The organism is Hymenobacter sp. 102 (assembly GCF_049949205.1).
Classification (GTDB): Bacteria; Bacteroidota; Bacteroidia; order Cytophagales; family Hymenobacteraceae; genus Hymenobacter.
The window spans coordinates 4,016,429-4,072,508 of the sequence record NZ_CP188172.1; the positions used below are offsets into that span (position 1 = coordinate 4,016,429).

General features: G+C 61.4%; 49 protein-coding genes and 1 tRNA gene (2 of these 50 cut by a window edge). 23 read left to right on the forward strand and 27 right to left on the reverse strand.

The features are described 5' to 3' along the window. Positions 1-214, forward strand: partial view of a sodium:solute symporter gene (locus tag ACN19L_RS17325; RefSeq protein ID WP_426490719.1) — the 3' end only. The gene continues 1,472 nt to the left of window position 1, outside the view; only the last 214 of its 1,686 coding nucleotides appear in the window; its start codon lies off the left edge, out of view; the stop codon is at positions 212-214. Positions 215-431: 217 nt separating this feature from the next. On the opposite strand, the gene ACN19L_RS17330 is transcribed toward ACN19L_RS17325, so the two are convergent. The 6 genes from ACN19L_RS17330 to ACN19L_RS17355 all read right to left on the reverse strand — a co-directional run bounded on the left by ACN19L_RS17330 (position 432) and on the right by ACN19L_RS17355 (position 6,713). Further along, positions 432-1,325, reverse strand: a complete 894-nt coding sequence (locus ACN19L_RS17330) for a DUF2911 domain-containing protein (RefSeq protein ID WP_426490720.1) — start codon at positions 1,323-1,325, stop codon at positions 432-434. A 110-nt stretch (positions 1,326-1,435) separates the two neighbouring features. After that, positions 1,436-1,969, reverse strand: coding sequence for a hypothetical protein (locus tag ACN19L_RS17335; protein WP_426490721.1), 534 nt, complete (start codon positions 1,967-1,969; stop codon positions 1,436-1,438). Then, a complete protein-coding gene (locus ACN19L_RS17340) occupies positions 1,969-2,568 on the reverse strand; it encodes a hypothetical protein (protein ID WP_426490722.1) in 600 nt (199 codons plus the stop codon). The genes ACN19L_RS17335 and ACN19L_RS17340 overlap by 1 nt, the downstream gene beginning before the upstream one ends. Positions 2,569-2,656: 88 nt before the next feature. Then, positions 2,657-4,483: an ABC transporter ATP-binding protein gene (locus tag ACN19L_RS17345; RefSeq protein ID WP_426490723.1), complete on the reverse strand. Its 1,827-nt coding sequence runs from the start codon at positions 4,481-4,483 to the stop codon at positions 2,657-2,659. A 115-nt stretch (positions 4,484-4,598) separates the two neighbouring features. Beyond that, positions 4,599-5,084 carry an energy transducer TonB gene (locus ACN19L_RS17350; RefSeq protein ID WP_426490724.1) on the reverse strand — a complete coding sequence of 162 codons (486 nt, stop codon included), beginning with the start codon at positions 5,082-5,084 and terminating at the stop codon, positions 4,599-4,601. Between the two features lie 147 nt (positions 5,085-5,231). Continuing rightward, positions 5,232-6,713 (reverse strand): sodium:solute symporter, encoded by a 1,482-nt coding sequence (locus ACN19L_RS17355; RefSeq protein WP_426490725.1) that lies wholly within the window; start codon positions 6,711-6,713, stop codon positions 5,232-5,234. A 255-nt stretch (positions 6,714-6,968) separates the two neighbouring features. Here ACN19L_RS17355 and ACN19L_RS17360 point away from each other — a divergent pair, with 255 nt between their 5' ends. Next, positions 6,969-7,424 (forward strand): hypothetical protein, encoded by a 456-nt coding sequence (locus tag ACN19L_RS17360; protein ID WP_426490726.1) that lies wholly within the window; start codon positions 6,969-6,971, stop codon positions 7,422-7,424. A 4-nt stretch (positions 7,425-7,428) separates the two neighbouring features. Here ACN19L_RS17360 and ACN19L_RS17365 read toward each other — a convergent pair whose 3' ends face one another. The 3 genes from ACN19L_RS17365 to ACN19L_RS17375 are packed head-to-tail and all read right to left on the reverse strand — an operon-like array spanning position 7,429 to position 11,394. Next, the gene (locus tag ACN19L_RS17365) at positions 7,429-8,991 is read right to left on the reverse strand and encodes a TolC family protein (RefSeq protein ID WP_426490727.1); all 1,563 of its coding nucleotides are present in this window, start codon (positions 8,989-8,991) and stop codon (positions 7,429-7,431) included. Positions 8,992-8,996: 5 nt separating this feature from the next. Next, the gene (locus ACN19L_RS17370; RefSeq protein ID WP_426490728.1) at positions 8,997-10,388 is read right to left on the reverse strand and encodes an HlyD family secretion protein; all 1,392 of its coding nucleotides are present in this window, start codon (positions 10,386-10,388) and stop codon (positions 8,997-8,999) included. Next, a complete protein-coding gene (locus tag ACN19L_RS17375) occupies positions 10,381-11,394 on the reverse strand; it encodes an ABC transporter transmembrane domain-containing protein (protein WP_426490729.1) in 1,014 nt (337 codons plus the stop codon). Before ACN19L_RS17375 ends, ACN19L_RS17370 begins: the two co-directional genes overlap by 8 nt. A 368-nt stretch (positions 11,395-11,762) precedes the next feature. On the opposite strand from ACN19L_RS17375, the gene ACN19L_RS17380 reads away from it, so the two are divergent. Beyond that, the gene (locus ACN19L_RS17380) at positions 11,763-13,292 is read left to right on the forward strand and encodes a T9SS type A sorting domain-containing protein (protein ID WP_426490730.1); all 1,530 of its coding nucleotides are present in this window, start codon (positions 11,763-11,765) and stop codon (positions 13,290-13,292) included. 228 nt (positions 13,293-13,520) lie between these two features. Here the strand turns inward: ACN19L_RS17380 and ACN19L_RS17385 are convergent, their stop codons facing one another. Next, the gene (locus ACN19L_RS17385) at positions 13,521-14,564 is read right to left on the reverse strand and encodes an MBL fold metallo-hydrolase (RefSeq protein ID WP_426490731.1); all 1,044 of its coding nucleotides are present in this window, start codon (positions 14,562-14,564) and stop codon (positions 13,521-13,523) included. 105 nt (positions 14,565-14,669) lie between these two features. Continuing rightward, a complete protein-coding gene (locus ACN19L_RS17390) occupies positions 14,670-15,248 on the reverse strand; it encodes a hypothetical protein (protein WP_426490732.1) in 579 nt (192 codons plus the stop codon). A gap of 216 nt (positions 15,249-15,464) precedes the next feature. Here ACN19L_RS17390 and ACN19L_RS17395 point away from each other — a divergent pair, with 216 nt between their 5' ends. The 3 genes from ACN19L_RS17395 (at position 15,465) to ACN19L_RS17405 (ending at position 18,212) form a co-directional block, all read left to right on the forward strand. Further along, positions 15,465-16,193 (forward strand): Bax inhibitor-1/YccA family protein, encoded by a 729-nt coding sequence (locus tag ACN19L_RS17395; protein ID WP_426490733.1) that lies wholly within the window; start codon positions 15,465-15,467, stop codon positions 16,191-16,193. A gap of 123 nt (positions 16,194-16,316) precedes the next feature. Then, the gene (locus ACN19L_RS17400) at positions 16,317-16,973 is read left to right on the forward strand and encodes a hypothetical protein (RefSeq protein ID WP_426490734.1); all 657 of its coding nucleotides are present in this window, start codon (positions 16,317-16,319) and stop codon (positions 16,971-16,973) included. A 78-nt stretch (positions 16,974-17,051) separates the two neighbouring features. Next, the gene (locus tag ACN19L_RS17405; RefSeq protein ID WP_426490735.1) at positions 17,052-18,212 is read left to right on the forward strand and encodes a glucose-1-phosphate adenylyltransferase family protein; all 1,161 of its coding nucleotides are present in this window, start codon (positions 17,052-17,054) and stop codon (positions 18,210-18,212) included. Positions 18,213-18,305: 93 nt separating this feature from the next. On the opposite strand, the gene ACN19L_RS17410 is transcribed toward ACN19L_RS17405, so the two are convergent. Both ACN19L_RS17410 and ACN19L_RS17415 read right to left on the reverse strand, forming a co-directional pair. Continuing rightward, positions 18,306-20,144, reverse strand: a complete 1,839-nt coding sequence (locus ACN19L_RS17410; RefSeq protein WP_426490736.1) for a M61 family metallopeptidase — start codon at positions 20,142-20,144, stop codon at positions 18,306-18,308. Positions 20,145-20,246: 102 nt separating this feature from the next. Then, a complete protein-coding gene (locus ACN19L_RS17415) occupies positions 20,247-20,888 on the reverse strand; it encodes a class I SAM-dependent methyltransferase (RefSeq protein ID WP_426490737.1) in 642 nt (213 codons plus the stop codon). Between the two features lie 104 nt (positions 20,889-20,992). On the opposite strand from ACN19L_RS17415, the gene ACN19L_RS17420 reads away from it, so the two are divergent. From ACN19L_RS17420 to ACN19L_RS17430, 3 genes are all read left to right on the forward strand, one after another. Further along, positions 20,993-21,709 carry a phosphatase PAP2 family protein gene (locus ACN19L_RS17420; protein WP_426490738.1) on the forward strand — a complete coding sequence of 239 codons (717 nt, stop codon included), beginning with the start codon at positions 20,993-20,995 and terminating at the stop codon, positions 21,707-21,709. Positions 21,710-21,843: 134 nt separating this feature from the next. Then, positions 21,844-21,925, forward strand: a tRNA-Leu gene (locus ACN19L_RS17425). Between the two features lie 151 nt (positions 21,926-22,076). Beyond that, positions 22,077-22,748, forward strand: a complete 672-nt coding sequence (locus tag ACN19L_RS17430) for a phosphatase PAP2 family protein (protein WP_426490739.1) — start codon at positions 22,077-22,079, stop codon at positions 22,746-22,748. A 386-nt stretch (positions 22,749-23,134) separates the two neighbouring features. Here the strand turns inward: ACN19L_RS17430 and ACN19L_RS17435 are convergent, their stop codons facing one another. From ACN19L_RS17435 to ACN19L_RS17445, 3 genes are all read right to left on the reverse strand, one after another. Continuing rightward, on the reverse strand, positions 23,135-25,462 hold the full coding sequence (locus ACN19L_RS17435) for a GAF domain-containing protein (protein WP_426490740.1): 2,328 nt from the start codon (positions 25,460-25,462) through the stop codon (positions 23,135-23,137). An 84-nt stretch (positions 25,463-25,546) separates the two neighbouring features. Further along, a complete protein-coding gene (locus tag ACN19L_RS17440; protein WP_426490741.1) occupies positions 25,547-26,101 on the reverse strand; it encodes a hypothetical protein in 555 nt (184 codons plus the stop codon). Positions 26,102-26,223: 122 nt separating this feature from the next. Further along, positions 26,224-27,090, reverse strand: a complete 867-nt coding sequence (locus tag ACN19L_RS17445; protein WP_426490742.1) for a T9SS type A sorting domain-containing protein — start codon at positions 27,088-27,090, stop codon at positions 26,224-26,226. 139 nt (positions 27,091-27,229) lie between these two features. Here ACN19L_RS17445 and ACN19L_RS17450 point away from each other — a divergent pair, with 139 nt between their 5' ends. Both ACN19L_RS17450 and ACN19L_RS17455 read left to right on the forward strand, forming a co-directional pair. Continuing rightward, positions 27,230-28,573, forward strand: a complete 1,344-nt coding sequence (locus ACN19L_RS17450) for a D-alanyl-D-alanine carboxypeptidase (protein WP_426490743.1) — start codon at positions 27,230-27,232, stop codon at positions 28,571-28,573. Between the two features lie 376 nt (positions 28,574-28,949). Next, positions 28,950-30,704 carry a T9SS type A sorting domain-containing protein gene (locus tag ACN19L_RS17455; RefSeq protein WP_426490744.1) on the forward strand — a complete coding sequence of 585 codons (1,755 nt, stop codon included), beginning with the start codon at positions 28,950-28,952 and terminating at the stop codon, positions 30,702-30,704. A 590-nt stretch (positions 30,705-31,294) separates the two neighbouring features. On the opposite strand, the gene serA is transcribed toward ACN19L_RS17455, so the two are convergent. Continuing rightward, the gene (serA, locus tag ACN19L_RS17460) at positions 31,295-33,196 is read right to left on the reverse strand and encodes a phosphoglycerate dehydrogenase (protein ID WP_426493598.1); all 1,902 of its coding nucleotides are present in this window, start codon (positions 33,194-33,196) and stop codon (positions 31,295-31,297) included. Between the two features lie 126 nt (positions 33,197-33,322). On the opposite strand from serA, the gene ACN19L_RS17465 reads away from it, so the two are divergent. Then, positions 33,323-33,973, forward strand: a complete 651-nt coding sequence (locus ACN19L_RS17465) for a hypothetical protein (protein ID WP_426490745.1) — start codon at positions 33,323-33,325, stop codon at positions 33,971-33,973. A 317-nt stretch (positions 33,974-34,290) separates the two neighbouring features. After that, a complete protein-coding gene (locus ACN19L_RS17470) occupies positions 34,291-35,001 on the forward strand; it encodes a hypothetical protein (protein WP_426490746.1) in 711 nt (236 codons plus the stop codon). 70 nt (positions 35,002-35,071) lie between these two features. On the opposite strand, the gene gloA2 is transcribed toward ACN19L_RS17470, so the two are convergent. Beyond that, positions 35,072-35,464: an SMU1112c/YaeR family gloxylase I-like metalloprotein gene (gene gloA2, locus ACN19L_RS17475; protein WP_426490747.1), complete on the reverse strand. Its 393-nt coding sequence runs from the start codon at positions 35,462-35,464 to the stop codon at positions 35,072-35,074. Between the two features lie 75 nt (positions 35,465-35,539). Here gloA2 and ACN19L_RS17480 point away from each other — a divergent pair, with 75 nt between their 5' ends. Then, positions 35,540-36,718, forward strand: a complete 1,179-nt coding sequence (locus ACN19L_RS17480) for a serine hydrolase domain-containing protein (RefSeq protein WP_426490748.1) — start codon at positions 35,540-35,542, stop codon at positions 36,716-36,718. A gap of 79 nt (positions 36,719-36,797) precedes the next feature. On the opposite strand, the gene ACN19L_RS17485 is transcribed toward ACN19L_RS17480, so the two are convergent. From ACN19L_RS17485 to ACN19L_RS17495, 3 genes are all read right to left on the reverse strand, one after another. Then, on the reverse strand, positions 36,798-37,517 hold the full coding sequence (locus tag ACN19L_RS17485; RefSeq protein WP_426490749.1) for a DUF421 domain-containing protein: 720 nt from the start codon (positions 37,515-37,517) through the stop codon (positions 36,798-36,800). A 74-nt stretch (positions 37,518-37,591) separates the two neighbouring features. After that, on the reverse strand, positions 37,592-38,089 hold the full coding sequence (locus tag ACN19L_RS17490; RefSeq protein WP_426490750.1) for an N-acetyltransferase family protein: 498 nt from the start codon (positions 38,087-38,089) through the stop codon (positions 37,592-37,594). A gap of 172 nt (positions 38,090-38,261) precedes the next feature. After that, a complete protein-coding gene (locus ACN19L_RS17495; protein ID WP_426490751.1) occupies positions 38,262-39,215 on the reverse strand; it encodes an aldo/keto reductase in 954 nt (317 codons plus the stop codon). A gap of 119 nt (positions 39,216-39,334) precedes the next feature. Between ACN19L_RS17495 and ACN19L_RS17500 the strand changes: the two genes are divergently transcribed. The 3 genes from ACN19L_RS17500 to ACN19L_RS17510 all read left to right on the forward strand — a co-directional run bounded on the left by ACN19L_RS17500 (position 39,335) and on the right by ACN19L_RS17510 (position 42,701). Further along, positions 39,335-39,913 (forward strand): YdeI/OmpD-associated family protein, encoded by a 579-nt coding sequence (locus ACN19L_RS17500; protein WP_426490752.1) that lies wholly within the window; start codon positions 39,335-39,337, stop codon positions 39,911-39,913. A gap of 68 nt (positions 39,914-39,981) precedes the next feature. Beyond that, on the forward strand, positions 39,982-40,770 hold the full coding sequence (locus tag ACN19L_RS17505; RefSeq protein WP_426490753.1) for a penicillin-binding transpeptidase domain-containing protein: 789 nt from the start codon (positions 39,982-39,984) through the stop codon (positions 40,768-40,770). 347 nt (positions 40,771-41,117) lie between these two features. Next, the gene (locus tag ACN19L_RS17510; RefSeq protein ID WP_426490754.1) at positions 41,118-42,701 is read left to right on the forward strand and encodes an N-acyl-D-amino-acid deacylase family protein; all 1,584 of its coding nucleotides are present in this window, start codon (positions 41,118-41,120) and stop codon (positions 42,699-42,701) included. A 101-nt stretch (positions 42,702-42,802) separates the two neighbouring features. Here ACN19L_RS17510 and ACN19L_RS17515 read toward each other — a convergent pair whose 3' ends face one another. From ACN19L_RS17515 to ACN19L_RS17525, 3 genes are all read right to left on the reverse strand, one after another. Further along, a complete protein-coding gene (locus ACN19L_RS17515; RefSeq protein WP_426490755.1) occupies positions 42,803-44,152 on the reverse strand; it encodes an alpha-amylase family glycosyl hydrolase in 1,350 nt (449 codons plus the stop codon). Between the two features lie 349 nt (positions 44,153-44,501). Beyond that, positions 44,502-45,842: a carboxylesterase family protein gene (locus ACN19L_RS17520; RefSeq protein WP_426490756.1), complete on the reverse strand. Its 1,341-nt coding sequence runs from the start codon at positions 45,840-45,842 to the stop codon at positions 44,502-44,504. A 77-nt stretch (positions 45,843-45,919) separates the two neighbouring features. Continuing rightward, entirely contained in the window at positions 45,920-46,381 is a 462-nt protein-coding gene (locus tag ACN19L_RS17525; protein ID WP_426490757.1) for a hypothetical protein, read from the reverse strand. 59 nt (positions 46,382-46,440) lie between these two features. Between ACN19L_RS17525 and ACN19L_RS17530 the strand changes: the two genes are divergently transcribed. The 4 genes from ACN19L_RS17530 to ACN19L_RS17545 all read left to right on the forward strand — a co-directional run bounded on the left by ACN19L_RS17530 (position 46,441) and on the right by ACN19L_RS17545 (position 49,530). After that, positions 46,441-47,625 carry a helix-turn-helix domain-containing protein gene (locus tag ACN19L_RS17530; RefSeq protein WP_426490758.1) on the forward strand — a complete coding sequence of 395 codons (1,185 nt, stop codon included), beginning with the start codon at positions 46,441-46,443 and terminating at the stop codon, positions 47,623-47,625. Positions 47,626-47,956: 331 nt separating this feature from the next. Then, the gene (locus tag ACN19L_RS17535; RefSeq protein ID WP_426490759.1) at positions 47,957-48,478 is read left to right on the forward strand and encodes a hypothetical protein; all 522 of its coding nucleotides are present in this window, start codon (positions 47,957-47,959) and stop codon (positions 48,476-48,478) included. A 47-nt stretch (positions 48,479-48,525) separates the two neighbouring features. Further along, a complete protein-coding gene (locus ACN19L_RS17540; RefSeq protein ID WP_426490760.1) occupies positions 48,526-49,080 on the forward strand; it encodes a YceI family protein in 555 nt (184 codons plus the stop codon). Between the two features lie 108 nt (positions 49,081-49,188). Continuing rightward, on the forward strand, positions 49,189-49,530 hold the full coding sequence (locus tag ACN19L_RS17545) for a hypothetical protein (protein WP_426490761.1): 342 nt from the start codon (positions 49,189-49,191) through the stop codon (positions 49,528-49,530). Between the two features lie 118 nt (positions 49,531-49,648). Here ACN19L_RS17545 and ggt read toward each other — a convergent pair whose 3' ends face one another. Then, a complete protein-coding gene (gene ggt / locus ACN19L_RS17550; protein ID WP_426490762.1) occupies positions 49,649-51,382 on the reverse strand; it encodes a gamma-glutamyltransferase in 1,734 nt (577 codons plus the stop codon). Positions 51,383-51,567: 185 nt separating this feature from the next. Between ggt and ACN19L_RS17555 the strand changes: the two genes are divergently transcribed. Beyond that, entirely contained in the window at positions 51,568-53,622 is a 2,055-nt protein-coding gene (locus ACN19L_RS17555) for an alpha amylase C-terminal domain-containing protein (RefSeq protein ID WP_426490763.1), read from the forward strand. Between the two features lie 73 nt (positions 53,623-53,695). Here ACN19L_RS17555 and ACN19L_RS17560 read toward each other — a convergent pair whose 3' ends face one another. Then, the gene (locus tag ACN19L_RS17560; RefSeq protein ID WP_426490764.1) at positions 53,696-54,178 is read right to left on the reverse strand and encodes a YdeI/OmpD-associated family protein; all 483 of its coding nucleotides are present in this window, start codon (positions 54,176-54,178) and stop codon (positions 53,696-53,698) included. Continuing rightward, on the reverse strand, positions 54,175-55,314 hold the full coding sequence (locus ACN19L_RS17565) for a glycosyltransferase (protein ID WP_426490765.1): 1,140 nt from the start codon (positions 55,312-55,314) through the stop codon (positions 54,175-54,177). Before ACN19L_RS17565 ends, ACN19L_RS17560 begins: the two co-directional genes overlap by 4 nt. A 206-nt stretch (positions 55,315-55,520) precedes the next feature. Between ACN19L_RS17565 and ACN19L_RS17570 the strand changes: the two genes are divergently transcribed. Next, positions 55,521-56,080, forward strand: the start of a protein-coding gene (locus tag ACN19L_RS17570) for a TIM-barrel domain-containing protein (protein ID WP_426490766.1). Its footprint extends 1,873 nt past the window's final position; 560 of the gene's 2,433 nt are visible here — the first part of the coding sequence; it begins with the start codon at positions 55,521-55,523; its stop codon lies off the right edge, out of view.

Below are 56,080 nucleotides of genomic sequence, written 5' to 3' on the forward strand. Positions count from 1 at the left end.
GTTGTTTTACGGTACCATTCTGGGCATTTTCATGGTGGCCTTCTTCCTGAAAGCCGTGGGCGGCCGGGCCGTGTTCTGGGCCGCCGTGGTAGCCCAGGCCGTGGTGCTCACCCTGTTCTTCGCCACCGACATTGGCTACCTCTGGTTCAATATCATCGGCTGCGCCGTGGTGGTGGGCGGTAGTTTGTTGGGGCGTAAGACGGCACAGGCCTAAAGCACAAAGCCAGCGCCCCCTACGCTGTCATTGCGAGGAGGCACGACGAAGCAATCCTTCCTTTTCTAGGTGCTAAGCCTTGAGGAAGCAGAAAGCCCCTGACGTCCGTGCTGGCGTCAGGGGCTTTTGCGTAGGTCAGGGCTAAGAGCTTTTGGCAGGAAGGATTGCTTCGGCTCCGCCTCGCAATGACAGTGTGGATGCAGATGTAGCCTTTCGCCTACAGCTTGCCGGCTTTTTTGGCTTCCATGATTAGGTCCTCGTCCATCTTCACGTAGTCGGCGTTTTTGGCGTCGAGGGCCAGCTTCTTCGACTGCTCCGCGGCTGTAATGGCACCTTTGTAATCCTTCATTTTCATGCGGATTTTGGCTTCCGTGAGCAGGTTCCAGAACTTGGGGTCCGTGGCGTTGGCCTTCTGCATCCAGGTCAGGGCCTGCTTCAGGTCCTTGTTATTGTCGAGGTAGTACACGGCAGCGGCGGCCATGTCGCCGTTGCTGGGGTTGGCGTTCTTGATGACTTTCTCGTCAATCTGCGCCATCACCTTGGGCTCCACGTCGGTGGTGATTTTGAACTTGGCCCCGGTCATTTCCCACTGGATATCCACGTTGGCGGTGGCGGGAGTGAGGTCGGTGAAGTTCATGGTGAAGGTTTCCACTTTAGTGGGCACCTTGTAGGTTTTGATGGTGAAGCGGGCCACGTCCTCGTCGTCCTTGAAAGCGTCCACGTCGGCGCCCATCTTGGTGCTCTTGTTCAGTACCACAATCCACTCGGTTTTGCCGGGGATGGTGTAGAGGCCGTACTCGCCGGCGGGCACCTTTTTGCCCTCAATGGTTACGTCGTCGGAGAATTTGAGGCTGGTGGTGGCATTGGCCCCGGTGCGCCACCGCTTGCTGAACGGTACTAGGTTGCCGAAGGCCACCCGGCCGCGCAGGCTGGGGCGGGAGTAGGTGAGGGTTACGTCGGTGAGGCCCACGCGCTGCTGGATGGTGCTTTTGGGGCTGGCCTGGGGCGTGCTGATCTGGGCATCGGCGGCGGCGCTCAGCAGCAGGCCGCTCACCAACAAGGTAGCGCTCAGCGTGCGGGAACCGGACGTGAGAAAAGTCGAAGTAGTCATTCGTGAAGAGAAAATGGCGTTGGGAATACGGGGCGAAAGTAGGCAAATCTGCCCGGGTAACGGGTGCAGAATGTCGGCCTACTGACGGGTGGCCGCCCGCTCAGCTGCAGCTACCGGTGCTGTTGCGGAATCTGCTGGCGCTCCAATAAGGCGGCCACGTCGGCGGCCGTGGCAGGGGCTTGCAGGCGGCGCAGGTCCAGGTAGTAGCAGGCGGCCTCGGTGGGGTAGAGCAGCAGCCAGTGCGGCTGCACCCACACGGCCCGCCGAATCAGCGTCCATTTGCCGGAAAACTGCCCCAGTGTATTGCGGCCGATGATGTCGGTGTTGGTGAGCGTAAAATCGGTGGGCTGCTGCAGGGCTTGGTTACGGGCGTAGCCACGCCGCAACTGGTAGCGCACCAGCCCAAAGCGCAGGCAGGCGTACAGCACGCCCACGGCCAGCGGTACCAGCGTGGCAGGCTGCGTGAGCCGGCTATTCGCGTACACATCTAGCCCCACGCTCACGGCCAGCAGCACCACGGCCGCGCCCAAAATCCAGTGGTTGAGGCGGGTGCGCGGGCGGGCCCGCCAGAGCCGGAAGTTTACGGCTACAAACTCATCGGCCGTGAGTTGCACGCCGGTGAGGAGTATCGGGGTTGATTTCATCAGGAGGCGAAGGTAGCGCCCGGCACGCTCATATCACGCCACCCGATGAGGGCCAGTACATCCACGGCCGTGTACGGCTCCGGTACCCGGCGCAAATCCAGGTAGTAGGCGAAATCGGGGCCGGGATAGAGCAGGAGCCAGTCGCCTACCTGCTGCACCCGCGTGAGGTCGTACCAGGGTAGAAATTGCCAATTTTGATGGGGCCACTGCACCGTTATGCCAATAGACTCAATATCGATACTTAACGGCTGAGAAGATGCTTGCTCCCGAAAAGCGCGGTAGTACTTCAGGCGACTCCTCAACGCGCCTATTGCGTTAATGAACAGGGTTATACTCCCAAGCACTGCAGTAGCAATGAGCGGTTTGCCGGATAAAAGCCAGTCTCGCCATTCGGACCAGTTGAAATTCGAAATAAGGAGTTTGAAATACAGCACCACCAGCACCACACAGCCTACCCATTCGGCCGTTTGACGAAGTACACTTTTAGCAACTGGTGCCGGAGTTGTATTACCCAAAATCCGCTGCCGCTCCTGCGTCTGGTGAATCAGCTGGTACTCCTGGAAGGTGGGCGGGGTGGCGGGGAATGCAATAGTGGGCATAGCAGCGTATATAATCGATAATCTATTATAAAAGAAAGCGGGCAGTGCTCCAGCGCTGCCCGCTTTCTTTTCGGGCTTTTCCTACTTCCTACGTCAACTCGAACTGCAGCTTCAGCAGGTTGGCGTAGAGGCCGTTGTCGTTGTGGGCTAACTCGTCGTGGGAGCCTTGCTCCACGATGCGGCCGCCGTCGATGACCAGAATCTTGTCCACCTTGCGGATGGTGCTCAGGCGGTGGGCAATGATGATGCTGGTGCGATTCTGCATCAGCTCGTCCATGGCCTGTTGCACCAGCTTCTCGCTTTCCGAGTCGAGGGCGGAGGTGGCTTCGTCGAGGAGCAGGATGGCGGGGTTTTTCAGGATGGCGCGGGCAATGGCAATGCGCTGGCGCTGCCCACCCGAGAGCTTGATGCCCCGCTCGCCCACCAGCGTATCCAGCCCCTCGGGGAAGGAACTGATGAACTGCCAGGCATTGGCTTTGCGGGCTGCTTGGATGATTTCTTCGTCGGTAGCGTCGGTCTTGCCATAGGCAATGTTCTCCCGAATCGAGCCCCCAAACAGGATGGTTTCCTGGGGCACGATGCCGATGTGGCGGCGCAGCTCCGTGAGGTCGTACTGCCCGATGGGGCGACCGTCGATGGTAATCTGGCCGCCGCTGAGCTCGTAGAACTGCATCAGCAGCTGCACGATGGTACTTTTGCCGGCGCCCGACGGGCCTACCAGCGCAATCTTCTCACCCGCCCGGATGGAGAACGTAATGTCCTGCAGCACCGTTAGGTCGGGGCGGGTAGGGTACTGGAACTGCACGTGCTCGTAGGCGATGTTGCCCTGCAGCTGCACCGGCTGCGCGCCCGGCTGGTGGGTGGGCTCGGTGGGCTCGTCCAGGATTTCCAGAATCCGCTCGGATGCGCCCAGCGTGCTTTGCACCTTGCCATACAGCTCGCCCAGACCCGCCACCGAAGCCCCAATGAACATGGTGTACAAGGCGAACTGCGTCAGGTCGCCGATGGTCATCTGGCCGGCCTGCACCAGCGTGGCGGCGCGCCACAGCACCAGTACAATGCCACCAAACAGACCGATAATGACGAACGACACGAAACCGCCGCGGTAGAGGTTGCTTTTCAGGGCGGCCCGCACGGTGTTGGTGAGCGAGGCGGTGTAGCGCTGGGTTTCAAACTGCTCGTTGGTGAAAGCCTTCACCGTGTTGATGCCCTGCAGAGTTTCCTCCACGATGACATTGGTCTTGGCCAGCTCGTCCTGGGTGGTTTTGGCCAGCCCCCGGATTTTCTTGCCGAACACCATCGCCAGCACTACAATCGGCGGAAACGTCAGGAGCATAAACAACGACAGCTTCACCGATACCACCATGATAAACACGATGCCCGCCAACAGGGTCGTCACCTGCCGGAACAGCTCGGCCAGCGTCAGCGAAAAGGAATCCTGGATGATACCAACGTCGGAGGTAATGCGTGAGGTGATGGCGCCCACCCGGTTTTTCTCGAAGTACGGAATGGGCAGCGTCACGAACTTACGGTAGAGTGCCTGCCGGATGTCGCGGACGGTAAACTCGCTTACCTGCGTGAAAAACCAGATGCGCCCGAATGAAAACAAGCCCTGCAACAAAATCAGTACGCCAAAGCCCAGCGCAATCTGGTTGATGGAAACGGTCATGCCGTTGGGCAGCACCACCGGGTTGCCGCTGGCGGCATCGGCCAGCTTGCCAATCAGCCACGGAAAGGCCATGGTGCTGGCACTGGACAGCGTGAGCAGCACCGTGCCCACGATGAATTTGGCGCGGTAGGGCAGCGTGAAACGGAAAATCCGCAGGCCTTGCTGAAAACTCTCTTTGGTAAGCTTGACCTTGGGGGCGTCGGCCCCCGCCTGGCCACTGGTATTCATTCCGCTTCTGGCTGCCATTTCTTTTAGAAGTGAGCGTTTAGAAGTAAGAAATGAGACAACGTCCCGGTGCCCTTTTCTTGACGCCGGAACCTTATCTCACTTCTCACTTCTAACCGTCTCGGGTCTCAATTCACTATTCAAATTTATTCTTACCCTGTTCCACCTTCAGGCCCTCGGAGTTGCCGAAGGGGATGGGCAGGCGCACCTGGGTGGCAATGGGCTGGCCCTTGCGAGTGGCCGGCTTCCAGGCCGGCATCTGGCCCAGCACCCGCAGCGCTTCCGTGTCGCACTCGGGGCTCAGGGGCTGCACTACCGAAGGGTTGGTGAGGTGGCCATCGGCTTCCACCGTAAAGGTCATCACCACGTTACCGCTGATTTGCTTGACGCTGGCCGCTTCCGGATACTTTAGGTTCTGCTGAAAAAACGTGTTCAGGCCCTGCGCCCCGCCCGGAAACTGGGGCGGCGCATCGGGGCGGTTGGCGGCGGGTTTGGCCTGGGCCTTCATTCGGCCCGGCTGCAGCTCAATGGGCTGCTTGGGGGCTGGCATTGGGGTTTGCTGGGCCTGCGCCGCGCCAGCCGACAAAGCTACGAGCGCGAAGATGAAGAAAGCATGTTTCATAGGGCTGGCGGGTTAGGAGTATCAAGTAGTGAGTATTGGGTAGTTAGTAGGCCCAACAACTGCGCTTGCCTTGCAGGCTGTCCGGCACTCACTACTCAATACCAATTACTCACTACTAGTACAAAGGTACGCCTCCCTAAACAACGCCTAGGCTACCGGGTTCAATTCCAGGTTGCGGGGGCGCGAAATTGCCAGCAAACCCAGGAAGGTGATGAGGCCGTTGAGCATCAGAATCTCGAAACCGAACTCATACCCCCACCAGGCTTTGGAGTTGCTGTTGATAAACCACGTGAGCAGCGGGGCCACCACGCACACGGGTAGTACCAGCTTATCGGTGAGGCCGCGGCTGGTGAAGATGCCGAACGAGAACAGGCCCAGCAGCGGCCCGTAGGTGTAGCCCGCTGCCTTAAACACGGAGGTAATCACGCTCTGGTCGTTGATGGCCCGGAAAATCAGGATAATGATGATGAGCACGATGCTAAAGCCGAAGTGCGTGGCCTGGCGCAGCTGCTTCTGCTTGGCCTCATCGTACTGCTTGATGTCGAGCATATCCACGCAGAAGGAGGTGGTCAGGGCCGTCAGGGCCGAGTCGGCGGAGGCGTAGGTGACGGCAATGATGCCCAGGATGAACACGATGCCGGCAAACAGGCTGAAGTGGTTGGTAGCCAGCAGCGGAAACACATTGTCGCCGATAACCTTGCCGGTGGCCGGGTTCAGTGGCAGCTGAATGCCCTTGGCGGCGGCAAACTGATACAGCAGCACCCCCAACGAGAGGAAGAACACGTTCACCACCACAATGGCCAGCGTAAACCAGAACATGTTTTTCTGGGCGTCGGGGAGGCTGCGGCAGCTCAGGTTTTTCTGCATCATGTCCTGGTCGAGGCCGGTCATCACAATGGTGATGAAGGCGCCCGAGGCAAACTGCTTCCAGAAGAACTTGTCGTCTTTAGGGTCGGAGAAGTAGATCTGCGACATGGTGCTTTCCTTCACCGTTTTTACCAGCCCGGCAAAGCCCAGGTTCAGCTCATCGGCCATCAGGTAGATGCTCACGGCCACGCACACCAGCATAGCCATGGTCTGGAAAGTATCGGTCCAGAGGATGGTTTTGAGGCCGCCCCGGAAGGTGTAGAGGTAAATCAGGAAGATGCTGACCGTTACCGTCACGGCAAACGGCACGCCCAGCGCATCGAACACGGCAAACTGCAGCACGCCCGCCACCAGGAACAGCCGGAACGCCGCGCCCACGGCCCGGGAAATCAGGAAAAACAGCGCCCCGGTTTTGTAGCTCCAGAACCCAAAGCGCTGCTCCAGGTAGGTGTAGATGCTCACCAGCCGCAGGCGGTAGTACAGGGGCATGAGCACGGTGCCGATGACTAGGTAACCCACAATGTAGCCCAGCACCACGGCCATGTAGCTCCAGCTTTGGGAGGCCACCATGCCGGGAATAGAGATGAATGTGACGCCCGACAGGGAGGTGCCAATCATGGCAAAGGCCACCATATACCAGGGCGCGTTGCGGTTGGCAATGAAGAACGACTCACTTGTGGCCTTCCTGGAGGTGAGGTAGGCAATGATGATGAGGACGACAAAATAGCCCGCAATCAGGCTCAGAATAAGGGTGGGGGACATACGGGAAGCTATTAGCTGCTGGCTGCTGGCTGCTGGCTATCCAGCCAAAGACAACAATGGCCCAGCTGGCTTGGCTACAGCACCAAACAGACATCAAAGCTAACAGCTAGCACGCAAACCGCCGCTGCTTCCGGCAGTGCACAAGTACACTTATGCCTAGTCTCTATTTCGTATTATAAAAATGCTATGCAGCAATATGGTAACTCAGGGCACCGTTACTTCTTCATACTCACAATCACCTAACCATTATTCTCTATGAAAGCGTTATTCGTCTTGCCGGTACTATTGGCCGCTAGCGTAAGCCAACAGCAGGCAGCAGCGCAAGCAGTATCCGCGGCCGCAGCGGAGGCGGCTACAGTTCATTTCTACCAGAGCAAAGCATACGGTTTCCTAGTGCCGCGGTATCGGGTGTACGCCAACGGCACGCTGCTTTGCAAACTAGGCCGCAACAGTCGCTGCCAAGTAATACTGCCGGCCGGAGCTACCGCATTTACGGCCCGGATTCCGCTATTTACTTTCGGAACGCCCCCACCTTTGGCCATCACGCTGGAACCGGGTAAAGAATATTATCTGCAGGGCGATGTGGCTCCCGCCGGGGCGGGCGTTGCCGGACTCACGTATGGGTTTACAGAGGTGGTGGGCAATCAAAGTAAGCTGGCGCAGCTGGAACAAGCCAAACTGCGCCAGCCCACCGTAGCGGCCGGACAATAGTCCGTTATTCTCCCCGCAGAGTGCGGGTGCCGGCGTAGTAATACAGCTCGGCCAGGGCTTTCTCGTAGCTGGCGCGCATGCTCTCCTGCTTCAGGCGCAGGTCGATGAGCTTGGTTTCGCGGGCGTTGACGAGGAAAATGGTGCTTTCGCCCAGCTCAAACTTCTGCGACTCGGCCGCCAGCAGAATGCGCTGGTTGGCAATGGTCTGGGCCTGTAGGGCCAGCTGCCGCTCATAGGCTTTGAGGCTGGCGAACTTGGCGTTTACCTGGTTCACGATGTTGCGGCGGCTGTTCTGCTGCTCCAGGTTGGCATCCTGCACTTTCACGCGGGTCTGCCAGAGCTTGCCCCGCTCCTTACGCAGAAACAGCGGAAACGCGAAGTCAACGCCCACCTTGTAGTTGTCCCGGCCGAAGTCGTAGTAGGCGGGTACCTCGGGGCGGTAAAAGTCGCCGCGGCTGAGCAGGTAGCCGCTCACGTTGATGGTGGGCTTGAGCAGCTCGCGCCGGTAGCGCTCCTCCACGCCCAGCTGCCGGATTTTCGCATCGAGCTTGAGCAGGGTGGGGTGGCGGTTGGTGGCGAAGTCTACCAGCTGCTCAAAGCCGGCCGAGTCGAGCGGAGTGAGGGGTGGGGTTTGCGGCACGGCGTAGGCGGGCAGCTCGGCGGGCTGGCCCTCCCGGTTCCAGAGGTGGTTGGAGAGCAGCAGGCGGGCGTTCTGCAGCTCCACGCGCAACTGCTCAAACTGCACCTGCCGGTCCTGCACCGTAATCTGGGCCTCCACCGAGTCGATGGGGGCCTGGTCGCCGAGCTGGGCCCGGCGGCTGGTGCCCCGAAACCGGGTCTCGGCCAGCTCAATGCCTTCCTGAATCAGCAGCATCTGCTGGTAAGAGTAGTACCAGTTCCAGTAGTCCTGCACGGCGCGCAGCCACACTTCGTTGATCTGCTTCACCCGCTCAGCTTCGGCCGCATCTACCAGTATGCGCGCCTGCCGCAGGGTGCTGCGGCGCTCATCAATCAGCAGGCCCTGCCCCAGCGGCACCGACAGGCCCGCCACGGCCAAGCCATCCTGGGGCGTGCGGTACTCCGGGTTCACGTAGGTACCCACCATCCGGTCGTAGCCCACCTTCAAATCAATCCCCCCGGGCCAGATGGGGACCTTCAGTTCATTGGCCCAGTTGTTATAATAATCGGTGCCCCCGAAAACCTTCCGGTCAAAGCCGGAACCCAGTTTGGGGTCGAAACCGCCCCGGGCCTGCTGCACCTGGGCACGGGCATCTTCGCTGAGCAGCGTTGCCTGCTTCACCACAGGGTGGTTGGCAAACACAAGGTCCGCCAGATCCTGCAGCGAAAAAATCCGGGCCGTATCCACCGGCGGTCGGTCCTGGGCCAACTGGCGGGTTTGCAGAGGCGCAGGCTCCAGACCAGGTTTCTGCGTGGGCAGTCTGGGGTCCTGAGCAAATGAAGCGGTGCTGATAGCCAGGCTACCAGCAAGTAGCCAGATAGCCCGAGTTGGGGAAGCAGAGGGGAGCACCACGGCGGCGAGGCGCCGGAGTATAGGCAGGAGCGGCATAAGCACTATTTCTTGTCCTTCGAGGCAGTCTCTTTAATGGGTGCTTCGTTGGGGGCGGCCTGCAGGCTGGGGGGGAAGCCATTGAGCTGCCGCCAGATTTCATACCACACGGGCACCGAGTCCAGAATAACCCAACCGTACACGCCCGAGCCGAGGCGCAGTTGCGCCGGCCACTGGTGGTCTTCCTCGCCGGGCTGCTCGGGGTGGCGGTCCGGGCGTACCAGCAGGCGGTATTTACCGTTGGTGCTGCTCACCACGTCAATCACCGAGACGGTACCCGCGAAGGTGCCCACCGCCACCGAGGGCCAGCCCGAAAACTGCACGGCTGGCCAGCCATCAAATTGCAGCCGCACCTGCCGGCCCCGCTGAATCAGGGGGACATCCATGGCCCGCACATACAGCTCCACGGCCAGCACGGGCGCATCGGGCTGCAACGTGGCAATGGATTCGCCTTCCTTGATGGTCTCGCCAATACCGGCCTTGAGCGTGCGCACTACGTAGCCGCTCTGCGGGGCCCGCACCACGTACAAACCCCGGCGTACCACCACGTTGGCAATCTTGTTGCGCAGGGAAGCCACTTCTCCCTCCGAGGAGGCGCGGCTCGATACGGCTGAGCTACGGTCGGACAGGGTTTTGGCCACGTCCTGCTCGTACTTGGCGCGCAGGTTGCTCAGCTCAATCTTGGCGTTGGCCAGGGCCTGGCGGCTGCTGGCTACCTTGTTGCGGGCGGCCGTTACCTTAGCCAGGTCTTCCTGCAGCTTGAGGCGGCGGGTTTCAATGTCCGTTAGCGAAAACAGGCCATTCTTATACCCTTCCTCGTAGCGAGCCAGGCGGGACTGGGCTATCTGGTAGAAATTGGTAGCTGCTGCCAGCTCGGCCTGGTCGATGTTGAGGTAGTTGGCCGCCTGCTCCACTTTATTGCGGGCCGAGGATAGCTGCACTTCCAGCGTGAGGCGCAGGGCCGCCAGCTGCTGGTCGGTGGCCTGAATTTTGGCCGTGTTGGCGGCCACGTTGCCCCGTTTGGCTACCAGTTGCTCGTTGAGGCGCACCGGCAGGTTGGGGTCGAAATACTCGTCCTTGATTTCTGAAATGATGAGGATGGTATCCCCCCGCTTTACCAACTGGCCCTCGCGCACACTCCAGCGCTCAATACGGCCGGCAATCTGGTTCTGCACGGTTTGGGGGCGGTCCTGGGGGCGCAGGGTGGTGAGCGTGCCGCTGCCCTCAATGGTCTGACGCCAGGGCAGAAACAGGATAATCAGAAATACCAGCCCGATGGCCAGCAGAATCCGGCCCAGCCGGCGGCTGCCCTTGGGGTTCAGTAAGGCGGCGTGGGAGCGTTTCAGCTCCTCGTCCCACACGGTGTTATCAATATCCTGGTTCGACAGGTTAAGCATGAGTTTCGTCGGTTGTGTGCTCATCAATGGGCAGGTCCGTTACCACGGCCAGCTTTTCCACCCCGGTCAGCATATCAAAAACAGTGCTTACCCCGGTCATCAGCTTTTCAATGGAGGCGCTGATTTGCACAATCAATACTTCGGCGGCCACAAACTGGCCCAGCGTCATCTGCCGGGATACCACGAACAGCGTGCCGGCAACCAGCAAACCGGCCGTGAGCACGGTGCGCAGGCCAATGGCCCAGCTGTAGTATGACCTCAGTACCCCAAAGTGGCCATTGCGGGCCTTCAGGTAGTCGGCCGTTAGTTCATCAGTGTGTTCCAGCGCGTGCTGCTGGGCTTCGCTATTGTGGCGGAAGTGCGGCAGGTCGCCAGCCACTTTTTCCAGCCAGGCCACCGTTTTGTATTTATAAGATGATTCCTCCAGGCTGGTACGCAGGGCCCGGCGGTAATTCAGCACATAAATCAGGGCCAGCATGAGCAGGGTAATCAGTCCGAACCCAATAAAGATGGGGTGGTAGAATGACAGGACGATGACGGCAAACAGAATCTGAAAGCCGGCAAACATCAGGTCAATCAGCAGCTTGGTCAGCCCTTTTTGTACCGTCAGAATATCGAAAAACCGGTTCACCAGCTCCGGTGGATTCTCGCCCTCCAGGGCTTTGGGCTCGATGCGCGGCAGGCGGTAGGCATACTCGATGGCTGCTTTGGCAAACAGCCGCTGCTCAATGGCCTCCACCAGTGTCAGCTGGCCCACCAGCAGCATTCCGCCCATTAACACGCCTAGTACTACCACCCCAATCAGGATGTAGGTAGAGCTGAAAATGGCCCCCGTGGATACCAGGTTAAATACGGCCTGGGTGCCCAGCGGCAGTGTCAGGCTGATGAGGCCTGTAACGATGGCGTAGTAAAAGATGTAGCGGATGGAGCGTCGCTCCGTATCGAGCATACGGGTGAGGCGCTGCCACGGAGTAGGAGGCGGTAAGTTGAGGTTTTTAGAGGCCATAAGGGGCAAACAAGTAACTAGGGCAACCGGGTAAGAACTACTGCCGGCCAAGTAGCCTGGGCAGGAGTTGGTACTGCCGCAGCGCGGCGTGACTATTTAAAAAGCCAACCGGCACCACCGCACTGCATACGCACATATAAGGCGTATATCACTTTTCAACCACAAAGGTATGGCTCAGGTTGCGGGAGTAGGATTTAATTATAGTTAAAATGGTATTAAAGGAGTTTAATGTCACTTAGATACGGTCAAACCGCTTTTTTACCGGCCCTGCTACCGTCCAATGTCAGCCGACGGCCTTCCTTAAACTGCTTCCGTGTGATAAAGCCGGGCTTGCAAAACCCGGCTATATTTGAGCGCCCTACTCAGTGATGGCATCAATCTGCGTGCCCGGTGCCGAGCACGGCCGAGATAGTTATTTCCCTGTTTATAAAGTTTATAGAAACATCATGAAACACTTGTTACTCGTTGCGGCAGTGGGCTTGGGCGCAGCAGCCAGCCAGGCGCAAACGTATCCGGGAGCACCCGCAGGCAATTTGCCAGTCCCTGCTTTTCCGCCAGTTGAAGGCGTGGCCTTACGCAAAGCGCCCACGGGGGCAGATGCCAGGGCGGTGCCCGGCCGCACCGTCAACTACCGGTGGAGTGCTACCGCCAGCCATTGGGAGAAAAACCCGGAGCTGGTAACTACCAGCTACAACGCCGTTGGCTACCCCACCGTGGAAACAACGGCCGACTCGGCCACGCTGCAGCCAATTGGGCGCAGAACCCACACGTATGATGCGGCCAATCAGGCGCTGGCGGAAACCGAGGAGAAATGGAACGGTAGTAGCTGGGAAAATACGTACCGGAATCAGTATTCGCGTAGCCCCAGCCAGAACATCATCACCGAGAGAGTATTTCAGAGCTGGAAAACCGGTGCCTGGCAAAATATAAGCCGCACCGTTTTAGCCCAAAACCGTTACGGGGCCGATACGCTTCGCTTAAACCAACGCTGGAGTAACTCGGGCTGGGTAACGGAAAATACCAGCACACAAAGCTACATTACCTACACTGCCTTCCGACAGTATAATGAATTGTTTTTGAGCTCCTTTGATGTAGCTACTGCTACTTTCAAGCCTTACAGCAAAACTACTTATACGTATTCATCCGCCCTGGCGCAGCAGCCCGCCGAAATTCAGGAGCAGCTATTGAATAACGGGACATACGTGAATAATGCCCGCACATTGATTATCCGTGATGCCGAATCTCGGCCGACGCAGAGCGAAATGCAAACCTGGACTACCGGAGGCTGGGTTCCGTCGCAGCGGGTGATGTATAGCTATTCGGCCAATGCACCGGGGTACACCTATACAGTTCAGCAATACCAGCAGGGAACCTGGGTAAATAACCAGAGAGTCACCAATAGCTACGACGCCTACGGGAATATCACGAGATATTTATACGAGTTGTGGAAAAACGGGAGCTGGGAAACTCAGGTAGATGACCGGGTACTGCTCCGATATGATGCTGATAATAACGTGGTGCGGCGTGTACGACAGGTGTACAACATTTACAATACACACAGCACTTCGTTAGTAAACGTCAGCATGTCTACCCACAGTAATTACCAGCGCATTGTGCTGGGCACCAGAAGACAAGCTGCGCTGGCAGCGCAAACCGTTGTGTATCCCAATCCGGTGAAGGGAATATGCCGGGTGAGCATGCCGGAACTGAAGGGCAGCGGCGTAACGGAAGTTGAAGTGCTGAATACTCTGGGCCAAGCGGTGCAGTCGTACACGCTTCAGCGTGGGCCGGGGCAGCAGGACTACCTTTTAGACTTGCACCAGCTTCCTAGCGGCCCTTACACCATTCGGATACAAACCGCAGAGGGTATCATTTGCAAGCCGATAGTGCGGCAGTAACAGTATCTGAAACTGCCTGAGCATCCTCAGAGTCTTTAGCCAGACGCGCCGTTGAGCGGAGTCGAAGTAGCATCCTGCTTTGTTTGCCCTTCGTTGCACTAAAATACCGGGTCCTTCCTGCTGAACAACGTCGAAGCAGGAAGGACCCGGTATTTTAGTGCAACGAAGGGCGCGTACCCGCTTGAAAATAGCGCCCAAAACGCGGCGCGTTCCTGCCCGCCTCCTGGCCTACTCCCAGTCCTGCCAGCGCAGCACCTCGCCCACGGCCGGTACGTGCAGTTCCCCGCGCAGCATGCCCTGGCCAGCTACCAGTTGCAGTTCCCGGATGGGCTCGGAGGCGGGCTCGTCGCTGAGGTCGAAGGTGCCATAGTGCATAGGTACCACGTGGCCGGCCCGCAGCAGGTTCACGGCCTTGGCCGCTTCGTGCGGATTTACGTGGCTCATCTGCATCATATAGGGCGGCTTGTAGGCTCCAATGGGCATCAGTACAATATCCAGGGGGCCGAATTGCCGCTCAATCTCCTCAAAGTGACCCGCCATGGAGGTGTCGCCAGCGAAGTAGATGGTGCGGCCATCGGGCAGGCGCAGCAGAAACGAGCCCCACAGCACCGTGTTCAAATCCAGCAGGCCGCGGCGGTGCCAGTGCGAGGCCGGCAGGTAGAACAGCTCAAAAGGTGGCTGCTTGGTTTCTTCCCATCCCATAGCTTCCCAATCGATAGTGAACTGCTGCCACCAGCCGGCTTCCTGCACCGAAATATCTGGCGCCATACCCGTAAGCAATGGCGTCATGCCTAGCGACGTAAGAACCTGCATTGACCGGTTCTGCCGGGCCAGGAGCTTCACCGACTGCGCGTCCAGATGGTCGCGGTGGCCGTGGCTGAGCAACAGGAAATCAATGTTGGTAAGGTCTTCAGGCCGGCAAGGAAGGGCATGACGGCGGCGCAGCCCGAGGGAGGAAAACAGCACCGGATCAAACAGCAGCGTTGTGCCACTCACCCGCAGCACAAAGGAGGCGTGTCCCAGCCAGACCAGCCCATCCTCTTGACCTTGCAGAAAGGCCGTGCAGTCTACCACCTCGGGTACCCAGGTGTCAGCCTTTTTCTCCTCCTTCTGCGGGTTCTTGCTAAGCTGCCACTTCAGCACGGTGCCGAAGCTGGGCTCGTACAGCTCCTCCCCGTTGCAGTATTCGCGCCCCATCATCTTGTTGCCGGGGTAGTTGGGCTTGATGATGGGCAGTTGTGGATTGTGGACGAAACGGGGAGCAGAGGCCATAGGAGCGGGGGAAGCGGCGGAAAATCAACCCAAAGAAACGCCAAAAACAAGCGGGCAACCCGAAGTACGTTCAGATTGCCCGTGGCAGTTGATCGGCAGTAAAACCTAGTACCCAACGGAACTGCCCGGCCCGAACAAAGGCGAGTAGCCGCCTGGGTAGGCCATGGCCCCGTTGCTGACCCGTACCCCACCCGATACCGAGAAGTTCTCGGTGATGTGGTAGTCGGCGCGCAGGTTGACGCCCGTGCCCATGCTGCCCCCGAAACCGGCGTAAGGGCTCACCAGCGGGCCGGCGGTAGGGGAGAGGTCTTTCCAGGCGGAGCCGGTAAGCGTGACGCGGGGCGAAAGGGCATACTGGCCGCCCCCCTGAATCAGGTACTGATTGGTAGCCATCGGCAGGGGCCGGCCGGCTTCCCCGAACGGCGCATACGCCAGGCCCGGCGTGGCCCGCAGGTACGTAACGCCCCCAAACACCGAAAACCGCTGCGTAACCGGCACCGAAACCAGCGGGCTCAGGTACGTGGCCGAGCCGTAGCGCCCGGCAAACAGGGCCCCGGCCTGCAGGCTGTACTGGGGCCGTAGCCCCAGGCGCTTCGGGGCCGCTGGCTCGGTGGTTTGAGCCTGGGCCGAAACCGTTGCCAGCAAGAGGAAAGCCGCACCCAGAAAAGAAAGGCGTGAAAGCATACGGAAGATACTACCAGGTAGTGTAAAGGATGGTCAGCTAAGGTACGAACGTAGAGCAGCGCGTACCAGTGCGCGTGCGGATACAAGAACCCCACCCGCGCTGATAAGTTGCCTGAAGCCCGCGCAGGTGCCCCCTCACTATTGCAGACACCGGTATCCTTCGTACTTTGGACGGTCTCATTCTCTCATTTTCATTTTATCCCTGTCCAGTATTTCATGGAAAATCTTTTACCCGAAGAGGCCGGCACTCAGCCAGTCGTGCAGCTTAGTGCCGAAGAGGCTTCCCGGATTCAGAGTGCCTTTATGCGGCAGGTGTACGGCTGGATGGCGGCGGCCCTGGCCCTGACGGGCGGGGTGGCACTGCTTGTTAGCGGGACGCCCGAACTGGTGGAGCTGGTAGTGGGCAACCGCTTGGTATTCTTTGCGCTGCTGCTGCTGGAAATGTTTGTGGTCGGCTATATTTCCGCCCGGGCGTTTGATATGGAATCCGGTACCGTAACCGGGGCGTTCCTGGCATATTCTGTGCTGAATGGCATTACGCTCAGTATTATCTTCCTGGTGTTCACCGCCGATTCCATTGCGTCCACATTCTTTGTATCGGCGGGCACGTTTGGGGTGATGAGCGTGTACGGCTACTTTACCCGTACCAACCTTTCGCACTGGGGCAATATTCTGATGATGGGCGTTGTCGGCCTCATCATTGCTTCCGTGGTGAACCTGTTCTGGCTGAACTCGTTGCTGTACACCATCACCTCCTGTGTAGGGGTGGTTCTGTTCGTGGCCCTCACTGCCTATGACACGCAGAAAATGAAGGCGCTGGCCTTCGTGGGCATTAACGATGAGGAAACAGACCGGAAAGCGGCCGTGCTGGGGGCTCTTACGCTCTACCTTGATTTCGTTAATCTGTTCCTGTTTCTGCTGCGCATTTTTGGTCGGCGGCGCTAACAGGCAAATACCTTCGCCTCACCTCGCAACAGGCCCCCGGTATGTAGCATCGGGGGCCTGTTATTTTACTGTGGAAGTGCATATTCAGCCAAAAAACGCAAACTTGGGCGGCCTTATTCTTTTATGATGAGTGAATTTCAGTCGTATCAGCGTTTCCCGAATGTGGAGGTAGCCCAGCCACTGCTGCAGCTGCTGCGCCAGCATGGTATTCTGTACGAAACGATACTGGACCAGCCGCGCATCGACCCATCGTTTGCGTTTAATCCAACCAGCTCTTACTTCGTGGTGAAGGTGCGGCCGGCCGACGTAGAGGCTGTGCGGGCCCTGGAAATGGCCGCCGATGAGGAGCTGACGGCCACCGCCGCGCCTGACCATTATCTGTTTAGCTTCACTGACGCGGAATTGCTGGATGTGCTGCTCAAGGCCGATGAGTGGAGCAGCTTTGATGTGGCCCTGGCCCGGCGTATTCTGCGTCAGCGCGGGCAGGAAGTAAGCCCCCTGCTGCTGGAGCGGCTCCGGCAGCAGCGCCTGCACGAGTTGGCCCAACCCGAACCATCCCAGAAAGCCTGGGTGCTGTTTGGCTACGCGGTGGCGCTGCTGGGTGGACTGGTGGCCATCTTTATCGGCTGGCATCTGCGCACGCACTCCAAGCCACTACCCGACGGCCGCAAGGTGCCGGCCTTCAGTCCCCGGGACCGGGCGCATGGGCTGCGCATCCTGATTTTGGGCGTTGTGTGCTTTGTAGGGTCGGTGGCGCTGCGGCTGATGCAGGGCGAATAAGTGCCGGCGGACGCCGATGGTTTCGCCGGTTGCGGGGGCAGCTACGTAAGCACAGGCCTGTACCTGACGTAGCTGCTCATGCAAACTCCCGTTCTCAACCAGGCCCGCGGCACCCGCCTGCACGGTCAGAAAGTGCTGGTATTGGTGCTGGCCGGCGGCAAAGGCTCCCGGATGGGCCTGCTCACCCAGCGCCGGGCCAAGCCGGTGCTGCCCATTGCGGGTACCTACCGCCTCATCGATTTCGCCCTGTCCAACTGCGTCAACTCAGGGTTGACGGATGTGTGGGTGCTGGAATCCTACGAGCTGCACACCCTCAACGACCACCTGGGCGGGGGCCGGCCCTGGGACTTGGACCGCACCTACGGCGGCCTGCGCGTGCTGCCCCCAGTTACGGGCCCCGAGGGGGGAGGATTTGCCGGCGGCAACGCCGCCGCCCTGTACCAGCAGCTGCCCCTCATCCGGCAGTTTGCCCCCGATTTGCTGCTGGTGCTATCCGCCGACCACCTGTACACGCTGGATTTCGGCCCGGTAATAGCCGCGCATCTGCGCCGCCGCGCCCAGGTAACAATGGTAACCACGGCCGTGCCGCCCCAGGATGAGGCCACCCGCTTTGGCAATGTGGCCCTGACCCAGGGCGGGCGGGTGCGGCGCTTTGCCTATAAGCCCGCCAGGCCGTTGTCAGACAGCATCACCACCGAGGTGTTTCTGTACGATATGCCAACGCTGGACCGCACCCTCACCCAACTGGCCGAGGAGCATACCAACCTCAAGGATTTCGGCGACTACCTGCTGCCGGCGCTGGTGAAAGCCGGAAAAGCCTATGCCTATCCATTCCAGGGCTACTGGCGCGACGTGGGCATCCCGCAGGCGTACTGGCAGGCCCACATGGATTTGCTCGACAACCAAGGCGTATCCCTGGACCACCCCGACTGGCCGCTCTATACCCTGGCCTTGCCCCGGACCCCGGCCCGGCTGGCGGCTGGGGCCCAGGTGGCCGATAGCCTGATTGCACCCGGCTGCCACGTAGCCGGTACCGTGCGCCGCAGCGTGCTGGGTCCCGATGTAACTGTAGAAGCCGGCGCGGTATTGGAGGAGTGCATTGTGCTGGCGGGCAGCCACATTGCTGTTGATGCGCACCTGCGCCGGGTGATTGTGGATGCCGGTTACCAGGTAGCAGCAGGCCGGAAGTGGTGGGGCGGGCAGGTAAAGGTGCTGGGCGAAAAGAAGGACGAGAAGTAGACTACCCCGAATAGCAAACCGACAGCAGCCCCCAACACGGTGAAATGCTGGGGGCTGCTGTCGGTTTGAGCTGGTGCTGTTTCGGCGAAATGCTTAGCCTTTGGCTTTCCCGTTCAGCCACTCGGCACGGAATTTCTTCTGGGCTTTGCTGACGGGGCGTTTGGCCTGCTCGTAGGTAACTACTTCCAAGGTATTGTCCTCCTGCAGCGTTACGGAGGCGGTACGCACCAGGCCGCGGGAGCGAACTTCTACCGGCAGCACGTCGCCGGGCTTGTGGGCCGCCAGCAGGGTCTGTACTTCCTTGGCATTAGTGGGTTTGCGGCCATCAATCTTCAGTACCACATCTTCCCGGTCGAGGCCGGCCTGGTAGAGGGGGCTGCCCAGCAGGGTAGTGCCCAGCGTGGCGGTGCTGTCGGGGTTGAATTGCAGGCGGGCACCCAGGGTAGCCTGACCGGCGCGGGCCGGGCGGACCAACATGCCCGCCGGGGCCAGCAGCGCATCGTACTTCGGCAGTTCATGGCCCATGATGTGCTGGCGGAAAAACTGCCCTGCAAAAGCGGTATCCTTGCTTACGGTGCCCAGCACCCGCTGCAGGTCGCGCAGGGTGTAGGGCTTGGCGGGGGCATAGTTCTGCTGCTCCCCGTGCTCTTTCCACAGGGCCCGCATGTAGGTGTCGAGGTCGGTTTTAAAGCGGCTGCGCAGCTCCAGGTCCAGCGCCAGGGCATTGGCGGCCCCAATGTAGTAGTAGCTTAAGTAGGTATTGGAGCGGTTGTTAGGGTCGATGGCCGCGGCAGCATCCACGAAGGGGGCCTGCTGGCTCATTTCCACCGGCGAGTACCGGCTGGCCCCCGGTGATAAGAGCATGGCCCCTACTATCCCACTCAGGGCCTGCTGGCTGAACTGGTCGTCGGTTTGCAGGCCGGCGCGGCGCATCAGCAGCATGCCGTAGTACTGCGTGAATCCCTCGGCAAACCACAGGTTGCTGCTCATGTTGGCCCGCTGAAAGTCAAACGGCTCCAGATCCTGGGGGCGCAGGCGTTCCACGTTCCAGCTATGAAAAAACTCGTGGGCCACGGTGCCCAGGTTGGCCATGGCCTCGTTGCCGCGGATGGGGCGACTATTGGTAAGGCTGGTGGAGTTGCGGTGCTCCATCCCGTCGCCGCTGGTCTGGGGCAGGTAATTGGCAATGAAGGTATAGCGGCCGAAGTCGTACTCGGGCAGCCCACCGAAGATGGCGGCGGCTTCCTTTACAATCTTCTGAGTGTTGGCCACGTAGGCATCCAGCTCGGCGGGCGTACCATCGTGCAGCACCTGCATTTCAATGGTGCGGCCCTGTTCCTGCCAGGTGCGGGTTTGCTGCGGCCCCAGCGAGGTAGGGGAGTCCATGAGGTACTGCAGGTTCGGGGCTGTCCAGCTGCCACCGGCTTCGGGCTTCAGCTGGGTGGCCACCGTCCAGCCCTCCGGCAATTGAAACTGCACGGTGGCAGGGCGCTGTTCCAGGCCCTGAGCATAGGCCAGCGTGGCCGGCATGTTCAAGTGAGCGTGGCGGCTGTCGATACCGGCATAGGTACCATCGGTCCGGTCACCGAACAGGGTGTAAGTCAGCACTACCGCGCCGTCGTGGCCGGCCACCATCCAGCCGTACGGGTCGGGCCTCACCACCGACAGAGCCTTGCCTTTGGAGTCCGTGGCCTGCACGTCGTACACGTTCTTGGCAAACTCATGCAACGCGTAGCGGCCCGGCGAGGAGCGGGCCATGCGCACCTGCAGCGGCCCGGCCGGCAGCTCCCGGAACGTCACCGTCACGCGGGCTTCGTGGTGAGCGGCATTCGGGAAGGCCACAGTGTATTGAACAGGGGCCTGGGCAAGTGCCGGGCGGCTCAGGGCCAGAGGCAGGCTCAGAAATAGCAGGGCGGCAGTTTTCCGCATCATACTCCAGGAAACAGGTAAAGGATGGATACAGACGCGAACCTACGGCTTTCCGTTGCTAATTGTCGGTTGTTCGTTGTCAGTAAAAGCTTATCCATCGATACCTCAGCGCCACACACTGGCTTCCACCATCCCTCCAAAAGAACGGCCCGCCGGCGCGGCTGTTAATCCGGCCCAACGCAGGGCAGCCTCAATGGGTGGCCGCTGCCGGGCGCTGATACCGGTGCTCAGGCCGAAGAAACGATACATCAGCCACAGCAGTATGTGGTGCCACCAGCGGTGGGGCGCGGCAAAATCGGCCAGCAGCCACACGCCGGCGGGAGCTAGTCCCGACCGCAGGCGTGCTACGATGGCGCGCAGGCGCCCCGGCTCAAACAGATCCAGGAAAAAGAACGTCAGCACCACGTCGAACTGCTCATGCGGGCGCAGGGCTGCCTCGGTACCCAGACGAAACTCTACCTGCGCCAAGTGCTGAGGCAAATATTGATGCAGCCACGCCTGGCTGCGGGCCAGCATACGGGGCGAAGCTTCCAGATATACAATGCGGGCTGGCGGGCTGCGCCGCAGTACCTCGCCCAGCACCCAGCCAGTGCCGCCCCCAATCACCAGCACCCGGCCGGTACCGGCCGGCAAGCCCGCATCCAGCGCCGCCTGCTGGGCCTGCCGCAGTGCCGGACCGTACACCAGCCGGGCCAGGGCATCGTAAAAAGCAGCAACGGTATCAAAACCGGAATCGGGCAGGCGCATCGGGAGCAGAGAAGGGCGGAAGGGGTGGTGCTTCAACGAAAGTAGCAGCCGGCAGTTTCTGCCCCCAGTGCAGCGGTGGCAGCGCACTTTCCGTATCAGGGAGCATGACGGGTACTTTTCGCCGGCTGCTGGCCGGCACTACGCTGTTTCTGACGGAATTTGCCGTGACCCTGCTGCTGGGGACGCTGGGCGTGGTGGCGTTCCTGGCCCTGAGCCGGGAAGTGTTCGACCAAGATGCTGCCACGTTTGATGCCGAGGCGTTCCGCTGGACGCGCCAGTTGCTGGGCCCCGACCGGCAAAACTGGGTGGAGGCCGTCACGTTTCTGGCTTCCCGCAACTTTATCACGGCGGCCGGCTGCCTGCTCATCAACTGGTTTCTGCTAATGCGCCGGCACCGCTGGTACTCCCTGCTGGTGCCGGTAGTGGCGCTGGGCAGCATCACCCTGAACCTGGTGCTGAAACAGCTCTACAACCGGCCCCGGCCGCTGCTGCCACTCACCTCCGCGTCTGGCCTGAGCTTCCCCAGCGGCCACGCCATGATTTCTGCTTCTTTCTACGGCCTGCTGATTTACCTCGTCTGGACCAACGTGCGCCGCCCGGTCTGGCGCTATGGGGTGGTGGTGGCCCTGAGCCTGCTGATTTTGCTGATTGGCCTTACCCGCGTGTACCTGCGGGTGCACTATGCCACCGACGTACTGGCGGGCTTCACCGCCGGGCTGGGGTGGTTGGTAGTAGCCATACCCGTGCTGAAGCAGCTGGAAATTCAGGCAAAAAAACGCTTCAGAAAAAGGCTGCAATTAGCTGAAAAACAGCCTATATAGCGCGGAAACGAAATTTTTTGTGAAAAATAATCTGACTTTTTTTGGGCCAAAGCTTGACATGCGTTGAAAAACGCCCCTATCTTTGCAGCATCAAATGACACTCACCCGGAGGTCAGACGATAAAAAAGAGTGCTGCGCTTGTGGCGAAATTGGTAGACGCGCTGTCTTCAGGCGGCAGTTCCTAACGGTGTGAGAGTTCGAGTCTCTCCGAGCGCACAAAAGCCGATCCAGTAATGGGTCGGCTTTTTTGTTTTCACGGGTTTCATCGTGGGTGACTGCCCGGCTTGCCGACGGGGCCGCAGGTGCATTTCCGTCTGGCGACCGACTATCTGCGTAACCAGCTTCATCAGCGAAAACCTACAATTGGATGAAGAACCTCATGGCCCGGCTGGCGGCTCTGCTCAGCCTGCTTACGCTGGAAGTGCTGGTGGTGGGCGGCGTATTTGTGGGCGTGGCGCTGCTATTCTTCTACCTGACGCGGGTAGTGTTTGTGGAGCACTCCGTGCGGTTTGATACCTGGGCATTTGCGCAGATGGACACTTTGCGCACCGCGTACCCCGGCCTCACGGGCCCAGTGCGGGCGCTGACGTTCTTTGCCTCGCTGCCGTGGCTGGTGGCGGCGGGTGGGGGTGTTCCGGCGCTGCTGCGCTGGCGGGGGTACCGTCGTGAGGCGCTGGAAGTGTTGCTGGCCGTAGTAGGAGCTACGGTGCTCAACCAACTGCTCAAAACCCATTTTCACCGGATGCGGCCGTCCTCCGCCCTCATCTTCCAGCCGGGCCTGAGCTTTCCCAGCGGCCACGCCATGATTGGGCTGGCCCTCTATGGCTGCCTGGCCTGGCTGCTGTGGCAGCACCGGCGGCACCCGGTCTGGGCGGCGCTACTGCTGGCATTTGCCTTCAGCATTGGCCTCACCCGCGTGTACCTGCACGTACACTACGCCACCGATGTGCTGGCGGGCTTCGCCGGAGCCGTTTTCTGGCTGATCCTGCTGCGTACCGCCCTGCGGCTGTTTTGGCGGGAGTCGAAGGAAATAAAGTAATTTATGTCGTCAACAAACGATACAACAGTATGATGAAAATAACGGTGTTTCTATTGTTTATAGCAGTTGTATATATTCTATCATCGCATGCCCATAATGTTGATTACAGGATATATCAGAATGAAATAAAAGCAGAATACAAGGGTGTCGTTAAGAATAAATGCTTTACGAAAGTAACTCACATACAAATAGATATTAATGGAGTTCGAAAGGATTTGGCAGTCATGAGTCCTGAATTGAGAAGGAAAGTAAAGATAGGAGACACCATATATAAGATGCCAAACATAAATGAATGTGAATTAAATGGCGTCCGTATGAAATACGTCTCACTGCCAGAGTTTGCGCAGGATTTAGATAAATAGGGCGTAGCAGGTTTCTGACTTCTCTTAATTCAGCTTCACCTTCACTCGCAGAGCCAGCAGACCTTTCACGCCCTGAAGTTCTTCCAGCTCCAGTTCCTCAATTTCGGGTTCCAGCAGGCCCCGGTCCTGGAGGTAGTCGATGTACTCGTAGTACTCGTCGGCTTCGCGCTGCTGGCTGTACACCAGAGCAATGCGGCCGGGCTGGGTGAGCCGCTCGCCGGTGCCCTGAATGGTGGCCTTGTCAATACGCTTCTTAATGATTTCGTAGCGGATGTTGTAGGCCCCATCCACGTCGAACTGACGCTCATCCTGCCGGAACCGGATGCTCAGCGGCTGGCTGTGGATGAGGATGAGCTGGGTGGTATCCAGTGGTACGGGTAGGGTAGGCTTGAGGGCGGCAGTGCGGCGGGTGATTTCCACCATTACCAGTAGCTGCCACAGCCGCAGATTTTTCAGGAAAACCAAGTCAAACGGCTTGTCCTGCACCAGTGCCGCACCCACGTAAATGTTGTGCTCCACGCCGTCAGTCTTAAAGCGCTGAAAGTAGTGGGGGAACATCTGCTGAGCCTTGGCGTCCTCCTCATCCAGGTAGCTGCTCACGGCATCGTTGAGCAGGGTAGTGGTTTCCTCGAAGGCCTTGCGGCGCTTATACAGAATACCCAGCTCGGGGTCGATGTGCGACCAGTACTGCTGAATGACGGGTTGCAGCTCCGGCGTGTTCTGACGCAGGTACTCAAATAGCGGCTCCATCTCCGTGCGGATGGACTCAAAGATGCTTACCTCGTCGCCAGTGAGGATGCCCTGGCGCAGGCGGCGCAGATTTTTGTTGGTGTAAAACTTCAGCTCATCCAGAATGGGCAGCTGCTGAAACTCGGAGGCCTTTTTCAGCACCTTACCGGCCAGGGTAAGGTGCTCAATCAAGTCGCCCTGAATAGCCTCATTGCGGGCCGTGCTGCTGCCCCGAATGTCACTGGAGCCGTGCAGCGGGTACACGTCGTGGAACACAATGTCCTCCATTTCGGCCTGACGATTGCCGTCCTCCACTTTCTGCAGCAGATTCTGGGCAGCATCCGTGAAGCGCCACTCCATGGTGGGGTGAATGGCCGTGAACTTCTCCTTGATGATGGCCTGCACGCGGGTCTGAATGTCCTCGGCGTTGCGCTTGACGGCCACCGCAAACAGCGGCAGAAACTGGTTCACATTTTCTAGGCTGAACTCGTTCAGGTCGCCCACGTTCGGGGAACCCAACTCCAAGAGGCCCACCGTATCGTCGCCGTAGGGCAGCAGGGCCAGAATGGCTGAGCGGATACCCAGGCTCAGAATCTGCTGGCGCAGGTCTTCGGGCATGTCGGCATTTTCCACATCCTCCAGCACCAGCGGGCGGCGGTCCTGCCAGAGCTGACTGTAAATCTGCCGGAAGCCGGAGCTGGCGTCGGGGTTGTGGAGCTGCTTGGTCAGGAAGCTGTGGTTGATTTTGCGGCCGAAATCCACAAACGCCTTCTTTTTCTCATCGTAGGCGGCAATGCCCAGCTGCAGGAAGGGCTTGCCAAATAATACCCGCAGCTTTTCCTGAATCTGCTCCAATCGGTCGGAGGCCTGCAGCACGTCCCGTTCCAGCAGGTCATACTTCAGCTCCGAGAGGATTTCCTGCTCGGTTACATCCACCAGGTGCAGAATATTGAAGCCTACCAGCTCAAACCGCTCGGGCGGTAGCAGTTCCAGCCACAGTTCGGTGCGGTGGGGGTTGCGGCTCAGGAAATCCAGCTGCTCCGGGGTTAGCTCGGGCTTCTCGCCGTGCAGCTGTACGTCCAGGAAAGTAGAGTTGAACTCCACGCCGTAGTGCCGGTACAGGCCAATGCTGTAATCGGGGACGGTGAAGATGATGGTACCCTGCAGCGGCAGCTTTACCCCATACACCTTCTCCAAGATGAGCTGGTAGGCCATACGGGTGGTGTACACTTCCAGCTGCCGCATATCAATATTGAGCGGCTGTTTGATGCTGTTGCTGGCGTTCAGCAGTACCTCGGCAAAACGGGGGGTGTGGTAAAAGCTATGCCGCTGAAACGGAGTAATGGCCCCCACAATATCGGTGGTGAAGGAGGCCGGCGGGAATACGGCCAGCATCAGGGTTTCCACCAGGTCGCAGTTGCATTCCAGCAGCGTCAGGTCGGTAATAGGGCCGCGGGCCCAGTCGGCGGCGGCTACCTGCTGACCCACTGAGCGGGACAGGAGCGCAATGCCTTGGTTGGCGGACTCTTCGCCGGCCCGCCAATAGGCAATCAGCGACTCCAGACTCAGGGTAGTCCGGAAAGGGAATGTGGGGGAAACGGCCGGGGTCGGTTCTTTCAGCATAACGGGAGGGGGCCGCCTACCTGCTAACAGCCGGCCGACGAATAGTAGGTTATACGGGAAAGGTGGCGGGCCGTTGGTAGGATGCTAGGGCTTGGCCAGCACCAAGGGAACCAGCTTATTTTCGCCGCTGGGGTCGGTGAGGTTAAGAGGGGTGGTGCTGCCGTTGGCGTACACCAGCTTGCTGATATTCTGGTAACAGGTGCAGCACCCGTCGCCCTGCAAGCGGGTGGTCAGGGTGACCCTATCAATTTTGTAGTTAAACAGCTGGGTGCCCCGGCGGGCAGGCGCCAGGTACACTTCGTAGCGGTACTCATCGAGGTTGCGGTTGCCGCTGCGCGTGAAGGGGGTGAGGTTGTTGATGATGAGCGTATCGCGCAGCTGCTGGGCGCGAGGGCCGTTGAAAGCCACGGTATCGGCCTTGGGACGTTGGGTGGTATCCAGGGGTACGCGCACCAGAAACACATTGCGGATGTCCCGGGCCGTGAAGCCTTTGCCCCCGGCCAACGTATCGGCGCTGAACTGCAGCTTGATGGCCTCGGCAAACCGGTCGTTGCATTCGCAGGCCACCGAGCCACAGCACGCGGCCATCATGCCAGCAAGGGCCAGAATACACAACCAGGTAAGAGAAGTACGCAGCATAGGGCGTAAAGATAGAAAGTAGCGCGCCTTCGTGAGGGCCAATGTCCGCAAAAAGCCGGCTCACTTTTCCCGTGAGCCGGCTTCCAAACGTAGCAGAGCCGCTTCGTATTGGCGTGCTCGGGCTATTCCTTCACGAAACGCCGGGTTTCGGCCCCGGCGCGGGTGCTTATCTTGAAGAAATACGTGCCCGCTGGTAGGTCGGCCACATCCACCGTGAGGGTGTGCGGGCCTTTTTCCTGCTTGTCAGCCTGGGCTACGGTGCGCAGGGTATTGCCCCGCCCATCCAGCAGCTCCACCGTTACCGCTCCGGCTTTGGCTACCTCGTAGGTGAGCTGACTAGTGCTGTGAGCCGGGTTGGGATACACTTGGCTGGGCGCGGGTGGGGGAGTTGCAGCGGCCGAATCGGGCTGGAGCAGCAGAAACGTAGCCGGGCGGAAAAACCGGATTGCGCGGCTGCGGTGGCGTTTGGCCCGCGTATCAGCCGACGCTATGCCCTGTGCCGTTAAGGCCCGGATATCCGTCGCCCATTGGTCTTGCTGGGCCTTGACCTCCTGGGCCAGCTGCGCAATATCGGTGGTGTACGGCTGGGCCAGTTTGTCCACCTCCCGGAGTAAAGCACGGATTTCAGTGCGTAGCTGCTGCAACTGGGCCTGCTGCTCCGGAGTGGGGGCCGCCGGGGTAGTTGCCGGGGTGGAAGAAGGCGGCGCGAAGCTCCGGGGCAACGTCTGGCCGCGCTGACGCAGCTCCTGCAGTTGGATGCGGTACACGGCCAGTTGGGCTCTATCAGAATCGGAAAGCCGGGCTTCCAGCTTTTGGCGCTGTTGACGCAGAGTCGGCAGCACCCGCTGGTGCACATAGGCGCGCACCTGCGGCCGGGGGGGCTGGTTGTTGCCGGTTAACTGGCCAAACCGCGCGGGAGCCGCCCCCGCAACAGCAGAAAGAAAGATGCCTAGGATGCAGGCTAGAGCCAGGGTGGTTGGTGCTTTCATGTAAGGTTAAGGAGGTAAATGGGGGAGGGCCAGACTGGCTTCTGTTTCATAGAAGATAAAATGGCCCGCTGGTTTAACCCCGGTGCCAAAACGTCGGCCAACAGGTAGGTTTCATCTACCAATCCGCCATCTTGCAGGCATGATACTTCGAGTTATTGTGCTGTGCCTGCTGCTGGGCGGGTGGTTGGGGCTGGGTACGGGCGCTGCTCAACCGGCTCCAGGAGGCGCGGCGGCTCCGCTCGTCTGGCTGGAGCAAACGCTCCGGGAGTCGGCGGTATTGCGGCGGCATATGGTGGGCCTGAGCGTGGCGGACGCCACCACCGGTCAGCCGGTTTTTGCCCTCAACGACGACCGGTACTTTACCCCGGCCAGCACCATGAAGCTGTTCAGCCTCTATGCCGGTCTGCAGCTGCTGCCCGATTCGCTGCCCAGTCTGCACTACGTGCGCCGCCCCGACACCCTGCTGTTCTGGGGCACCGGCGACCCGACGCTGCTGCACGGCGACGTGCCCTCACGCCGGGCATTTACCTTCCTGCAGACGGCTCCCGGGCAACTGGTGTACGCGGCGGTGCCTACCGTTACCGCCTTTGGTCCTGGCTGGGGCTGGGACGATTACAACTACTATTTCCAGCCGGAGCGGGGCGCATTTCCCATCTACGGGCACACCGTGCGCTTCTACGGCAAGGCCGGCCAGCCCCTGCCCCGGGTGCTGCCCCGCTTCTTTCGCCCGCTTACCTACCCCGCCCCAGCCGGCACGCCTAACCCCAGCCAGGACCACGTGCGCCGCCCAGCGCTGGAAAACCGGTTTCTGGCCTTTCCGGCCGCCAATAATTGGGTTGATGAAACTCCCTTCCGAACCAGCCCGGCCCTGTTGCTGCAGCTACTGCAGGATACGCTGCGCCGGCCAGTAGCACTGGGGCCGCTACGCCTGCGGGCCCAGGACTCGGTGCGCACGCTGCGGGGGCTGCCGGTTGATTCCCTGTATCGGCGCATGCTGCGGGTGAGCGACAATTTTCTGGCCGAGCAGCTGCTGCTCATGTGTGCCTCCAGCCTAAGCAATGACTCGCTAAGCGCCGGGCGGGTAATCCGGCTGGTGCAGCAGAATTACCTGCGTACCCTCCCCGACGCGCCGGTATGGGTAGATGGCTCGGGCCTTTCGCGCCTGAACCTGGTCACGCCCCGCTCCCTCACGGCCTTGTTGCTCCGGCTGCACCAGCAAGTATCCGAGACCCGGCTGCTGGGGTTGTTGGCGGCGGGGGGCGGGCAGGGTACGCTGCGCCGGGTGTACCGGGATACGCGCGGCCCCTGGCTCTGGGGCAAAACCGGCACGCTCACCAACAACCACAATCTGGTGGGCTATCTGCGCACCCGCTCGGGCCGGCTGCTGGCGTTCAGCTTCCTGAATAATAACCATGTGGTGCCTACCGCCGAGGTGCGCCGGGAAATGGAGCGGGTGCTAACGTTACTACGGGAGCGGCTATAAGGTCGAAATACAGCGCCCTTGTCTCAGTATGGGAATGATAATACGCGGTGCGGTATGGCAGCAGTGTGGCACTTGCTGCGGTATTTGAAATGCTCATTGGTTTTTAATAACGTTGATTTACAGTTGGTTATAGATAGAAAGATTGATTTTCTGTACGAACAGCAGACTTTTCTATGTAAGAAACTCAGCCAGAATACCGACGAGTTTACGGAGTGATTTCCCAGGTTCGGCGTGAATATGGCCCAACTTGGGAAAGAGCGTTGGGCGGGCTGGCAAAGGGCCGATAGTTTTGTCATAGTCAACGGGAAAGAAGTGGTTTCACTCCCCCCAATTTGGCTTGCCCTGACTTCTCTACGCCGCCGTTTTTGCCTTCCGTATGAACCGTTCTCTGCTCTCTTGTTTCTCCTTCGCCGCCTTTGGTATGCTGCCCCTGGCTGCCTTGGCCCAGGCCCCGGTGCTGGTGGGCTTCTCGCCCGCCAGTGGCAGCTCCGGTCAAATGCAGGCACCGGCCGCTCCGGCCACGGTAGTAACCATCACGGGCACGTTCCTGTCGGGGGTTACCGCCGTGGTGCTGAATGGGCAGCACATGCCCATTGTGGCGGGCTCCAACTCCGCCACGCAGGTGCAGGTAACCGTTCCGCGCGGGGCCTTATCGGGCCGGATGCGCATTACAACGGCCGCCGGCACGGCCCTCACGGCCACCGCCCTCACTGTAACCCGTCCGGCGGGCACCGGCACTTTCCGGTTAGTAACCAGTTCTTTCAATGGCTTGGATGTGGGCACCTACTCCACGGCCGCCACTACCGACCTGGACCACGACGGACTGATAGACCTACTGGTGGGTGAAACGACCGGTACCATCACCCGCCTGGAACAGTCAGCCCAGAACTCGGCTATCTTCAATAACTTGGGCACAGTGAAGCTGCAGGACGGCACCACAGTGCTCAATAACAATAACGCCGGCAATACGAGGCAATTTGCCAAGCCCGTAGTGGCCGACCTGGATGGGGACGGGCTCCTGGATCTGCTGGTGGGCGCTCAGGACGGTTTCATTACCCAGTACGAGCAGTCGGCGGTGAACTCCGGTACGTTCGTGAAAGTAGGCGACCTGCCCATTGACGCCTCCGATGTAGTGAAGCCGTCCATCGTGGACCTGGACAATGATGGGTTGCTGGACCTGATTGTGGGCTCGGCCGATGGCCTGCTGCGCCGCTACGAGCAGACCTCAGCCAATGGCCCCTTCAGTACTACGGCTGCCTTTCTTACCGCCGATGGCGTGAATATGGATGCTGGCAACTACTCCAAACCCGTATTCACGGATATGGACGGCGACGGCCTTATCGATATGATTGTGGGCAACCAGGATGGTACGCTGTACCGCGCCGAGCAAACGGCCGCCGGGGCGGCTACTTTCACGGCTCTGGCCCTGATAACCGACGGCAATAACACGGCCCTGGACGTGGGCGCCTTCTCGGCTCCTTCGCTGACGGATGTTGACGGGGACGGCTACCTGGATTTGCTGGTGGGCAACGATATCGGCACAGTGTACCAGCTGGAGCAGATTGTATCGGACACCCGGCCCCTGCCCGTTACGCTCACCTCGTTTACCGGCGCGGCTATAACGGCCGGTAACCAGCTCCGCTGGACCACGGCCCAGGAAGTGAACAGCGCCCGGTTCGTGGTGGAGCGCTCCGCCGATGGGGTGAGCTTCCAGCCGGTGGGCACGCTGGCCGCCGCCGGCAACAGCAGCGGCACCCGCACCTACCAGTACCTGGATGCCACCACCCTGCGCACGGCCTACTACCGCCTGCGCCAGGTAGATACCGATGGCACTACCGCCTACTCCTCGGTAGTAGTGGTAACCCGCGCGGCGGCCGTGGTATCCAGCGCCTTGGCTTTCCCCAACCCCTTTGAGGCCGAGCTGCGGGTGGCCCTGCCCGCCGGCTCCGACGCCCAGCCGGTAGCCGTGAGCCTTACCACCCTGGCCGGCCAGACGGTGTACAGCCGCCAGCTCCCACTCTCCTCGGTAGCCCAAACCCTGCCCGGTCTGCCCGAGCTGAAAGCCGGCACCTACGTGCTGCGTCTCACCACCGCCGCCGGCAGCAGCAGCCAGCGCGTCGTGCGCCGCTAGCTACTGGTCAAACATAAAGCTGCCGGCCGCCCTGCAACAGTTGCGGGGCGGCCGGTTGGCGTTTGGGAAATTTAACAGCTCTGATATAGCCAGCGGTACGTGCGACCAGTCCAGTAGAGCAAGCCCATGCTACTTTCATCCTTTATGAATTCAATGGCTGGGTGCTGGAGTCGAACTGTCCTGGTACCGCTTATAGCATCGTAGCTGTCAGGTATAACTTCAAAAGTGGTGCGCTTAACATAGAGCTTCCATTTGCTGGCCCAATCGAAACTAGCCGCTGGGGGCTCAGCACTTGCTTTGCTCGACATACCCAGAATGAAGGGTTTGCTTTGACCTTGGTGAAAAATAACCATCCCTCGGCTGGGAGAGGTGCGGTGAGCCACCGCAATGGCTACATCCGGTTTCCCATCACCATTAAAATCCGCTTGTAGAAAGCCTGGCCGGATATACGTACTGCGTACGTGCGTGCGGTCAAGCTGAGCCTGTTGCCAAGCCGTTTGTGCCCACGCGGGCAACTGTGCGGGAGCAATAGTGGCAACGGACGGAAACGGTGGCAGAAACATAACAGGTAGCGGGACTGAACAGACAAATTAATACAGCACCCGGAACTTGATGGTGTGCTCTACCTCGCGCAGGGCCTGAATGACTTCGGGGGCGTACTGCTTGTCGATGTCGGTAATCACGTAACCGATGTGCTCGTTGGTTTTCAAGTACTGGCCCAAGATGTTTACCTGGTGCTGGGCCAGCACGTTGTTGATGCGGGCCAGCACGCCGGGCACGTTGTGGTGAATGTGGATGAGGCGGTGGGCCTGCTGCTCGGGCAGCTGAATGTTGGGGAAGTTGACGCTCTGCTGGGTGTTGCCGGTGTTCACGTACTGCATAATCCGCTCGGGCACAAACTCGGCAATGTTGCGCTGGGCCTCGGCGGTGCTGCCCCCGATGTGGGGCGTGAGCAGCACATTGGGCAGGCCCCGCAGCTCGCTCTCAAAGGCTTCCTGGTTGGTTTTGGGCTCGTAGGGAAACACGTCGACGGCAGCCCCGCCCAGGTGGCCCGAGCGGAGCACGGCGGCCAGGGCCGGTACGTCCACCACGTGGCCACGGGCATTGTTGAGCAGCAGCGCGCCGGGCTTCATCAGGGTCAGCTCGCGGGCCCCGATGAGGTTAGTGTTTTCCTTGCGGCCGTCCACGTGCAGGGTCACAATGTCAGCCTGCTGCAGCAGCTCGTCGAGGGTGCGGCATTTGGTGGCGTTGCCCAGCTGCAGCTTCTCGGCCACGTCGTAGTACAGCACCTGCAAGCCGATGGCCTCAGCCACCACCGACAGCTGCGAGCCGATGTTGCCGTAGCCCACAATGCCCAGCTTCTTGCCCCGCACCTCGAACGAGCCCCCGGCCGACTTATCCCACTCGCCGCGGTGCATTTTGGGGTTTTTCTCGGGGATGCGGCGGGCCAGCATAATGATTTCGCCCAGGGCCAGCTCCACCACCGAGCGGGTGTTGCTGAACGGGGCGTTGAACACGGCAATGCCTTTCTTCATGCAGCCGGTGAGGTCAATCTGGTTGGTGCCGATGCAGAACGCACCCACCGCAATGAGGCGGTTGGCGGCCTCCAGCACCCGCGGTGTTACCTGGGTTTTGCTCCGGATGCCCAGGATGCTCACGCCCTCGATGCGGGCGGCCAGCTCGTCCTCGTCGAGGCCGCCGGGCACGCTTTCCACCTGGTAGCCTTCCTGGCGGAACAGCTCGGCGGCGCGCGGGTCGGGGTTTTCGAGGAGTAGGACTTTGATGCGGTTCTTGGGATAGGAGAGGGTCATCGGGAGCTTGTTCTGGTAGAGAAATTCGTCGAAGGAAGGCAGCACTTCATCGGCGCGGGCCACCACGGCGTCGCGGGTCACGTTTTCGGTGAAGGCGTAGAAACGGTCGGCCAGGCCGGCTTCCCGGATCTGGTAGTCGGTGTAACCGTCGCCGAGGGCGTAGACGGGGCCGTGTAAATCGAGCTGGCGCAGCTGCAGGATTTTGCCGCCGTCCTGGCTGAGCGGGTTGGTGGCATCGAAGCCCGTAATGCGGCCCTCGGCATCGAAGGTGAAGGTGTTGGCTAGCACGTGGTCGGCGTCGATGCCGAACTCGGCCACCACCGGCTCAATGAACTCGCGGAAGCCGCTGCTCACGATGTACACCCGGCCCGGAAACTGCTCGAAGAAGCCCCGGTTGCGGCGGATGCTCTCCGATACCTTACCCTTCAGCCGCTCCACCAGCAGCCCGATATGCTCGCGCCGGGCCGGCAGCAGGGCCAGCCGCTGCCGCAGCGACTCCGAAAACTTTAGCTCCCCGCTCATGCCCCGGTCGGTGAGGGCGCGGATGGCGGCTACTACTTCCGGGCGGTTGGGCTGGCCGGAGAGGGCAATGTCGGCCAGCTCGTCGAGGCCTTCCACCTGGGTAAACGTGCTGTCGAAATCAATGATGAGGTAGGGGAGTGGTGCGGGGTTGTCGGGCATCATGGGGGCAAGGTAGGGGGCCGCGGGCAATAGCGCGCAAGTCGGCCCCGGCCCATTCTACGATTTCCAACCAAAAAGTATAGCCGGGGCCATCGGCGCAAGTGAATTTTGCGAGTAGCTTGGGCCATGCAACTGCTTGTTCTCCTGCTCCTGTTCCTGCCGGGCCTGCCCGCCCCGGCTCCCGTAGTAACGTTCCACCGGATTTCGGCCGCCACCTACGCTCAGGCCCGGCGCGCGGCCCGGCCGGTGAAAGTGCCTACCACCTTCCCGGTAAAAGCCCGCAACGGGCAGCTGGTCATCCCGACCACCGCCGGCCCCCAGACCTTCCGTGACGTGGTAATCGACGAAAAAGCCATTGCCAACGGGCACGGGGAAGCGGAAACGACCCACTATACCTACCACGGCTTTCTGCCGGGGCTGCAGCGGCATGTGGTGGAAGTGGGGTTCTACGAAACCAGTGAATGGTGGCTCATTAGCCCCGAAGGCCGGCGGCTGACGCTGTACGGGCAACCGGAGTATGCCCCCGGCCTGCAGCGGGTGGCGGCCAGCAGTGCCGCTCTGGAGTACGAGGGTGGGCAGCCTAACATTGTACAACTGTTCCAGCTGCAGCAGGGCGTACTCCGGCCACTCTGGGAAGTGCGGCCTACTCGCTGGGAGCCGCAGGAGTTGTTCTGGACGGATGCCAATATGCTGTACCTGAAGCGGCGGGAGTTTCCGCAGGGGCAGGAAGGCCCTATATCGTACTGGAAGCTGACGGTGGCCGCCCCCACCCGGTAGCCGCGGCCGTAACCTTTACCGGCCCGCGCTACGTACACCCCAGAGCATACCATGCAAGCCTGCGAGTTGGCTCAAATTCGATTCGCAGCTACGGCAGCGCCCCGGTCCTTGTGGCCGGGGCGCTACTTTTTTTGGGTCGGTTCAGACCTCGTAAAACTCCAGTGGCAGGCCGTTTGCAACCTTGATGAAAAGAGCCAAGTCAGGGACAGTTGCTTCCGTCGGCTAACGAGAGTGGTTATGCTCATAAATTGTAAGTTCGCAACGCAAGGCTGGCTATGGCCAATCCAATAGGTGGTGTGTTTTTTACTTTCTAATTTATGAGACAATTACGGTTACTACTGTTGCCATTATTGACTTCAACTACCGTTGTTCAGGCTCAGCATACTGAATTCTCTCTGCACGCCACGTCAGGCTATTATCGTTATCGGGGTGAGTCAGCAACCGGCACTACTCAACTATTTGGCGGTCAGTCACAGATTAGCCCGGCTCATACTGATAACCCTTACGGGAATCGTTTTACACTCTCGTATGGTGGTGGAGTGCAGACACAACGCATCACAGCCCATACACTGGTATTGGGAGCACAAGCTGGCTATGAATGGTTACGCAGCCGCGCCAATGTCAATTATCTGATAACTACACGCATTGCTGAACCAGTGCGTAGCCATGTTACGCTCACCAACCGGTTCATCAATACGCATGTGTTTGGTGGAAAGCGCTTCACCGCAGGCATTTGCAGCATAGACGCTACAGTTGGTCCAGAGGTGGGCTTATTACTTCAAAGCCGGGAACAAAGCACCGCAAGTGCAGCCGGCGTTACCTTACAGGCTGATAACAAGGTGTTTAAGTACATTAAGGCTGATATTCGAGTCAGGCTTAATGTGACAGCCTATTATCAACGTTTCGGACTAACTGGGGGATACTCGTATGGCTTGACCAATTATTTACCTGATTACGACGGCATTTTAGTTGATAGAAAACTCTACAGCCAGATGCTGCGAGCAGGACTCATCTATCGTATGCACTAAGTTACGTTGAACGGATAAACAGTAGGAAAGATGGAAGATGCCTTACTGCTGAGTTCAAGTTGCTGGTTAGTTAAGCTTCTTCGTAAAACTCCAGCGGCAAACCGTCCGGGTCTTCAATGAACGTGAAGCGGCGGCCTGTCAATTCATCTACCCGAATGGGCTCCGACGGCACACCGTGGGCCGTGAGGTGGCGCACGGTGGCATCCAGGTCGGAAACGGCAAAGGCTAGGTGGCGCAGGCCGGTAGCCTCGGGTTGGGTGAGGCGCCGGGGCGGATTGGGGAAGGAAAACAGCTCGATAATGTACTGTTCGCCCAGCGCCAAATCCAGCTTCCAGGACTGCCGGGCCTCCCGGTGCACCTCCCGAATGACGCGCAGGCCCAGCACGTGGGTGTAAAACCGCTTGGCGCGGGCGTAATCGGCCGTGATGATGGCAATGTGGTGGACGCGGAGCAGGGGCAGCATATGGCAATAGAAGATTCTGGCGCAATATCGGGGAAATTAGAGTTCTTTAGGAGGTAAACCAGCCGGGTAACAGTCATGCTAGTACGCCTCTTATCGGCCGCGTTGCTGGCCGCAGTGCCGCTGCTGAGCGGGGCCCAACCGGCCCGGCCATTTCACACCCTCGATGGCCGCCGGCTGCGCCCCGTCAACATCGACCAGACCGTGCGCCAGCTCATGGATTCGGCGCGGGTGCCGGGGCTGGCGGTGGCCTTGCTGGAAAACAATCAGATGCGCTACCTGCGCACCTTCGGCTACCGCAATGTGGCCGAAAAAGCTCCGTTGGAACCTCATACGGCCATGTATGGGGCCTCGCTGAGCAAGGCGGTGTTTGCCTGCCTGGTGATGCAGCTGGTGCAGGCCCACCAGCTCGACCTGGACAAGCCGCTGCACGAGTACCTGGGCCAGCCCATTCCGGAGCTGCCCGGCTGGCAGGACCTGGCCGGCGACGAGCGGTGGCGGCAGCTTACGGCCCGCATGGCCCTCAGCCACACCACCGGCCTACCCAACTGGCGCTGGATTGAGCCCGACAAAAAGCTGCGCTTCAAGTTTGCGCCCGGAGCCCGCTACGGCTACTCCGGCGAAGGGCTGCAACTGCTGCAGCTGGTAGTCGAGAAGATTACGGGCAAAGGCCTGCGGCAGCTCAGCGAGGAACAGCTTTGGCAGCCGCTGGGGCTCACGCGCAGCAGCTACGTGTGGCAGCCCGCCTTCGAGAGTAATTACGCGCTGGGCTACGATGAGGCCGGGCAGCCCCTGGAGAAGCGCCGCCGCACCAAGGCCCAGGCGGCCGGCTCCCTCGAAACCACTCCTGCCGACTACGCCGCGTTTCTAGCCGCCCTCATGCAGGGCCGGGTGCTGGCTCCCGCCGCCCTCACGGAAATGACGCGCCCGCAGGTGCGCATTCCGTTTCGGGCGCAGTTCGGGCCGCTGGCCACGGTAGCCGCGCCCGACAGCAACCGCACTATTCAGCTGGCCTACGGGCTGGGCTGGGGTGTTTTCCAGACGCCCTACGGCCCGGCGTACTTCAAGGAGGGCCACGATGACGGCTGGGAAAATCACAGTGTGGTGTTTCCGCAGCAGAAAAAAGCCCTGCTGCTGATGGGCAACAGCTCCAATGCCGACCGGATTTTCTGGCCCCTGCTACGCCAGCTGCTCGGCGACCAAAGCACGCCCTGGCAATGGGAAAACTACGTGCCCTATTACGTAGCGGAAAAATAGCAGCCGGTCAGGAGCCGGTGCAGCCGTCCGTTTTTCCTGATAGAAAATTCTTTTTACCACCTGCGGGAGCTTGTGCCGCTTACTTAACCCGCTTGGTGTCGCAGGTCGGAATCCAGACGCCTTCGTGGCAGCTGCGGCACTCGGCGTGCTCTCCCTTGGCAATAGCCTGCACGTGGCCGCAGCAGGCGCAGGCGTAGGTGCCAGCCTGCTCCACACGGTGCCGCTTATCAGCTTTGCGCTCGGGCAGGATGGGCAAGCCGGGGCGCACTTCCTGGTCCTCAAAAAAATACACGCTGACTTCTCCGGTAGCTTCAATGTAAGCGCGCCGTACCTGCCCCAAGTGCTCCACCTGGTACTGGCGTAGCTCCCCGAATAGCTCTTTTTGCGTCAGGTTTTGCTTGGTGAAGTTGGGTAGGTTGATTTCGCCGTTTTCAATCAACAGCACCGGGGCACCTTCCAACCAGTCGGAAAACCGGGGAAACCACTCCGTAAGCCGGTTAAATAGTCCGTACAGTATTGATACCACAATAAATACCACAGCCGCGTGCAGCAGAGGCGTATCGTGGTAGAGCATGGCGTCGCCGGCGGCGGAACCCAGGGCCAGGATGATGCTGAGCTCGAAAATGGACAGCTGCCGCACCCCGCGCCGGCCCGTTACGCGCAGGGCCGCCAGAATCATGAGGTAGGTAACGAAGCAGCGCAGGCCCACTTCCAGCAGGAACAGCGGCGGTGCCTCATCAGAAAACAGAATCCGGTTCCAGTCGAAGGGCTGGATGTCGGCGGCAAGCAGGAAAGGCAAAACGGAAGACAGCTAGCAGTGGCAGGGATACAGTGCCTAACGCAAAGCTCTGCCAAACAGTTAGCGGCACTGCATCAGGCCGGCCATTCGTGGGGGCCGGGCGGGGGCAGCAGCGGCTGCACCAGATGGTAAGTAGAAGGTGCAAACCCCATAGCCGCCCAGAACCGTTGACCAACTTCGTTCGGCACGGCTACCTGCAGTTCCAGGTGGTCGGCCCCCTCCCGCAGCAACCATTGTCTGGCCGCATAGAACAGCTCCCGGCCAATACCCAGGCGTCGGTAAGCGGGGCGCACCATCGTTTCGGCAATGTAGCCGCGGTGCTTGTAGTGCAGCCCGTGGTGGCCTACTTGGTACATGGCTACCAGTATCCCGGCCAGCTCACCGGATACTTCGGCCACAAAAAACCGGGTGTAGGGCTCCCGCATACGCTGCTGCAGCATGTGCTTGAGCTCCACCTCGGCCCGGCGGTAGTAGCCGAACACGGGATGATAGGCGGCGTGCGTGTCCATCAGCTCGCACCATACCAGGTACACAGCGTGCAGATCAGAACGGGTGGCAGGACGGATAATCATGCGGGCAAGGACGCGAACGAAGCCGTAAGATGTGCACGAAGCGTTGAAAACTCAATTGCCGGCCGGAATATGCAGCCCAGCAGGCAAATAGCAACGAAGAGCCAGCGGCCGCGGAAACGCCCCTGGCAAACAGGTTACCAAGGGCGTTCGGGCATCAGGCAAAACGGCTTGTTCAGGCGCTGGCTTTGTTCAGCTCCTGCACGTCGGCAGCGGTGAGGTGCAGGTGCATGGCCTTCAGCAGCTCCTGCACCTGTTCGGGCGTGGTGCCGCTGGCAATGGGGGCAGTAAGGCCGGGCTGGGCCAGTATCCAGGCCAGGGCCACCTGGGCGGGGGAGGAACCGCCGTGCCGGGCCACCACGGCGTCCAGAGCGGCCAGAATGCGGCGGCCCCGGTCGTTGAGGTATTTAGGGCCAATGCTGCTGCCGCGGATGCTTTTCGAGAGGTCGGCCTCGGTGCGGTACTTGCCGGTGAGGAAGCCTGAAGCCAGCCCGAAGTACGGAATCACTCCGATGCCGTATTCCTGGCACACAGGCTGCAGCTCCTTTTCAAAGTCGGCGCGGTTGTAGAGGTTGTACTCCGGCTGCAGGCTTTCGTAGCGGGGCAGGCCGTGCTGCTGACTGGCTTCCAGGGCTTCGCGCAGGCGGGCAGCCGAGAAGTTGCTGGCCCCGATGGCGCGCACCTTGCCTTCCTTAATCAGCTCGGCATAGGCTTTCAGCGGCTCCGTTACCGGCAGGGTTTCGTCGTCCTGGTGGCTTTGGTAGAGGTCAATATAGTCGGTTTGCAGGCGCTTAAGCGAATCCTCCACTGAGCGGCGGATGTAGTCTTTGGCCAGGCCCTTCGAGCCGTCGCCCATCTGCATGCCTACTTTGGTGAAGATGAGCACATCGTCGCGGCGGCCACGCTGCCTGAGCCACTTGCCAATGACGGTTTCCGACTCGCCGCCCCTGTGGCCGGGGGCCCAGGCGGAGTACACGTTGGCAGTATCAATGGCGTTGCCGCCGCCGGCCACAAAGGCGTCGAGCACGCGGAAGGATGCGGCCTCGTCGGCCGTCCAGCCGAATACGTTGCCACCCAGCACCAGCGGGGCCAGCTGCAGGCCGGAGCGGCCCAGTTCACGGTGTTGCATAGGAGAGTTAAAATGGACAGGAAGATACATCTGCGTACAGGAGCCGGTATAACTGCCAGCCGCGCCCGATGGTTACAGCTTATGGTTGCCCCGGCCAGATTGCCCGCGTATCTTCGGCTATGGCCCGCAAACTCGATACCTTGCCCGTTGTAGATGCTCCTACCCGCGCGGAATGGCGTGCCTGGCTGTCCACTCATCATACCCGGCCAGATGGTATCTGGCTTACACTCTACAAGAAAGCAAAAGGCCCGGGTTACCTGAGCTACGCTGAAGCGGTGGAAGAGGCGCTGTGCTTTGGCTGGATCGACTCGGTGCCGCGCAAGGTAGATGCGGAGTGCTACCAGCTGTATTTCTCGCCCCGCAAGCCGGGCAGCGTATGGTCGGGGCTGAATAAGCGGCGGATTGCGGTATTGCAGGCCGCCGGCCAGCTGCACCCGGCCGGTCTGGCCAAGATAGAAGCGGCCCGGCAGGACGGAAGCTGGGCCGTCCTCGACGCGGTGGATGCGCTGGAGCTTCCGCCCGATCTGGCCGCCGCCTTTGCCGCCGATGCGGCCGCGTACCAGCACTTTCAGGCTTTCCCGCCCAGCACCCGTAAGGCCATTCTGCAGCAACTGACAGCCGTGAAGCGGCCCGAAACCCGCCGCCAGCGCATTGCCCGCATCGTGGAAAAAGCGGCCCGTAACGAGCGGGCCGTGTAAGTCAGGCCTCGGCAGGTGAGTAGCTGTATCTTCGTGGCATGTACCGGATACCCCTGTTTTTGCTGAGTATGTTTCTGCTGACCACCGCAGCGGCCCCACCGGCCCCGGTAGTGGTGGAGCGGGATTTTGCGGCGCAGTTTGCGCGGCACGGCGTGCAGGGCTCGTTTCTGCTCTTCGACGCGCCCGCCGGGCAGTACGTGGCCTACAACCCGCGGCGGTGCCGGCAACGGTTTCTGCCCGCCTCCACCTTCAAAATTCCCAACACCCTCATCGGCCTGCAAACCGGGGCCCTGCCCGATACCGCCGAAATCTGCCGCTGGGACGGCGTAACGCGCAGCTTCCCGCAGTGGAACCAAGACATGACCTACGCCCGGGCCCTGCGCGTGTCGTGCGTGCCGTGCTACCGGCAGCTGGCCCGGCGCATCGGCGTGGCCCGCTACTGGCAGTGGCTGCCGCGGCTGGGCTACCCCGGCATGGTAATCACGCCCGCCACCCTGGATACGTTCTGGCTCGGGGGCCGCTCCCGCATCAGCCAGTTTGAGCAGGTGGCTTTCCTGCGCCGCCTACAGGCCGAAACCCTGCCGGTGGAGGTGCGCCACCAGCGCGCCGTAAAGCAGCTGTTGCTGCTGAAAAAGACGCCCGAATACGCGCTCTACGGCAAATCGGGCTGGCGTTTCCGCTCCGCCCATAACCCCGACAACGGCTGGCTGGTGGGCTGGGTGGAGCGCCCCGACGGCCGCCGGGCCTACTTCGCCCTGAACGTGGAACCCCTGCCCGGCCCCCCGAACGACGACCAATTCCTGGCCAGCCGCCGCGCCGTAACGGAAGCCATCCTGCAGGAACTGGGCTGGCTGTAAGTCGCCAAACGAAAGCTAGAGCTAAGAGCTAGTTCCCCTCCTTGGAAAGGAGGGGTTAGGGGGTGGTTGATGCACGTCAGAACAGTTTTATAGCCGTTTCGCGACCAGTGTACCTAAGGTGTAGACGCGACACTTCGCGTCTCCTCCGTTCGCGTCTCCCGAACAAAATCGTTCAACAACGAGACGCGAAGTGTCGCGTCTCTACAGGATCCACCGTTCGCGAAACGGCTGTAGAACTAGAGTTAGCTGATGTTCAACGGAAATCAACCACCCCTAGCCCCTCCTTTCCAAGGAGGGGAACTAGTTTCTAGCGCTTAGCTCTGGCTTTCACCTCCTACCTTAGCCGCATGCGCCTTTTCCTGTTGCTTCTGTTGCTGCTGCTGACCCCGCCGCTGGCGGCCCAAACGCCCGAGCGGGCGGATATCCTGATTCGGAACGGGCGGCTGTACGACGGCACTGGCAATACCTGGACGCTGGGCGACGTGGCCGTGCGCGCGGGCCGCATTGTGGCCGTGGGCCGACTGCCGGCCAACTACCCCGCCGATACCGTGCTGGATGCCCGCGGCCTGGCCGTGGCCCCCGGCTTCATCGACGTGCACACCCACATCGAGGACGACGAAGTGCGCCAGCCCACGGCCGACAACTTCCTGCTCGACGGCGTAACCACCGTGGTAACCGGCAACTGCGGCTCCTCCCGCCCCGATTTGCGCCGCTACTTTCGCCAGCTCGACAGCCTGCACCTGTCCGTGAACGTGGCCTCGCTGGTGGGGCAGGGTACGGTGCGCAAGGCGGTGATGGGCCGGGCCCGCCGCCCACCCACCGAGGCCGAGCTGCGGCGCATGGAAACCCTTACCGACAGCGCCATGCGGGCCGGAGCGGTGGGCTTGTCGTCGGGGCTGATTTACGTGCCGGGCACCTACACCCGCCCGCCCGAGCTGGTGCGGCTGGCCCGGGTGGCTGCGCGCTACCACGGCCTCTACGCTACCCACATGCGCAACGAGTCCGACAGCGTGCGGCAGGCCATTCAGGAGGCGTTGCTGATTGGGCGGGAAGCGGACCTGCCCGTGCAGATTTCGCACCTGAAGCTGGGCGGCCAGCGCAACTGGGGCCACGCCGCCGAGCTGCTGCAGCTCATCGAAACCGCCCGCCAGCAGGGCCAGCCCGTCACTATCGACCAGTACCCCTACACGGCCAGCTCCACCAGCCTCAGCACCCTGTTGCCCGACGACGTGCAGGCTGACGGCCGAGACTCCCTGCGCGCCCGGCTGGCCCGCCCCGCCACGCGGCGCGCGGTGGAGCAGTTTCTGGTGCAGCGGCTGCGCAGCAAGGGGCTCCGGCACTTCAGCTACGCCGTGGTAGCCAGCTTCCCGCCCGATACCAGCTACAACGGCCGCAGCCTGGAGGAAATCAACCGGCTGCGCCACCGCCCGCACAATGCCCGCGCCGAAGCCGCCACTATCCTCGACCTGGTGCTGCAGTACGATGCCGGCATGGTGTTTCACGGCATGAGTGAGCCCGACGTACAAACCATTATGCGCTACCCCCAGAACATGGTAGCCTCCGATGCCAGCATCCGGGTGTGGCGGGAAGGCGCGCCGCACCCGCGCGGCTACGGCTCCAACGCCCGCGTGCTGGGCCACTACGTGCGCGAGCTGCGCGTCATCACCCTGGAAGAAGCCATCCGGCGCATGACCAGCCTGCCGGCCCAGACCTTTGGCTTCACCAGCCGCGGCCTGCTGCGACCCGGCTTCGCGGCTGATATTGTGGTGTTCGACCCCGCCACCGTGGCCGATAAATCCACTTTCACCCAGCCCCACCAGTATTCCGTGGGCATGCGCTACGCGCTGGTAAACGGCCGCCTCACCGTGCGCGAAGGCCGCCACACCGGCCAGCGCGCCGGGCAGGTGCTGTACGGGCCGGGAAAGCAGTAACACGGTGTAGAGACGCAACATCTTGGGTCTCGTCGTTGCTGATGTTGTTCGGACTGTGCATTGCCGTATCGTTCAACGACAAGACGCAAGATGTTGCGTCTCTACACCCGTTCCAGCACGCGCCAGCCGTGGCCGGGCACCGGCAGCTCGTCGCCGGGTTGGAACAGCAGCTGCTGGCCGCTGAACACGTCCCGCCAGGTGCCGGCGGCTTCGGTGGGTAACGTAAGAGGCGTTTCGCGGGGTTCGGTGTTGATGACGCAGAGGATGGCCGCGCCTTGTTTTTCGCGGAGGAAGCCGTAGAGTTGTTCGGGGCCGGGGAGGCGGTGGAAACGGCTGGCCGGGTCGCCGTTGCGCAGGGCGGGGTGGCGGCGCTTGAGCTGGAGCAGGGTGGTGTAGAAATCCTGGAGCGGAATGCTGGCCCAGTCAATCGTGTCCCGGTCGAAGAACTGCAGGCGGCGGTTGAGGGCGGCTTCCTGGCCGGTGTACACCAGCGGCATGCCGGGCAGCAGCACCGTGAGGACGGCAAACGGCAGCGCCAGTGGGCCCAGCCGCTCGTACTCGGTGCCGTCCCAGCTGTTCACGTCGTGGTTGCTGGTGAAGTGCATCAGGTACACCGAGGGCGGGTATTTGGCCCGCTCGGCGGCCAGGTACACGTCAATGTCCTGCAGGCGGGCTTTGCCTTCGGCAATGTGGTCGAGCAGGTAGTGCAGGCGCAGGCCGAAGGTCATGTTGAAGGCCCGCTCCAGCAGTTTGGTGTCGGAGTTGAACTCCTCCCAGCTCAGGCCGCCGCTGGGATACAGTTCGTCCCACTCGGCCAGCATAAACAGGGGCTTCACCTCGTCCAGCTCCAGGCGGGCCTCGTCCCAGAAATCGGTGGGCACCAGCCCGGCCACGTCGCAGCGGTAGCCGTCAATATCGGCCTCACGCACCCAGTACAGCAGGGCGTCGGTCATGTATCGGCGCAGGTTCTGGTTCGAGTAGTCGAAGGCTACCACGTCGGTCCAGTCGGCTACGGGCGGTACCAGGTTGCCCTGGGCGTCGTGCTGATACCAGTCGGGGTGCTGCTGCACCAGTGGGTTGTCCCAACTGGTGTGGTTGGCCACCCAATCGAGCAACACCCGCAGGCCGAGGTTATGGGCGGTTTGCACCAAATGGCGCAAATCATCCAGCGTACCAAACTCCGGGTTCACCCCGAAATAATCCTGCACCGCGTACTGGCTGCCCAGCGTGCCCTTGCGCTCCACCGTGCCGATGGGGTGAATCGGCATCAGCCACACAATGCTGATGCCCATGGCCGCCAGCCGGGGCAAATGCGCCTCAAACGCCCGGAACGTGCCCTCCGGGGTGAAATTACGCAGGTTGACTTCGTAGATGGTGGCCTGGGCGGCCCACTCGGGGTGGCGCACCTGAAACAGGTGCGACTGGGGATGCAGCGGTTCTTCGGCAGACATAACAGGAGTATTTCCTGCGGTTGAACGACGAGCAGCGACGGAGGTTCCTGCGGGAGGAAGCGGCGCGGCAAGAGACCCGGGAAATCAGAACGTCATGCTGAGCTTGCCGAAGCATCTCTCCCGCTTTGTTGGGTTGGCATTGCAACGAAGCGGGAGAGATGCTTCGACAAGCTCAGCATGACGTTCGTTTTCAATTCCGTTGGGCTGGCATTTCAACGAAGCGGTAGAGATGCTTCGATTCCACTCAGCATGACATTTACCATGGCAACATCAGCACGCGAAATGCTTCGGCAAGCTCAGCATGATGGTCTTTTTCAATTCTCCTGACCCATTTTCCAAGTCCTGCCCGTCAGCGGGCGTCTCCTCGTACCTGCTCCACCTCCAGCACGCCGGGCAGGTGGATGTGGGGTGGGAGTTGGCCGGTGCGGGCAAAATCGGCCCAGAACCGACGTACGGGGCGGCCGGCGGCTTCCACTTCGGGCCAGGCGGCCTCGCCCAGCAACGGTACGGGCGCCCAGGCTTCGGCTGAGCCGAACAGCAGCGGCAAATCGATGGTGTGGGCCCCGCCAAACTCGCTGCCGGGCGGGTGGTAGGGCACCCGGAACAGGTAAGCCCGGCCCCCGGCCCGGGCGTGGCGGCGGGCAAAGGCGGCGGCCGGCCCCACGTAAATGCGCCGCGAGCCGCCCGTAATAAGGGCCTGCAGCAGCGTGGGCACCGGCCGCGGCAGCGTGAGCAGCCGGCGCAGCGGCGGGGCAATAACGGCAAAGAACCGCAGCTCATCGGCCGTGGCCCCAATCAGCACGTCGAAGTGCCGGGCGGCGGCCTGCCAGGCGGCCGGGGCTTCTGTTTCGGGTGGCAGCGGGGCGGCGCCGTACTGAATTCCGAACGGCATGCCGGCCCGCAGGCCCGACCACCGGGCGGCCCGCTCGGCCCGGGGCTGGGCGGCCAGCACCGTTTCCAGGGGCGCATCGGGCGGGAGGGGGTGCACGGCGGCAGCCATAGCCCGGCCCATGCGGGCCCGACCGGCAGCCAGACCCAGCGGGGCGCTGTGCAGAATCACGCGCCGGAACAGACTTGCGGCCCCGTCGGCCAGCATGAGGTGAGCCGCCGCGTCGCCGCCCGAGGAGTGGCCCAGCAGGGTTACCCGGCCGGCATCTCCCCCGAAGGCGGCAATGTTGCGCTGCACCCAGCGCAGGGCGGCCAGCAAATCGAGCAGGCCCAGGTTGGCGGGGGCGTGCCGGTGTCCCAGAAACCCGAGCATGCCCAGCCGGTAGCTCACGGCCACCACCACCAGGCCCTGCTCACGCACCAGCGGGGCGGGGTCGTAGAAGGCCAGGTCGCCGGCCCCGCTCACGTAGGAGCCCCCGTGAATCCAGACCAGCACTGCCCGTGGTGGGCCGGCGTGGTAGTCGGGCGGGGCCGTTACGGTCAGGCGCAGGCAGTCCTCGTCGAAGGTGCGGCCGGTCAGGGCGGGGCCCAGGGCTTCCTGCAACGCGGGGTCGGGCACCTGGGGGCACACCGGGCCGGGGGCCGTGGCCTCGTACACCTCGGGGTGGGCGGGCGCATCCACAGGGGGCTGAAACCGGGCGGCGCGGGCGTAGCGGATGCCGCTGGCGCGCACCAGGCCGGCATGAGAATGACCCCGTACCGGGCCGTCGGGAGTCAGAAAGAGGGGAGCAGGGTTAGTCATGCCAGGCGGGAGCGGCGCACCAATGCGCCGCCCTGCATACCACCGTCCGGCCCTCAGGGTTTTTTCGGGAGAAGAGCTTATTCCCGGAAGTTACGCAGCCGCTTCTTACTCAGCTCGTAGCTGAGGATGGCGGGAACGTAAAACGTCACATCAGCCAGGAGCTTAGCCACCAGAATACTGCCGTTGCGGCTACCCAGCAGGCGGGGTAGCCACACCATCAGGGCTGGCCGAATCAGCAGGCTGTCGAGGAGCTCGGCGGGGCCAAACTCCACCACTAAAGCACGGACGTTCTGGCCGAAAGTGCGGCGGGTGTACTGCTGGCCGCTGCGGCGCAGGTGGTGCCGGGTCTGGCGCACATCCTGCCCCAGCAGCCAGCCGAAGTACGCTACGTTACCGGCCCAGGTGCCAGCCAGGGCCGCCCGTATTTCCTGACCGGGTGCCACGTGCCAGGCCAGCCCCGCGCCCACCAGCGTAGCCACCACTGATAATACCTCAGCGGGCAAATAGCGGCGCGCCCATTCACGAAGTTTGGCTGGCATCGGGTTGAAGAAAAGAAACGGCTATTTTTCCGGGGTCTGCCAAAGATACTGCCCCGTTTATGCAAATACCGTTTACCCCGTTGGTGCTGGTGCTGTGGGCCGTGGTAGCCCAGGCCCTGTTGGCGGCCGGGCTGCTGTGGGTGGCCCCGGCCAACCGTCGGCCCAATCGGTTTCTGGCTCTATTGATGCTCAGTATTGCGTTGTGGCTGCTGGATGGGTTCTTCCGGGTGGCCACCATCTATGGGCAGAATGCCAACTGGTACTTTGCGCCCATTTACTACTCCTTTGCATTTGGGCCGCTGCTGTACTTCTACGTGCGCAGCCTCATCAACCATAACTTCCGGTTTACGCGTCGGCACCTGGTGCATTTCGTGCCCGTACTGCTACAGGCGGCGCTGTACGGCTGGTTGCGGCTGCAGCCCTATGCCACCCGACTCTGGTTTTGGGAGCAGGTGCACCGGCCCGTTACCTACCGGCTGGAGTTCATTGGTACCTGGATTTCGCTCACTGTCTATCTGCTGTTAAGCCTGCAGCTGCTGCGTCACTATCGCCGCTGGCTTACCGATAATTTCTCGGAGGTATCCCGGCTGCGGCTGCAGTGGCTGCGGGTGCTGCTGGTAGCCGTGGCGGTGGTGAGCGGGCAATGGCTGCTGGAAGTAGTGCTGCGCGAGGTAGTAGGGTTGTACTATGAATATGACTACTCCACCGAGCTATTGGGCGGGGTGCTGATTCTGGTGGGCATAGTGGGCCTGCGCCAGGCCGATATGCGGGCCGTGCAGTTTGAGCCCGAAGCCGAGCCGTTTTCGTCGCCTGCTACCGCATCAAACCCTGCTTCCATCAGCTCTATTGGTGCCTTGCCGCCCACTGCAGACGACCCGGCCGATACCCCGCCACCCGCCGTGCCGGCTGTGGATGCGGCCGTGCTGGAGCGCATCCGCCGGGCGCTGGAAGACGAGGCGCTGTACCGCAACCCCACGCTCACGCTGGCCGAACTGGCGGCCCACACCGGCCTCGCCCCCCGGCTGATTTCCTTTACCGTCAACCAGGGCTTCGGCCGCAGCTTCAACGACGTGGTGAATGGCTACCGGGTAGAGGAGGTGAAGCGCCGCCTTGCCACCCCCGATGCCCAGCGCCTCACGCTGCTGGGCATTGCCTTCGAAAGCGGCTTCAATTCCAAAACTACCTTCAACCGCATCTTCAAACAGGTTACCGGCGTGGCCCCCCGGGAGTGGCAGGGCAATTAGGGTAGGAGGGTTTGGGGGTGTGAGTGAGTGAGTGAGTGATGTGTCATTGCGAGCGGAGCGAAGCAATCCTTCCTTTCCAAGGCACTCAGCTTTGACCTATTCAAAAGCCCTTGGCGCCAGCACGGACGCCAGGGGCTTTCTGCATTTCAGGGCTTGGCGAATTGAACAGGGCGGATTGCTTCGATACTGGCTTGATGCGCCACATGCTCGCAATGACGGCCATTCAGAACTTCGTCCCACATCATGATCTGGGGCGTTCCACGGGCGAAAATGGGGCGTTCGGGCCGGTTTGGAAGGCCACCTTTGGGTCGTTCATTTTTCTTCACGCCCCATGAAAACCTGTCTGCTTTTGCTGCTGCTGACCGCCGCCACTGCCGCGCCGCTGCTGGCCCAGACCACTCCCGCCACCGCCTGGAGCAACCCCCGCCGCGTGCTGCCTGATAAGCTGCGCGCGGTACCGGTGGGTCTCACGCTCTGGCACACGCCCAACCCCGTGTACCCTGAGCCCAACCCCGCGCAGCCGGGCGGCTATGTGTGGAAGCACAGCACCCTGCTGCGCTCCGACGTAGGACTGCTGACAGTGGTGGAGTGCGGGAGTTTCATCTGGTACGATGCCACCGGCTGGAAGCAGAACCTGGTAGAAACGCCCGCCGAGTTTGCCGAGCTGTTTCAGTGCCCTGGCGGCCGCCTGGAGTCCGGCCGCACCTACACCTTCGCCAAAAACTACCGCTACGCCGACAACGCCCGCCAGCTCTACGGCGGCGACGCCCTCTGGTACATCCTGGCCCGCGACGCGGCCGGCACGCTCTACAAGGGCATGGGGCTCATTGAAACCGAAGCCACTCCGCGCTAAGCCGCGCATTCCCGGCAGTCCTCAGCCTACATCCTAATCTCTTCATCATGAAAGCACTGTTCATTCTGCTACTCTGCACGCTGCTGGCGGCCCGGCCCGCCGCTGATACTTACCGGGTTGACCCCACTGCCAGCCGCGTAACCTGGACGGGCTACGCCGAGGTGGGCGGCTATGCCCCCACCGGCACCGTGCAGCTGAGCCGCGGCACCTTCACCTACGACGGCCGCCACCTCCGGGCTGGCCGGTTTGAGTTCGATATGCGCACCATTGCACAGGAGCAGGCTCAGCTGGTCGAGCACCTGCGCGGCCCCGATTTCTTTGACGTGGCCCGTTACCCAACAGCCGTATTTGTGCTGGACAATGTGCAGAACGGTACGGCCGCCGGTCACCTCACGCTGCGCGGCGTTACCCGGCCAGTGCAGTTTCCGCTCACCCTCACCAAGCTCCCTAATGGCCAGCTCCGTGTAACCGGAAAGGCCACCCTTGACCGCACCCAGTTTGGTATCAAATACAACTCCGCTAGCTTTTTTCAGAACCTGGGCTCCTATGCCATTCGCAACGAGTGTGCGCTGGCCTTTGCGGTAGTTGCCCAAAAGAACTGAGTGGATGCACCGAGGCGGTAAGAGAAGCCCGCTGCCGGGCAACACCAATGCGCCCGGTGGCGTACAGATTCCGGAACCTTCGTGTCTGACTCTCAACCCCCACGCGCTATGAACCACAACGCCCGCATCGAAGAAACCATCCAGAACATTTACGATGCCCTGGAAAACCACCACAACCACCCCGTCGAAAACGGTATCGGCTACATCGACGGCTGGATTTCGGCCCTGGACGGCCTCGGTGGCTCGGCCCTGACCGGCCTGCAAACCGAGCTGCGCAACCTACGCGGCCACGTAGAGCGCGACGACCGCGCCGCCATGGCCGCCTCGCTGCAGCACCTGGGCCAGGAAACCTCCCTCATTGCCCGCAACCTGCACGATGCCACTGGCGACCAGCTTCGCCACCTCGGCCAGACGCTCATTACCGCCGCCGGCAACCTGAAAGTGTCGTAAGCCACTATCCGGCACGTTGTAAATGCCACCGGCCGCCGCTTCTGACACAGAAGCGGCGGCCGGTGTTGTTTAATGCCAGGTTGAGTACAATAGACATTGGCTGCTTAACACCCAACCCCTAATACCCCGCTGCCGCATCGTCGCCGCGGGGGTCGGCGCCGCCTTCCAGCTGGCCGCTGGGCAGTATCCGGATGACTTCTACCCGGCCCCAGGGGTTGCGCGGGTTGAGCTTGTAGCCCCGGGCCCGCAGCGTATCCTGGGCGGTGGGCAGTAGCGCGTCGGCTTCCACGTCAATCTGATCCGGGAGCCACTGGTGGTGCAGGCGGGGGGCGGCCACGGCCTGCTGGGCGTTCAGGCCATAATCCACCACGTTCAAGATGGACTGCAGCACGCTGGTGATGATGGTGCTGCCGCCGGGCGTGCCGGTTACCAGGGCCAGTTTCTTGCCGCGCGTCAGGATGGCGGGCGTCATGGAGGAGAGCATACGCTTGCCGGGGGCAATGGCATTGGCCGCGCCGCCCACCAGCCCGTAGGCGTTGGGTGTGCCGGGCTTGCTGCTGAAATCGTCCATTTCGTTGTTGAGCAGGAAGCCGGCCCCGGCTACCACCACTTTGCTGCCGTAGGCTCCGTTGAGGGTGGTGGTGCAGCTTACAGCGTTGCCCTGGGCGTCCACCACGTTGTAGTGCGTGGTCTGGTCCGATTCGTAGCCGGGCAGGCCCGGGCCGGCCGTTACCTGGGCGCTAGGCGTGGCGCGGTAGGGCAGGGTAGTGGCCATGCGCTGCTGGTTGTAACTCTTCTCCAGCAACTGGGGTACGGGTACGCGGCCGAAGTCCGGGTCGCCGAGGTAGGTGGCGCGGTCGGCGTATACGCGGCGCTGGGCCTCGGTAATCCAGTGCGTGGCCTGGGGGGAGTGCCAGCCGGCCCGGCCCAGGCTGTAGGGCTCCAGCATCTGCAGCATCTGCAGCAGGGCTACCCCGCCGGAGCTGGGCGGCGGAAACGTGAGCACCTCGTAGCCGCGGTACTGGCCGCGGAGTGGAGTGCGCCACTTGGGTTCGTATTTCAGCAAATCCTGTCGGGTGATAAGGCCCTTGCCGCGCTGCATTTCGGCCACGATGAGGTCGGCCGTTTTGCCTTCGTAGAAACCGGCTTTGCCCTGGTCGCGGATGCGGCTGAGGGTGGCGGCCAGGTCGGGGTACTGAATCACCTCCCCGGCTACCCAAGGGCTGGGCTTGAGGTAAGCACTACCGGGGTTGAGCCTGGCGAAGGTGTCGTGTTGGTTGTTCAGCCCGGTGGCTTCCTTCTCGGTCAGTTTGAGGCCCTTGGCGGCCAGGTCCACGGCCGGCTGCACCACGTCCTTCCACGGCAGCTTGCCCAACTTCTGGTGCAGCACCCACATGCCGGCCACGGTGCCGGGTACGCCCGCGGCCAGGTGGCCCAGGGTGCTCAGGTTGGGGATGACGTTGCCCTGGGCATCGAGGTACATATCCCGGGAGGCGGCGGCGGGGGCAGTTTCGCGGAAATCCAGCGCTCCTTCCTGCCCATCGGCCCCGCGGTAGAGCAGAAAGCCGCCGCCCCCGATGTTGCCGGCCACCGGCAGGGCTACGGCCAAAGCAAACTGCACGGCCACGGCCGCGTCGTAAGCGTTGCCGCCCTTCTGCAGAATTTCCACGCCTATCCGGGTAGCCTCGGGGTGGGCTGATACCACCATGGCCTTAGCCGCGACGACGGGCGTAGCGGCCGGGATGGGCGCGGCTAAGGTAGTGGTGGCCGCCGCCGGGGCGGGGCCAGAGGGTTGGGCGGTAGTGCAGGCGGCCAGGGCCGTCAGGAGCAGGAAGGGAATACGGTGGCGCATAGGAACGCAAAGGTACGAGAGGCTGCAGGTAGTTTCCGGGAGTGCTGCTCCGGCCCGTAAGGTGGCTTATACGTGCCGGTTTAACCTGCAACTGGCCAATCAACAACCAGTACCGGCTAACCTACAACCAACCTCGGTTCGGTAATCCGCGTAGCTTTGGCCTGAACCAGACCTGTGCCCTGACTATGACGACTGAACCGTTGGCCCCCGCTACCGCCGAAGAAACCACGGCTCATCTGCCCCTCGTGCAGCACGACCCCTGGCTGGCTCCGTTCGAGCCGGTGCTGCGGCAGCGCCAGCAGCGCCTGGAGCAGCGGCTGGCCGAAATAACGGCCCAGTATGGCTCCCTGAGCAAGTTCGCCCTGGCTCACCAGCACTTATGCCTCACCTACGATGGCCGCCGCCGGGGCTACTGGTTCCGGGAGTGGGCCCCCGCCGCTGAGGCCCTGTACCTGGTGGGCGACTTCAACGGCTGGGACCGGCAGGCTACCCCGCTCACCCGCAGCCAGGATGGGGTGTGGGAAGTTTTTCTGGCCGACAAAGACTATAAGGACCGCCTCACGCACTACTCTCTCTACAAAGTGCACGTGGTAACGGCCAAGGGGGGCAAAGACCGGCTGCCGGCCATGCTGCGCCGCGCCGTACAAAACCCCGAAACCAAGGATTTTGCCGGGCAGGTGTGGCGGCCTGAGCAGCCGTTTGTGTGGTCGGATCAGAAGTTTCGGGTACCGAATTTTGTGCGTGAGCCGCTGATTTACGAGGCCCACGTGGGGATGGCCCTGGAAGAAGGGAAAGTAGGCTCCTACCTGGAGTTTGCCGAGCAGGTGCTGCCCCGCATTCAGGCCGAGGGCTACAACTGCCTGCAGCTGATGGCCGTGATGGAGCACCCGTACTACGGCTCGTTCGGCTACCACGTGGCTAACTTCTTCGGGGTGTCATCCAGGTTCGGGACGCCCGAGGAGTTGAAGCACCTCATCAACGAAGCCCACCGCCGCGGCATTGCGGTGCTGCTGGACGTGGTGCACTCCCACGCCGTAAAAAACGAGGCCGAGGGCCTGGCCGATTTCGACGGCTCGGGTGGACAGTATTTCCACGAAGGTCCGCGCGGCAACCACCCCGGCTGGGATTCCAAGCTGTTCAACTATGCCAGGCCTGAGGTGCAGCAGTTTCTGCTCAGCAACCTGCGCTACTGGCTGGAAGAGTTTCACTTCGATGGGTTCCGCTTCGATGGCATTACCAGCATGCTCTACCATCACCACGGTGAGGGAGTCGGGTTCGGGAGCTATGAGCAGTACTTCGGCGAGGATGCGGATGAAGATGCTATCCTCTACCTGCAGCTGGCCACCACGCTGGTGCGGGAGCTGAAGCGCAGCGCCCTGCTCATTGCAGAGGATATGAGCGGCATGCCTGGTCTGTGCCGGCCCATTGAGGAGGGCGGCATCGGGTTCGACTACCGCTTGGCTATGGGCATTCCGGACTACTGGATCAAGCTGCTCAAACACACCCGCGACGAAGACTGGAACCTCCACGACCTCTGGCACGTGCTCACCAACCGCCGGGCCGGCGAAAAGACGGTGGCCTACGCCGAAAGTCACGACCAGGCTCTGGTGGGCGACAAAACTCTGGCCCACTGGCTGCTCGATAAGGCCATCTACGAGCACATGCACAAAGCTGACCCCGACCCCGTAGCGGCCCGGGGTGTGGCCCTGCACAAGCTCATTCGGCTGGCCACGCTCAGCCTGGGGGGGGAGGCCTACCTGAACTTTATCGGCAACGAATTCGGCCACCCCGAATGGGTGGATTTCCCCCGGGAAGGCAACGGCTGGAGCCACCATTTCGCCCGCCGCCAATGGAGCCTGGCCGACAACCCGGAACTGAAGTTTCAGTACCTGCTGCAGTTCGATAAGGCCATGCTGAGCGTGGTCAAAAGCAACCGCCTGCTCGCCGCCGGCCCGGCCCGGCAGCTAAATCTGGATACGACCAACCAGGTCCTCATTTTTGAGCGGGGCAACCTAGTATTTGTGTTCAGCTTCCACGTTGACCGCAGCGTGCCCGATTACCGGTTCCCGGTACCCACCGCCGGCCGTTACCGCATCGTACTCAACTCCGATGATGTGCAGTTCGGCGGCTTCGGCCGGGTTGATGCCGGCCTGACTTACGAAACCTTCCAGGAAGAAGGCGTCAATAAGCTGAGCCTTTACGTGACCAGTCGCACGGCGCTGGTGCTGGCCCGCGTGTAAATGAGTTGCCAGGTAGTAGCTGCCAGTTGCCAGAACTGCTCTGGCAACTGACAGCTACTACCTGGCAACTCATTTACTGCTTGGTTTTGCGGCCGGTGCGGGCAATTTCCAGGGCGTCTTCGATGCGCTGGGAGCGGGCTTCGTCCTTTTTGGTGCGGGCAATGCGCATGGCCAGGTCCTTGCGCTGGGTGAAGGGCAGCGCATCGAACTGCACGCGCAGGCCGGCCCGTTCCAAGGCTTGGTCAAAATCGGCGGGCAACTCAATACCGCCGGGCTCGGTGTCGCGCTCCAGTACCAGGTGCACGGTGTCGGTCCAGGTTTTGTTGATGGAGTTGCGTACTTCTTTGCGGATGCTGAGCATGTGCTGCCCGTCGCCGAACGGCACCAGGTTGGTGCGGATAGGAAAGCCATCAATAGTCCCGATAACCGGCAGCGTACCCTTCACCCCATAAGTGTCAGGCACGCTGAACGGGACAACCAGGAAAACGCCGCTGTCGGCCCCGTCCATTTCCATGGGGGCGTCGAATTCGTGGCGGAGGGGGGCTTCTGTACTCATGCGGTAGGCGGAAAAAGAGGAACTACGGACTGTTGTCCGGGGATGCGGTTTTCAAATTGCTGCAGCACGCGGCGGAGCGTATCAGTATCAGCTGGCGCTACCAGCTGCAGCCGCTCGGGGGCTATCTGGTACCGCGTCCGAAGCCGGTGGGCCAGCTCATCGGAGGCAGCCAGAATCAGGTCGGCGCGGCGCAGGGCCAGGCGTTCCAGCTCCAGCGCCCAGCCCCGGTCGGCGGGGGTGGCGCGCTCCTGGGCCAGACTGTGCACGTGCAGCACCAGCGGACGGCCGGTTTGCTGCCGGATTTCCAGCGCCGCCAGCCAGGTGGGCCAGTCGGGCGCGTAAATCACCGCAAAGGTATCCTGTACTGCCTGTTGCGTGGCAAAGCGGGCGTACTGAATTACCTGAAAGTTGAGGTCGGCATCGGGGGCCAGGTCCACACCCAGCACGGCTAACGCCCCGGGCAAAGTAGTCTGGGCGGCGGTAAAGGCGGTTTCCGGAGCAGAATCCGGCGTACCGGCGGGTTGAGTAAGGTTGGCTGCTTCGGCGGGGCTGAGCTCGGCTTCTTCCTGGGCAACCTCATCCGGGTTCAGCAGCAGCGTATCGGCGGGGGCTTCTGCCGTTTCGGCCAGCGCCGCTACGGCTTGCTGCACGGCGGCCCGGGTGGCGCGCTGGTCGATAACCGGCGGGCGTTCCTCGTCAGCCACCAGGCCGTGGGTGCCGGTCAGTACGGCGTTGATTTCTGTGTCGGGCCGGCCCGGGGTGGCACCCAGGTAGGGGGCGGCGGGTGTGTTCCAGCCTCCGCTGGTTCCGCCGGGGCCGGCGGCGGTTTCATTGCCCGGGCCGGCCGCGCCATCGGCCGCAGTGCCGGTATAAGGGGCGGCGGGGCGGTGCCAGGCGGCCGGGTGCGGGTTTTTCAGCGGAGCTGAAGCAAGGGCCTGCTCGGGCGACAGATCCGCCAGGGAGGTTACGTGCGCCGCCTCGGCCAGCGGAGCTGCCGGCAGGTGCGGTACTAGTACGGATAACGGCGCCATCGGGGCCATATTTTCAACTAACGGGCCAAGTTCCGGAACGGATTCCCCGGTGCGGGGCGCGTTGTTCCAGCCAAGCAACAGCACAGGTAAAGGAGCAGGGGGCATAAGAAGAGGTAGCTAAGCAGTAACCCGGAGTACGGCAAGGTAGAGAAAAAAGGTACCGGTAGTGTGAAAACGGCGGCTAGTCGAAAACGGCGGGCTTTCCGCTGGGCGGTACCCCGCAAGCTGTTTACCTTTACGAACCACTGCTCTGCCAAGGCACTGGCAGTGCGCTGAACGCACCTCTTTTTTCTTCTCGACCCCCTATTTGCATGGCCGACAATATCCAGGAGCTTAACTACATGGTCAATGACCTGGCCGCCCGTTCCCGCCAGGAACTGTACCCCGGTCGGGTACTTTCGGGCGAACGGCAAGGCACTGACTTTATCTTCCGCTGTGATAATGGCGTGCAGCTGAGCCTGCAGGTAATTACCGATAAAGTGCTGCGCTTCCGCTACATCACGGAGGGCGTATTTCCACCCGATTTCAGCTACGCCTTCCCCGACGGGGTGCCCGCCCGCCAGGAGCTGGAATTTCTGGAGTTCCGCGAAAAGCCCGACCACTACCGCATTACCACCGACCGGCTGATTTGCGTGGTGGACAAGGAAAATATGCGTACCCGGGTGCTCAATCGCTCCGGCCTGGTGCTCACCGACGACGAAAAGGGCTTCCACTGGGAGTACGAGTATGAGTCGGGCAACGACATTGTGAAGATGAGCAAGCAGGTGCAGAGCGGGGCCCACTACTACGGCCTCGGCGACAAGCCCGACAACATGAACCTGCGCGGCAAACAGTTCACCAACTGGGGCACCGATACCTACGGCTACCAAAA

What these genes read in the sequence shown, in the direction of transcription:
- ACN19L_RS17400 (WP_426490734.1), top strand. Translation starts at nt 16,317, where the DNA reads ATGATGAGTGAATTTCAGTCGTATCAGCGTTTCCCGAATGTGGAGGTA.
- ACN19L_RS17565 (WP_426490765.1), bottom strand. Translation starts at nt 55,314, where the DNA reads ATGCCCCCTGCTCCTTTACCTGTGCTGTTGCTTGGCTGGAACAACGCG.
- ACN19L_RS17350 (WP_426490724.1), bottom strand. Translation starts at nt 5,084, where the DNA reads ATGAAACATGCTTTCTTCATCTTCGCGCTCGTAGCTTTGTCGGCTGGC.
- ACN19L_RS17380 (WP_426490730.1), top strand. Translation starts at nt 11,763, where the DNA reads ATGGCATCAATCTGCGTGCCCGGTGCCGAGCACGGCCGAGATAGTTAT.
- ACN19L_RS17520 (WP_426490756.1), bottom strand. Translation starts at nt 45,842, where the DNA reads ATGACTAACCCTGCTCCCCTCTTTCTGACTCCCGACGGCCCGGTACGG.
- ACN19L_RS17420 (WP_426490738.1), top strand. Translation starts at nt 20,993, where the DNA reads ATGACGGGTACTTTTCGCCGGCTGCTGGCCGGCACTACGCTGTTTCTG.
- ACN19L_RS17365 (WP_426490727.1), bottom strand. Translation starts at nt 8,991, where the DNA reads ATGCCGCTCCTGCCTATACTCCGGCGCCTCGCCGCCGTGGTGCTCCCC.
- ACN19L_RS17345 (WP_426490723.1), bottom strand. Translation starts at nt 4,483, where the DNA reads ATGGCAGCCAGAAGCGGAATGAATACCAGTGGCCAGGCGGGGGCCGAC.
- ACN19L_RS17505 (WP_426490753.1), top strand. Translation starts at nt 39,982, where the DNA reads ATGTTTCTGCTGACCACCGCAGCGGCCCCACCGGCCCCGGTAGTGGTG.
- ACN19L_RS17385 (WP_426490731.1), bottom strand. Translation starts at nt 14,564, where the DNA reads ATGGCCTCTGCTCCCCGTTTCGTCCACAATCCACAACTGCCCATCATC.
- ACN19L_RS17335 (WP_426490721.1), bottom strand. Translation starts at nt 1,969, where the DNA reads ATGAAATCAACCCCGATACTCCTCACCGGCGTGCAACTCACGGCCGAT.
- ACN19L_RS17535 (WP_426490759.1), top strand. Translation starts at nt 47,957, where the DNA reads ATGAAAACCTGTCTGCTTTTGCTGCTGCTGACCGCCGCCACTGCCGCG.
- ggt (WP_426490762.1), bottom strand. Translation starts at nt 51,382, where the DNA reads ATGCGCCACCGTATTCCCTTCCTGCTCCTGACGGCCCTGGCCGCCTGC.
- serA (WP_426493598.1), bottom strand. Translation starts at nt 33,196, where the DNA reads ATGCCCGACAACCCCGCACCACTCCCCTACCTCATCATTGATTTCGAC.
- ACN19L_RS17405 (WP_426490735.1), top strand. Translation starts at nt 17,052, where the DNA reads ATGCAAACTCCCGTTCTCAACCAGGCCCGCGGCACCCGCCTGCACGGT.
- ACN19L_RS17330 (WP_426490720.1), bottom strand. Translation starts at nt 1,325, where the DNA reads ATGACTACTTCGACTTTTCTCACGTCCGGTTCCCGCACGCTGAGCGCT.
- ACN19L_RS17545 (WP_426490761.1), top strand. Translation starts at nt 49,189, where the DNA reads ATGAACCACAACGCCCGCATCGAAGAAACCATCCAGAACATTTACGAT.
- ACN19L_RS17525 (WP_426490757.1), bottom strand. Translation starts at nt 46,381, where the DNA reads ATGCCAGCCAAACTTCGTGAATGGGCGCGCCGCTATTTGCCCGCTGAG.
- ACN19L_RS17560 (WP_426490764.1), bottom strand. Translation starts at nt 54,178, where the DNA reads ATGAGTACAGAAGCCCCCCTCCGCCACGAATTCGACGCCCCCATGGAA.
- ACN19L_RS17495 (WP_426490751.1), bottom strand. Translation starts at nt 39,215, where the DNA reads ATGCAACACCGTGAACTGGGCCGCTCCGGCCTGCAGCTGGCCCCGCTG.
- ACN19L_RS17340 (WP_426490722.1), bottom strand. Translation starts at nt 2,568, where the DNA reads ATGCCCACTATTGCATTCCCCGCCACCCCGCCCACCTTCCAGGAGTAC.
- ACN19L_RS17410 (WP_426490736.1), bottom strand. Translation starts at nt 20,144, where the DNA reads ATGATGCGGAAAACTGCCGCCCTGCTATTTCTGAGCCTGCCTCTGGCC.
- ACN19L_RS17450 (WP_426490743.1), top strand. Translation starts at nt 27,230, where the DNA reads ATGATACTTCGAGTTATTGTGCTGTGCCTGCTGCTGGGCGGGTGGTTG.
- ACN19L_RS17375 (WP_426490729.1), bottom strand. Translation starts at nt 11,394, where the DNA reads ATGGCCTCTAAAAACCTCAACTTACCGCCTCCTACTCCGTGGCAGCGC.
- ACN19L_RS17395 (WP_426490733.1), top strand. Translation starts at nt 15,465, where the DNA reads ATGGAAAATCTTTTACCCGAAGAGGCCGGCACTCAGCCAGTCGTGCAG.
- ACN19L_RS17390 (WP_426490732.1), bottom strand. Translation starts at nt 15,248, where the DNA reads ATGCTTTCACGCCTTTCTTTTCTGGGTGCGGCTTTCCTCTTGCTGGCA.
- ACN19L_RS17510 (WP_426490754.1), top strand. Translation starts at nt 41,118, where the DNA reads ATGCGCCTTTTCCTGTTGCTTCTGTTGCTGCTGCTGACCCCGCCGCTG.
- ACN19L_RS17530 (WP_426490758.1), top strand. Translation starts at nt 46,441, where the DNA reads ATGCAAATACCGTTTACCCCGTTGGTGCTGGTGCTGTGGGCCGTGGTA.
- gloA2 (WP_426490747.1), bottom strand. Translation starts at nt 35,464, where the DNA reads ATGCTGCCCCTGCTCCGCGTCCACCACATTGCCATCATCACGGCCGAT.
- ACN19L_RS17540 (WP_426490760.1), top strand. Translation starts at nt 48,526, where the DNA reads ATGAAAGCACTGTTCATTCTGCTACTCTGCACGCTGCTGGCGGCCCGG.
- ACN19L_RS17455 (WP_426490744.1), top strand. Translation starts at nt 28,950, where the DNA reads ATGAACCGTTCTCTGCTCTCTTGTTTCTCCTTCGCCGCCTTTGGTATG.
- ACN19L_RS17360 (WP_426490726.1), top strand. Translation starts at nt 6,969, where the DNA reads ATGAAAGCGTTATTCGTCTTGCCGGTACTATTGGCCGCTAGCGTAAGC.
- ACN19L_RS17370 (WP_426490728.1), bottom strand. Translation starts at nt 10,388, where the DNA reads ATGCTTAACCTGTCGAACCAGGATATTGATAACACCGTGTGGGACGAG.
- ACN19L_RS17555 (WP_426490763.1), top strand. Translation starts at nt 51,568, where the DNA reads ATGACGACTGAACCGTTGGCCCCCGCTACCGCCGAAGAAACCACGGCT.
- ACN19L_RS17465 (WP_426490745.1), top strand. Translation starts at nt 33,323, where the DNA reads ATGCAACTGCTTGTTCTCCTGCTCCTGTTCCTGCCGGGCCTGCCCGCC.
- ACN19L_RS17435 (WP_426490740.1), bottom strand. Translation starts at nt 25,462, where the DNA reads ATGCTGAAAGAACCGACCCCGGCCGTTTCCCCCACATTCCCTTTCCGG.
- ACN19L_RS17480 (WP_426490748.1), top strand. Translation starts at nt 35,540, where the DNA reads ATGCTAGTACGCCTCTTATCGGCCGCGTTGCTGGCCGCAGTGCCGCTG.
- ACN19L_RS17490 (WP_426490750.1), bottom strand. Translation starts at nt 38,089, where the DNA reads ATGATTATCCGTCCTGCCACCCGTTCTGATCTGCACGCTGTGTACCTG.
- ACN19L_RS17445 (WP_426490742.1), bottom strand. Translation starts at nt 27,090, where the DNA reads ATGAAAGCACCAACCACCCTGGCTCTAGCCTGCATCCTAGGCATCTTT.
- ACN19L_RS17515 (WP_426490755.1), bottom strand. Translation starts at nt 44,152, where the DNA reads ATGTCTGCCGAAGAACCGCTGCATCCCCAGTCGCACCTGTTTCAGGTG.
- ACN19L_RS17470 (WP_426490746.1), top strand. Translation starts at nt 34,291, where the DNA reads ATGAGACAATTACGGTTACTACTGTTGCCATTATTGACTTCAACTACC.
- ACN19L_RS17415 (WP_426490737.1), bottom strand. Translation starts at nt 20,888, where the DNA reads ATGCGCCTGCCCGATTCCGGTTTTGATACCGTTGCTGCTTTTTACGAT.
- ACN19L_RS17355 (WP_426490725.1), bottom strand. Translation starts at nt 6,713, where the DNA reads ATGTCCCCCACCCTTATTCTGAGCCTGATTGCGGGCTATTTTGTCGTC.
- ACN19L_RS17500 (WP_426490752.1), top strand. Translation starts at nt 39,335, where the DNA reads ATGGCCCGCAAACTCGATACCTTGCCCGTTGTAGATGCTCCTACCCGC.
- ACN19L_RS17440 (WP_426490741.1), bottom strand. Translation starts at nt 26,101, where the DNA reads ATGCTGCGTACTTCTCTTACCTGGTTGTGTATTCTGGCCCTTGCTGGC.
- ACN19L_RS17430 (WP_426490739.1), top strand. Translation starts at nt 22,077, where the DNA reads ATGAAGAACCTCATGGCCCGGCTGGCGGCTCTGCTCAGCCTGCTTACG.